58 protein-coding genes and 3 pseudogenes (2 of these 61 cut by a window edge) are annotated in these 57,671 nt (G+C 34.2%); 18 read left to right on the forward strand and 43 right to left on the reverse strand.

Going from position 1 to position 57,671, the window contains the following annotated elements:
- A protein-coding gene (locus tag BM211_RS10260) for a sulfite exporter TauE/SafE family protein (RefSeq protein WP_090996831.1) crosses the window boundary here: on the forward strand, positions 1 to 349 show its 3' end. It extends 422 nt beyond the left edge of the window; the window shows 349 of its 771 coding nt (coding positions 423-771); its start codon lies beyond the left edge, outside the window; its stop codon occupies positions 347 to 349.
- A gap of 66 nt (positions 350 to 415) precedes the next feature.
- Here BM211_RS10260 and BM211_RS10265 read toward each other — a convergent pair whose 3' ends face one another.
- From BM211_RS10265 to BM211_RS10285, 5 genes are all read right to left on the reverse strand, one after another.
- Complete coding sequence (locus tag BM211_RS10265; protein WP_090996833.1) at positions 416 to 601, reverse strand: DUF3970 family protein; 186 nt, start codon at positions 599 to 601, stop codon at positions 416 to 418.
- A 72-nt stretch (positions 602 to 673) separates the two neighbouring features.
- On the reverse strand, positions 674 to 1,459 hold the full coding sequence (locus tag BM211_RS10270) for a class I SAM-dependent methyltransferase (RefSeq protein WP_090996836.1): 786 nt from the start codon (positions 1,457 to 1,459) through the stop codon (positions 674 to 676).
- A 179-nt stretch (positions 1,460 to 1,638) separates the two neighbouring features.
- Positions 1,639 to 2,283 (reverse strand): alpha/beta hydrolase, encoded by a 645-nt coding sequence (locus BM211_RS10275; protein WP_090996839.1) that lies wholly within the window; start codon positions 2,281 to 2,283, stop codon positions 1,639 to 1,641.
- 164 nt (positions 2,284 to 2,447) lie between these two features.
- The gene (locus BM211_RS10280; RefSeq protein WP_035432227.1) at positions 2,448 to 2,816 is read right to left on the reverse strand and encodes a VOC family protein; all 369 of its coding nucleotides are present in this window, start codon (positions 2,814 to 2,816) and stop codon (positions 2,448 to 2,450) included.
- Positions 2,817 to 3,158: 342 nt separating this feature from the next.
- The gene (locus tag BM211_RS10285) at positions 3,159 to 3,695 is read right to left on the reverse strand and encodes a GNAT family N-acetyltransferase (RefSeq protein WP_090996842.1); all 537 of its coding nucleotides are present in this window, start codon (positions 3,693 to 3,695) and stop codon (positions 3,159 to 3,161) included.
- Between the two features lie 231 nt (positions 3,696 to 3,926).
- On the opposite strand from BM211_RS10285, the gene BM211_RS10290 reads away from it, so the two are divergent.
- Entirely contained in the window at positions 3,927 to 5,129 is a 1,203-nt protein-coding gene (locus tag BM211_RS10290; RefSeq protein WP_090996844.1) for an MFS transporter, read from the forward strand.
- A gap of 32 nt (positions 5,130 to 5,161) precedes the next feature.
- On the opposite strand, the gene pduL is transcribed toward BM211_RS10290, so the two are convergent.
- Entirely contained in the window at positions 5,162 to 5,731 is a 570-nt protein-coding gene (pduL, locus tag BM211_RS10295) for a phosphate propanoyltransferase (protein ID WP_035432233.1), read from the reverse strand.
- Between the two features lie 281 nt (positions 5,732 to 6,012).
- Between pduL and BM211_RS10300 the strand changes: the two genes are divergently transcribed.
- The gene (locus tag BM211_RS10300) at positions 6,013 to 7,206 is read left to right on the forward strand and encodes an LL-diaminopimelate aminotransferase (RefSeq protein WP_090996847.1); all 1,194 of its coding nucleotides are present in this window, start codon (positions 6,013 to 6,015) and stop codon (positions 7,204 to 7,206) included.
- A 325-nt stretch (positions 7,207 to 7,531) separates the two neighbouring features.
- On the forward strand, positions 7,532 to 7,942 hold the full coding sequence (locus BM211_RS10305) for a 3-hydroxyacyl-ACP dehydratase FabZ family protein (RefSeq protein WP_090996850.1): 411 nt from the start codon (positions 7,532 to 7,534) through the stop codon (positions 7,940 to 7,942).
- 85 nt (positions 7,943 to 8,027) lie between these two features.
- Here the strand turns inward: BM211_RS10305 and BM211_RS10310 are convergent, their stop codons facing one another.
- From BM211_RS10310 to helD, 5 genes are all read right to left on the reverse strand, one after another.
- Positions 8,028 to 9,233: a Ger(x)C family spore germination protein gene (locus BM211_RS10310; RefSeq protein WP_090996853.1), complete on the reverse strand. Its 1,206-nt coding sequence runs from the start codon at positions 9,231 to 9,233 to the stop codon at positions 8,028 to 8,030.
- The gene (locus BM211_RS10315; RefSeq protein WP_035432240.1) at positions 9,217 to 10,320 is read right to left on the reverse strand and encodes a spore germination protein; all 1,104 of its coding nucleotides are present in this window, start codon (positions 10,318 to 10,320) and stop codon (positions 9,217 to 9,219) included. Before BM211_RS10315 ends, BM211_RS10310 begins: the two co-directional genes overlap by 17 nt.
- A 27-nt stretch (positions 10,321 to 10,347) precedes the next feature.
- Complete coding sequence (locus BM211_RS10320; RefSeq protein ID WP_090996856.1) at positions 10,348 to 11,868, reverse strand: spore germination protein; 1,521 nt, start codon at positions 11,866 to 11,868, stop codon at positions 10,348 to 10,350.
- 182 nt (positions 11,869 to 12,050) lie between these two features.
- Entirely contained in the window at positions 12,051 to 12,176 is a 126-nt protein-coding gene (locus BM211_RS27040) for a hypothetical protein (protein WP_256217064.1), read from the reverse strand.
- A 450-nt stretch (positions 12,177 to 12,626) separates the two neighbouring features.
- Complete coding sequence (helD, locus tag BM211_RS10330; RefSeq protein ID WP_090996862.1) at positions 12,627 to 14,975, reverse strand: RNA polymerase recycling motor HelD; 2,349 nt, start codon at positions 14,973 to 14,975, stop codon at positions 12,627 to 12,629.
- 743 nt (positions 14,976 to 15,718) lie between these two features.
- Between helD and BM211_RS10335 the strand changes: the two genes are divergently transcribed.
- Positions 15,719 to 16,066, forward strand: a complete 348-nt coding sequence (locus BM211_RS10335; protein WP_035432246.1) for a YkgJ family cysteine cluster protein — start codon at positions 15,719 to 15,721, stop codon at positions 16,064 to 16,066.
- A 222-nt stretch (positions 16,067 to 16,288) separates the two neighbouring features.
- Here BM211_RS10335 and BM211_RS10340 read toward each other — a convergent pair whose 3' ends face one another.
- Entirely contained in the window at positions 16,289 to 18,373 is a 2,085-nt protein-coding gene (locus BM211_RS10340) for a hypothetical protein (protein WP_090996865.1), read from the reverse strand.
- A gap of 594 nt (positions 18,374 to 18,967) precedes the next feature.
- On the opposite strand from BM211_RS10340, the gene BM211_RS10345 reads away from it, so the two are divergent.
- From BM211_RS10345 to BM211_RS10360, 4 genes are all read left to right on the forward strand, one after another.
- On the forward strand, positions 18,968 to 19,618 hold the full coding sequence (locus BM211_RS10345) for a bifunctional transcriptional activator/DNA repair enzyme AdaA (protein WP_090996868.1): 651 nt from the start codon (positions 18,968 to 18,970) through the stop codon (positions 19,616 to 19,618).
- Positions 19,608 to 20,156 carry a methylated-DNA--[protein]-cysteine S-methyltransferase gene (locus BM211_RS10350; RefSeq protein WP_090996872.1) on the forward strand — a complete coding sequence of 183 codons (549 nt, stop codon included), beginning with the start codon at positions 19,608 to 19,610 and terminating at the stop codon, positions 20,154 to 20,156. Before BM211_RS10345 ends, BM211_RS10350 begins: the two co-directional genes overlap by 11 nt.
- A gap of 447 nt (positions 20,157 to 20,603) precedes the next feature.
- Positions 20,604 to 21,848 carry an MFS transporter gene (locus BM211_RS10355; RefSeq protein WP_090996875.1) on the forward strand — a complete coding sequence of 415 codons (1,245 nt, stop codon included), beginning with the start codon at positions 20,604 to 20,606 and terminating at the stop codon, positions 21,846 to 21,848.
- A 14-nt stretch (positions 21,849 to 21,862) separates the two neighbouring features.
- The gene (locus BM211_RS10360) at positions 21,863 to 23,122 is read left to right on the forward strand and encodes an ATP-grasp domain-containing protein (protein WP_141771624.1); all 1,260 of its coding nucleotides are present in this window, start codon (positions 21,863 to 21,865) and stop codon (positions 23,120 to 23,122) included.
- Between the two features lie 476 nt (positions 23,123 to 23,598).
- Here the strand turns inward: BM211_RS10360 and BM211_RS10365 are convergent, their stop codons facing one another.
- Together BM211_RS10365 and BM211_RS10370 are read right to left on the reverse strand one after the other, a co-directional pair.
- Positions 23,599 to 25,248, reverse strand: a complete 1,650-nt coding sequence (locus BM211_RS10365; RefSeq protein WP_090996878.1) for a M4 family metallopeptidase — start codon at positions 25,246 to 25,248, stop codon at positions 23,599 to 23,601.
- Positions 25,249 to 25,358: 110 nt separating this feature from the next.
- Complete coding sequence (locus tag BM211_RS10370) at positions 25,359 to 25,610, reverse strand: hypothetical protein (protein ID WP_177206913.1); 252 nt, start codon at positions 25,608 to 25,610, stop codon at positions 25,359 to 25,361.
- Between the two features lie 502 nt (positions 25,611 to 26,112).
- Here BM211_RS10370 and BM211_RS10375 point away from each other — a divergent pair.
- On the forward strand, positions 26,113 to 26,253 hold the full coding sequence (locus BM211_RS10375; protein WP_035432261.1) for a YrzI family small protein: 141 nt from the start codon (positions 26,113 to 26,115) through the stop codon (positions 26,251 to 26,253).
- A gap of 618 nt (positions 26,254 to 26,871) precedes the next feature.
- Here the strand turns inward: BM211_RS10375 and BM211_RS10380 are convergent.
- From BM211_RS10380 to BM211_RS10395, 4 genes are all read right to left on the reverse strand, one after another.
- Positions 26,872 to 28,635 (reverse strand): SulP family inorganic anion transporter, encoded by a 1,764-nt coding sequence (locus BM211_RS10380; protein ID WP_090996880.1) that lies wholly within the window; start codon positions 28,633 to 28,635, stop codon positions 26,872 to 26,874.
- 118 nt (positions 28,636 to 28,753) lie between these two features.
- On the reverse strand, positions 28,754 to 29,194 hold the full coding sequence (locus tag BM211_RS10385) for a hypothetical protein (protein ID WP_035432264.1): 441 nt from the start codon (positions 29,192 to 29,194) through the stop codon (positions 28,754 to 28,756).
- A complete protein-coding gene (locus BM211_RS10390; protein ID WP_020061802.1) occupies positions 29,178 to 29,534 on the reverse strand; it encodes an ArsR/SmtB family transcription factor in 357 nt (118 codons plus the stop codon). Before BM211_RS10390 ends, BM211_RS10385 begins: the two co-directional genes overlap by 17 nt.
- 233 nt (positions 29,535 to 29,767) lie before the next feature.
- Positions 29,768 to 30,850, reverse strand: a complete 1,083-nt coding sequence (locus BM211_RS10395) for an AI-2E family transporter (RefSeq protein WP_035432266.1) — start codon at positions 30,848 to 30,850, stop codon at positions 29,768 to 29,770.
- A gap of 294 nt (positions 30,851 to 31,144) precedes the next feature.
- On the opposite strand from BM211_RS10395, the gene BM211_RS10400 reads away from it, so the two are divergent.
- Complete coding sequence (locus tag BM211_RS10400) at positions 31,145 to 31,957, forward strand: HNH endonuclease (protein WP_090996883.1); 813 nt, start codon at positions 31,145 to 31,147, stop codon at positions 31,955 to 31,957.
- A 244-nt stretch (positions 31,958 to 32,201) separates the two neighbouring features.
- On the opposite strand, the gene BM211_RS27045 is transcribed toward BM211_RS10400, so the two are convergent.
- Positions 32,202 to 32,294 carry a putative holin-like toxin gene (locus BM211_RS27045; protein ID WP_090996886.1) on the reverse strand — a complete coding sequence of 31 codons (93 nt, stop codon included), beginning with the start codon at positions 32,292 to 32,294 and terminating at the stop codon, positions 32,202 to 32,204.
- A gap of 184 nt (positions 32,295 to 32,478) precedes the next feature.
- Here BM211_RS27045 and BM211_RS10410 point away from each other — a divergent pair, with 184 nt between their 5' ends.
- Positions 32,479 to 33,462, forward strand: a complete 984-nt coding sequence (locus BM211_RS10410; RefSeq protein ID WP_090996888.1) for a phosphodiester glycosidase family protein — start codon at positions 32,479 to 32,481, stop codon at positions 33,460 to 33,462.
- Positions 33,463 to 33,535: 73 nt separating this feature from the next.
- Here BM211_RS10410 and BM211_RS10415 read toward each other — a convergent pair whose 3' ends face one another.
- The 14 genes and pseudogenes from BM211_RS10415 to BM211_RS10480 form a co-directional block, all read right to left on the reverse strand.
- Positions 33,536 to 34,606 (reverse strand): hypothetical protein, encoded by a 1,071-nt coding sequence (locus BM211_RS10415; RefSeq protein ID WP_090996891.1) that lies wholly within the window; start codon positions 34,604 to 34,606, stop codon positions 33,536 to 33,538.
- 14 nt (positions 34,607 to 34,620) lie between these two features.
- Positions 34,621 to 35,094, reverse strand: coding sequence for a tetratricopeptide repeat protein (locus tag BM211_RS10420; RefSeq protein ID WP_090996893.1), 474 nt, complete (start codon positions 35,092 to 35,094; stop codon positions 34,621 to 34,623).
- Between the two features lie 34 nt (positions 35,095 to 35,128).
- Positions 35,129 to 35,827 (reverse strand): phosphopantothenoylcysteine decarboxylase domain-containing protein, encoded by a 699-nt coding sequence (locus tag BM211_RS10425; RefSeq protein WP_090996896.1) that lies wholly within the window; start codon positions 35,825 to 35,827, stop codon positions 35,129 to 35,131.
- 12 nt (positions 35,828 to 35,839) lie between these two features.
- Complete coding sequence (locus tag BM211_RS10430; RefSeq protein WP_090996899.1) at positions 35,840 to 36,664, reverse strand: AAC(3) family N-acetyltransferase; 825 nt, start codon at positions 36,662 to 36,664, stop codon at positions 35,840 to 35,842.
- Between the two features lie 137 nt (positions 36,665 to 36,801).
- Positions 36,802 to 37,008 (reverse strand): annotated as a pseudogene (locus BM211_RS10435) (multidrug resistance efflux transporter family protein); the annotation flags it as partial.
- 248 nt (positions 37,009 to 37,256) lie between these two features.
- Entirely contained in the window at positions 37,257 to 37,757 is a 501-nt protein-coding gene (locus BM211_RS10440) for a GNAT family N-acetyltransferase (protein WP_090996902.1), read from the reverse strand.
- A gap of 78 nt (positions 37,758 to 37,835) precedes the next feature.
- Positions 37,836 to 38,804 (reverse strand): NAD-dependent epimerase/dehydratase family protein, encoded by a 969-nt coding sequence (locus BM211_RS10445; protein ID WP_090996905.1) that lies wholly within the window; start codon positions 38,802 to 38,804, stop codon positions 37,836 to 37,838.
- Positions 38,805 to 38,848: 44 nt separating this feature from the next.
- Entirely contained in the window at positions 38,849 to 39,331 is a 483-nt protein-coding gene (locus tag BM211_RS10450; RefSeq protein ID WP_090996907.1) for a GNAT family N-acetyltransferase, read from the reverse strand.
- Positions 39,332 to 39,349: 18 nt separating this feature from the next.
- Positions 39,350 to 40,114: a VOC family protein gene (locus tag BM211_RS10455; protein WP_090996910.1), complete on the reverse strand. Its 765-nt coding sequence runs from the start codon at positions 40,112 to 40,114 to the stop codon at positions 39,350 to 39,352.
- 126 nt (positions 40,115 to 40,240) lie between these two features.
- The gene (locus BM211_RS10460) at positions 40,241 to 40,696 is read right to left on the reverse strand and encodes a hypothetical protein (protein ID WP_090996913.1); all 456 of its coding nucleotides are present in this window, start codon (positions 40,694 to 40,696) and stop codon (positions 40,241 to 40,243) included.
- Positions 40,669 to 41,238: a GNAT family N-acetyltransferase gene (locus tag BM211_RS10465; RefSeq protein WP_090997018.1), complete on the reverse strand. Its 570-nt coding sequence runs from the start codon at positions 41,236 to 41,238 to the stop codon at positions 40,669 to 40,671. The genes BM211_RS10460 and BM211_RS10465 overlap by 28 nt, the downstream gene beginning before the upstream one ends.
- A gap of 4 nt (positions 41,239 to 41,242) precedes the next feature.
- Entirely contained in the window at positions 41,243 to 41,908 is a 666-nt protein-coding gene (locus BM211_RS10470) for a serine hydrolase (protein ID WP_090996916.1), read from the reverse strand.
- Positions 41,908 to 42,618: a nucleotidyltransferase domain-containing protein gene (locus BM211_RS10475; RefSeq protein WP_090996919.1), complete on the reverse strand. Its 711-nt coding sequence runs from the start codon at positions 42,616 to 42,618 to the stop codon at positions 41,908 to 41,910. Before BM211_RS10475 ends, BM211_RS10470 begins: the two co-directional genes overlap by 1 nt.
- A 798-nt stretch (positions 42,619 to 43,416) precedes the next feature.
- The gene (locus BM211_RS10480; protein ID WP_035432295.1) at positions 43,417 to 44,952 is read right to left on the reverse strand and encodes a glycosyltransferase family 2 protein; all 1,536 of its coding nucleotides are present in this window, start codon (positions 44,950 to 44,952) and stop codon (positions 43,417 to 43,419) included.
- Between the two features lie 217 nt (positions 44,953 to 45,169).
- Between BM211_RS10480 and BM211_RS10485 the strand changes: the two genes are divergently transcribed.
- The gene (locus BM211_RS10485; RefSeq protein ID WP_035432297.1) at positions 45,170 to 45,412 is read left to right on the forward strand and encodes a hypothetical protein; all 243 of its coding nucleotides are present in this window, start codon (positions 45,170 to 45,172) and stop codon (positions 45,410 to 45,412) included.
- Positions 45,413 to 45,692: 280 nt separating this feature from the next.
- Positions 45,693 to 46,937, forward strand: coding sequence for a nucleotide sugar dehydrogenase (locus BM211_RS10490; protein WP_090996922.1), 1,245 nt, complete (start codon positions 45,693 to 45,695; stop codon positions 46,935 to 46,937).
- A gap of 186 nt (positions 46,938 to 47,123) precedes the next feature.
- Here the strand turns inward: BM211_RS10490 and BM211_RS10495 are convergent.
- Positions 47,124 to 48,480 (reverse strand): annotated as a pseudogene (locus BM211_RS10495) (transposase).
- 295 nt (positions 48,481 to 48,775) lie between these two features.
- Here BM211_RS10495 and BM211_RS10505 point away from each other — a divergent pair.
- Complete coding sequence (locus BM211_RS10505) at positions 48,776 to 49,591, forward strand: hypothetical protein (protein WP_035432303.1); 816 nt, start codon at positions 48,776 to 48,778, stop codon at positions 49,589 to 49,591.
- A 387-nt stretch (positions 49,592 to 49,978) separates the two neighbouring features.
- On the opposite strand, the pseudogene BM211_RS27495 reads toward BM211_RS10505, so the two are convergent.
- Positions 49,979 to 50,278 (reverse strand): annotated as a pseudogene (locus BM211_RS27495) (transposase); the annotation flags it as partial.
- Between the two features lie 187 nt (positions 50,279 to 50,465).
- Between BM211_RS27495 and BM211_RS27055 the strand changes: the two are divergent.
- Entirely contained in the window at positions 50,466 to 50,624 is a 159-nt protein-coding gene (locus BM211_RS27055; protein WP_231559697.1) for a hypothetical protein, read from the forward strand.
- A gap of 83 nt (positions 50,625 to 50,707) precedes the next feature.
- Positions 50,708 to 50,953: a hypothetical protein gene (locus tag BM211_RS27060; RefSeq protein ID WP_231559698.1), complete on the forward strand. Its 246-nt coding sequence runs from the start codon at positions 50,708 to 50,710 to the stop codon at positions 50,951 to 50,953.
- Between the two features lie 221 nt (positions 50,954 to 51,174).
- Here BM211_RS27060 and BM211_RS10520 read toward each other — a convergent pair whose 3' ends face one another.
- The 8 genes from BM211_RS10520 to BM211_RS10555 all read right to left on the reverse strand — a co-directional run bounded on the left by BM211_RS10520 (position 51,175) and on the right by BM211_RS10555 (position 57,213).
- Positions 51,175 to 52,173 (reverse strand): sensor histidine kinase, encoded by a 999-nt coding sequence (locus BM211_RS10520; RefSeq protein ID WP_035432306.1) that lies wholly within the window; start codon positions 52,171 to 52,173, stop codon positions 51,175 to 51,177.
- Positions 52,170 to 52,841, reverse strand: a complete 672-nt coding sequence (locus tag BM211_RS10525) for a response regulator transcription factor (RefSeq protein WP_035432308.1) — start codon at positions 52,839 to 52,841, stop codon at positions 52,170 to 52,172. The genes BM211_RS10520 and BM211_RS10525 overlap by 4 nt, the downstream gene beginning before the upstream one ends.
- Before the next feature lie 13 nt (positions 52,842 to 52,854).
- Positions 52,855 to 53,838 (reverse strand): alpha/beta fold hydrolase domain-containing protein, encoded by a 984-nt coding sequence (locus BM211_RS10530; protein ID WP_090996925.1) that lies wholly within the window; start codon positions 53,836 to 53,838, stop codon positions 52,855 to 52,857.
- Positions 53,839 to 53,953: 115 nt separating this feature from the next.
- Entirely contained in the window at positions 53,954 to 54,235 is a 282-nt protein-coding gene (locus tag BM211_RS10535) for a HesB/IscA family protein (protein WP_035432310.1), read from the reverse strand.
- Between the two features lie 19 nt (positions 54,236 to 54,254).
- Positions 54,255 to 56,021, reverse strand: a complete 1,767-nt coding sequence (gene arsA, locus BM211_RS10540; RefSeq protein WP_090996928.1) for an arsenical pump-driving ATPase — start codon at positions 56,019 to 56,021, stop codon at positions 54,255 to 54,257.
- Between the two features lie 19 nt (positions 56,022 to 56,040).
- Positions 56,041 to 56,400 (reverse strand): arsenite efflux transporter metallochaperone ArsD, encoded by a 360-nt coding sequence (arsD, locus tag BM211_RS10545; RefSeq protein WP_035432312.1) that lies wholly within the window; start codon positions 56,398 to 56,400, stop codon positions 56,041 to 56,043.
- Between the two features lie 56 nt (positions 56,401 to 56,456).
- Complete coding sequence (arsC, locus tag BM211_RS10550; protein ID WP_090996931.1) at positions 56,457 to 56,858, reverse strand: arsenate reductase (thioredoxin); 402 nt, start codon at positions 56,856 to 56,858, stop codon at positions 56,457 to 56,459.
- Positions 56,859 to 56,883: 25 nt separating this feature from the next.
- Positions 56,884 to 57,213: an ArsR/SmtB family transcription factor gene (locus BM211_RS10555; RefSeq protein WP_035432315.1), complete on the reverse strand. Its 330-nt coding sequence runs from the start codon at positions 57,211 to 57,213 to the stop codon at positions 56,884 to 56,886.
- Positions 57,214 to 57,484: 271 nt separating this feature from the next.
- Here BM211_RS10555 and arsB point away from each other — a divergent pair, with 271 nt between their 5' ends.
- A protein-coding gene (gene arsB, locus BM211_RS10560) for an ACR3 family arsenite efflux transporter (RefSeq protein ID WP_256217070.1) crosses the window boundary here: on the forward strand, positions 57,485 to 57,671 show its start. The gene runs 863 nt beyond the window's last position; only the first 187 of its 1,050 coding nucleotides appear in the window; the start codon lies at positions 57,485 to 57,487; the stop codon falls past the right edge of the window.

A 57,671-nucleotide genomic window follows, 5' to 3' on the forward strand; every position in this document is an offset into this window, starting at 1 on the left:
TGCGGTAACAGTATTTATAATTGGATTTTATGATGGTTTCTTTGGAGCTGGAACTGGTTCGTTTTTGCTATTTTCCTTTTTAATAATTGGGTTTGATTTTATTCAGTCAGCCGGCAATGCAAAAGTCCTTAATTTTGGTAGTAACATTGCCGCTCTCATCATGTTTTTATACTTAGATATCGTGAATTTTTCATATGGAATTCCAATGGGGATTGCTATGATTTTAGGAGCTTTTGTAGGATCAAATTTTGCAATTAAAAAAGGGGTCTCGTACGTGAGAATATTGTTTATTGTGGTTACTCTTTTTTTAATTGGAAAAAATATTTTTGATTATGTACATCTCATTTAATTGAATCAAAAAAATCGCTGCCTCTCTCTTATTCAAAATAAAATAACCAAACCTAAATAGGCTTGGTTATTTTATTTCTTCTTTTTGCTTATATGTGAGATATGCTAAAACACTCTTGCTATTTGTATACTTCGGGTTATTGCCCTTTCGCGGTTCACGTGCATATGCTCTTTCATATCCAGGTACCTCAGGCATATCTTTTAAAAATTGCATAACTTCCGTTTCTGTTCCTTCAATACGTACACGAATCATTGTTATTGCTCCCTACTAAATATTCTATACTCTATCAAGTATATCGATTACTATGAAACTCACAAGTATAAATTATCGTTTTAACGTAGATGTTTTTCTTACAACAAACAATGCTACTTCTGTATTAAAAGACTTTACTTCATTGTTTTCGATTGTAATATGAAACCATTCTTGTATATTCTTAGAAGCATTTATCATATATTGAGTTAATTCATCCCTAACATTTTTAGGAACATCCATCATATCACACCACCAGCCAAAATTAAATTCTTTATCAAATGTGATATATGACTGTACCTGTAAACCATTTCGTTCTAATAAAGAGATCCATTCTGTTTTTTTATAAGCACGATAATGACTTGGATCTCGCTTCTTTTCTACGAAATTATAAAAATCATCATATTCTTCAAGTTCTGGAGCAACATTATCAACAAGAAAAAAGAATCCATCTCTCTCTAATGTACGATGCACCTCTGCAACAAACTGCTTAACATTTGTAAAATGATGTGCAGCGATGCGGCACGTAATTGTATCAAATGATTCATTTGGAAATGGTAATCTTTCTGCGTTTCCTTGTACAAACGAAGCATTTGAATGTCCATTTGATCGAATAAATTGCTCAGCTTTCTTTAACATGTTCTCCGTTAAATCAAATGCAACAATATCCTGAAATAAAGGCGCTAATGTATTTGCAACGTGACCTCCGCCCGTTGCTATATCAAGAAGCCGTTCGTTCTTTTTACCTCGAACAAATTCAATAAGACTGCGTAAATCTTTTCCATCTGCATGAATTTTACTCATTACATATTTCGCAGCATTTTGACCAAATTGATTTACAATTAACTCTTCATTATTCACTTCTATCCGCTTCTTTCATTACCATTTTATATTAATCTTATGATCAAGTTTAGGCTGTCTTCTTCATCAACAACCCCGTTGAAGTATAAAACTAGCATCATCTCACAACTATTTACTTCATTTTTAAAAAATAAAACCAGCACCTCAATTGGTGAACTTTTGATACCATCAGCTTATTACTAATTTGTCCTAACAGTTTCTTGAAGCTTTTCCATTACCTTTGATAAAGCTAAAATTGAATTTGTCGTTTCAAATTCTTCAGCATCTAAGGAGTGGTTTGCATTTTGGACAACATCAATCTTTAAATTTGATTTACTTAATTGGTCAATTTGATTTGAATTGTAATGAGGGTCTTTATTCCCGATAACTAAAAGCCCCTGATGATGACTATTCAAGATTGAGTCAAAAATCGAATCAAGCTTTAGCAAAGGGGTGAGTAAAATCATTTTTGAGTTTAAGAATTCCTCTCTCTTCATTAAGTCATTCACAATTGGAATTGTTCCGAGTGATTTTCCTAAAAAAATCGAATTGTTGTATTGCCCATTTTTTAAAACATCAAAAATCACTGGATTAATATCATCCATCATTATTTTCGTTAGTTCTTCAATCGGTTTTTTCATTGTTTGTTCATCATAGGAATAATGGATTTGCACAATATCGATTTTGTTTTGGAGCATTACCATCTTCGAATAATAAAACAAGGGTTTATCGTAATTGTAACCTGAACCTGAAAACATAAAGCAAATCATTTCAGAACCCTTTTCTAAATGTGTATAACGAATTGCTTTGTCGTTTGTTTGTATCTCCTTTATATTCCCTTTCATCATTTTCCCCCCGTTACTTTTATAACACCATAACATAAATCACCAATTTTTTATAAGGCTATGTTTGAAAAGATTGTTTCTATAAGTATTAAAAAAGGGTCTTCACAAGGAAGTCCTTTTTCTTCATTTCGTTATCCTATTCCATTAGTTGAAACGATTCTAACTTATATTTTCAAATTTTGAATCATTTCTACTCTATTGCCAAACGGGTCTCTAAATTCAAAACGTTCGAAGTTGGGAATCGGAACGGCATCTAGTATCTTTATATTTTCTTGCGATAATCTTAGTTTCCAATATGAGATATCTTCTACTTCATAAGCGATATGTGCTTTAGTTTTCATTCTGTCAAAATCATCTTCTGTTCCTATATGAACCTCTTTATCACCAATTTTCATCCAAAAACCTCCACGTCCTTTAAGGGATTCAGGTTTTTCAACTTCTTGTAAACCTAAAACACCACAGTAGAATTTTTTTCCTTCTTCTTCCTTCCCTTTTGGAATAGTTATCTGAACGTGATGTAATCCTTTAATCATATTATCGCCCCTTAAATATAAAATTTTACCAATTCATCTTCTAATCTAAGAATATCACACTTGTTTTATAAGTAAATTTTATATTTTTTATGAATAAAGATAAGCATCACTTATCAATGATTCGTGTTGTTATATCATTCCTTTTTACACTGACTTTGCAATTGGATTCATGTAGTTATCTCTTCACTTTACCCCTCCAAACTACTATCTATTTAAGTTCACTTCCATACCCATTTTAGATTTACTTTTGATTTACTTTCGGTATAAAATTCCATTTTACTTTCAAAAAAATAAGTCCGCTTAATATTTAGCGAACATTTCAATAACCTAATTTTCACAATTTCACTTAACTAATTTATACATAAGAATATCATCAACATATTCATTTTCATTAAATTTAAATTCTTTAATTTTACGACCTTCTTCAATGAACCCCATCTTTTTGTACAATGCTATTGCCTTATGATTGGTTGAAAAAACTCCTAAGCATACCCTTTCGATAAATGGATTGTTCTTTGCCCACTCTAATAAAGTTTTTAGTAGCATTTTTCCAATCCCCAGTTCTCTATAACCTTTTCTAATCAATATTCCAAAGGAACCTGTATGAGACAATCGTTTTCTATTTTTAGTAGTTTCAAATACGATCCAACCAACAACTTCGCCATCTTTTTCAGCTACAAATAATGTTTCATTTTCACTCTCTAATATGCCCTGTACCCATTCTTTTTGTTGAGATGACGTTTTATTAAACTCTTCAGGTACCGAAATTAAGAACTGGCCTTCGGAAACAACTGATTTCTGTATGTCTAAAATCGCTTCAGCATCTTCTATTTTTCCCGTCCGAACATTGTAACAATCATTATTTTTTGAATTTGACATCTATATTCCCTCTAATTAAATAATGTATGTATATTCAATAGCCCATAATAATATCCTTCATGAATTAACTTGCCTTCGTTATGTCAATAATCTCTAAATCAAATAAATTGAAAATCCTCTTTTAAACCTTTAATATAAACTCTGAATTAAAACATGAAGTTTATACTAGAGCATGAAAAGGGAGGTTTCATATACAGCTTTTACTACAATTAGAGACTGAGAGGTTATTGTATGTGGCGTAATAAAAATGTATGGGTTGTTCTCACCGGTGAATTTATTGCTGGGGTCGGATTATGGCTGGGGATTTTAGGGAATTTGGAATTCATGCAAAAGCATGTTCCATCTGATTTTATGAAGTCTGTTATTATGTTTATTGGCCTATTAGCTGGCGTACTTGTAGGGCCCATGGCTGGAAAGTGTATTGATCAATATTCCAAGAAAAAAGTACTTTTGTTTGCAGGATTGGGCCGTGTCGTAAGCGTTATTTTTATGTTTTTTGCTATTCATTACGAAAGCATTTCATTTATGATTTTATTTATGATTGCCATTCAAATTTCTGCGGCTTTTTACTTCCCTGCACTGCAATCTATTATCCCGCTTATCGTTCTGGAACATGAACTTTTACAAATGAACGGAATTCATATGAATATCGCTACCATCGCTCGTATTGTTGGTACATCGCTCGGCGGTGTTCTTCTCGTTATCATGAGTTTACAATATATGTACGCTGTTTCGATGGCTGCATATGCACTATTATTCTCTTCTACTTTTTTCTTGAAATTTGAAGATACAAAAACAAATGTAACAAATGAAAAAAAACGTCAAAACACAAGTTTTATGGAGGTATTTCGCATTTTAAAAGAAGTACCAATTGCGTTTCGCGCTTTAATTTTAAGTATAATTCCACTTATATTTATTGGTGGTTTTAATTTAATGGTAATTAATATTAGTGAAATGCAGCATGATACAACAATTAAAGGGTTTATTTATACAATTGAAGGTTTATCTTTTATGCTTGGAGCATTTGTTATTAAACGTTTATCCGAACGTGTTTCATCATATAAGTTACTGTATATCTTTTCATTTTGTATTGCTTTCTCCCACTTATCTCTCTTTTTCAGCGATATAAAATGGATGACACTTGTCTCTTTTGGAATGTTCGGTTTTAATGTTGGCTGCTTCTTTCCTGTTATGTCAACAATTTTCCAAACGAAAATTGATAAAAGCTACCATGGACGTATATTCTCATTCCGTAATATGTTTGAACGTGTAATGTTCCAAATTGTCTTACTCGGAACTGGATTTTTCTTGGATACAATTGGATTGCAATATATGGTGCTTATCTTTGGTGTTATTTCCTTATTTATTATTTTCATTTCAGTTTTACAGCAAAAACAAGTAAGCAAAAATACTTCTCAAACACCAAATATGTAGGAGCCATCTCATTTTTGAGATGGCTTTCATTATTATAAAATCAATTCACCGAAATCTCCTGTTTTTATATTTCCACTGTTTGCTTCATCAGTATCAATGTGCATGTCTAAAGCGTATGTATCCTTCACTCGGACTAACACTTGATTAAAAGTCAACCCTCTATCACCTTTAACTTTAACACTCACATATTGTCCATCACTCACTTGAAACTGAGCTGCATCTTGTGGTGTCATATGAATGTGCCGCTCAGCGACAATTACCCCTTTATTAATTTGAATTTCACCATTTGGACCAATTAAGGTAATACCAGGTGTTCCATCAATGTTTCCTGATGAGCGAAGCGGGGCATTTATACCAAGATTACGAGCATCTGTTTTCGAAATCTCTACTTGTGTAAATTTGCGAACAGGTCCAAGAATTCGTACTCTCACAATTTCTGCTTTATCTGTTTTGATTGTAAGTGTTTCTTCTGCTGCGAATTCTCCTGGCTGAGAAAGCTCTTTTGCTACCGTTAATTCATGACCATTTCCAAAAAGCTTTTCTAAATCTTCTTTTGTCACATGGATATGACGATTTGATACACCAATAGGAATTTGCTTCATTTTTATTTCTCCTTTTGTCAATATACACTCTCTATTATTTCCTGCTTTTTTTAAATTAGTTATAAAAATAGCAGATAACAAATATGCTTACAGCTTAAGTTTTTTGTATATGTATTGTTTATATTTTTTAAATACGGTAAGGGAAATTTTATAATTATCGCTATTTTTATAACATCACAAAAATGATAAAATGAATTTGTGTGAGTTTTCATAAAAACAAAATAATTCAAACACCAAGACGTGTTTGAATAACAACAATCGTATTTAAGGAGGCGTTATTCATGAATTACATGCTAGCAAATCGCATGGAAGCATTTCAATCATCAATTTTTAGTGAACTAGCAGCATATAAAAAGAAGAAAATGGCGGAAGGTCATGAAATTATTGATTTAAGCATCGGAAATCCAGATATGCCACCAGCTGATGTTGTAATAGAAACACTAGTAAGTGCGGCAAATGAAAAAAATAATTATGGATATACATTAACAGGTACACAAGAATTTCATGAAGCTGTAGCAGAATATTATGAGATGAATCACAATGTTACTTTAAATGCTGATAAAGAAATCTTATTATTAATGGGATCACAAGACGGAATAGTTCATTTACCAATGGTTTTTGCAAATCCAGATGATATTATCCTTGTTCCAGATCCAGGTTACACAGCATATGCAACAGGTCTTGCAATGGCAGGGGCAACGCCGTATTTTATGCCATTAAAAAAAGAAAATCATTTCCTACCTGATTTACATACAATCCCAAAAGAAGTTGCTCAAAAAGCAAAAATGATGATTTTAAACTTTCCTGGTAATCCTGTACCAGCAATGGCAACGGAATCATTTTTTACTGATGTGGTTGCTTTTGCTAAAGAATATAATATTATCGTCGTTCATGACTTTGCTTATTCTGAATTTTATTATGATAATCAAAAACCTATTAGTTTTCTATCAGTTCCTGGAGCAAAAGATGTTGGCGTCGAGATTAACTCTTTATCGAAAAGCTATAGCTTAGCTGGCAGTCGCATTGGCTACATAATTGGAAATGAAGAAATCGTCGGAGCGCTTAACCAATTTAAATCAAATACAGACTATGGCGTCTTTCTTCCAATTCAAAAAGCAGCAACTGTCGCTCTAAAAGAGGGTGCTACATATTGCGCAGCGAATCGGACGATATATCAAAAGCGACGAGACATACTTATTGATGGCTTAGCAGAATTGGGGTGGCATGTTGATAAGCCAGCGGGAAGCATGTTTATATGGGCAGAAATTCCAAATGGCTATACTTCTTTAAAATTTGCATATGCATTAATTGATCGTGCCAACGTCGTTGTTACACCTGGTCATGCATTCGGTCCCCATGGAGAAGGTTTTGTTCGTATTGCTCTTGTTCAAAATGAAGAAAAATTGAAACAAGTAGTTAACAACATTAAAAATAGTGGAGTCTTTTCTAATGAGGGGACTTTAATTGAAAATTAATTACATTCTCTCTGCTAATTTCTATATATACAAGTAAAAAAAGACATAACCCCCCTTTCCTTTTATGGGGGCGAGAGCATCTGGCCGTGCGTAGAAACGGTCAGGACCTATTTTTTCCACATGCGAGGTTTAAAACAAAGGTAGGAAGCGAGTACAGGTCATGATGTATTCAGTATAGCAGTGACTTATATGTTGAAAAATGAAAATGGATATATATAAGCAAGGGGTTTCGTTTTATAATAGGTATACGAGAACGCACTTACTGTTCTTCTCTCTTATCTAGGCCTAGTAACTACATAATAATATGTAATCAAGGAGATAATGCATGAGTAAAATTAATATTCAAGGCATATTGCCGCACCGGTACCCGTTTTTAATGATCGATGGCATCGTTGAAATGGAATCCGGCAAGTGGGTAAAAGGGTATAAAAATATAAGTTACAATGAATGGTTTCTAACAGAATCACAAATGACGATGCCACACATGTTAATTGTTGAAGCAATTGCGCAACTCGGAGCATTTGTCAGCACGGAAAATACTGATGGCTTAGGATTTCTCTCATCACTCGAAGGAGTAGAATTTTTAGGATCCGTTCAGCCTGGTGATCGATTAGACCTATATTATGAAGTGATTCGCAATAGACGGGGGTTCGTTCTCGGAAAGGGTCATGCCTCCGTAAATGAGAAAACCATTGTCAGTGTAGATAAATTATTAGTGTATATGGAGTCTTTGTAACAATGCAGCCAAAGTCAATTTTATAAAAATTAGAACAGTGATACTTGTGCTCACTGTTCTTTTCTCTTTCTAAAACGTCTCACTTTTATGATCCTTTAGCGCCATAACCTTTTATATGTATTTTCACAGTATATTTGATTGGAGCTTTACTAAATGTTTTATCCCAATCTTTTTTGACCTTTTCCCATACTTTTGGATACTTAATTCTTAATATGTTTCCAAAACCAGCAACATCGACTTGATATTCTTCTTGAATTTTTTTTAATGTATGATCCACTAGTCGATTCACTTCTTGTTCAGCTGCTTTTTCTGCTCTTGTTAGAAATTTATTTTTAAGAGACGTTCCTGAAGCAACCCAATTTTCAGATATCTGTCCCTCTGATTTGATATTTACATCAAAAGAAATTTTGTTTCCTTTAACGTGAGGAGTAATCGTGCTTTTCATAGATATAACTTCATACATAATGATTTGTCCTGTCTCTTTATCACGGCCTTTCACTAAACCGCCTTTCCCCTTCCCACTTATCCACGTTAAACCTTCCAATTCCTGTTCATTTAAAAAACCGTGCAGCTTTTTTGTCTTCCCTTTGATTATAGCAGCTCCCGAAAATTTTACTTCTCCATCTGACGAAATCACATTTTGCAAAAGAAAGCTGGATCCTGATTGCATTTTACCTGGTAATTTAGCAAGCGGCACAAAAGGTAGAATCCTTGATGTTCTATATTGATTATCTGCAATTCCATAAAGACGAAGTGCCGGAATTTCTCCTTTTTCCTTCATTTCTAACGTCTTGCTAGCTCGTTCTTTACTAATTAACACTAGACAGCTTGGTCGAATCTCATTATCACGAAGATAAAGATCAAGTAACTTTTTCAAACTATATGTACGTGCGAGATTTGCACTAATAACCATCACTTTCGTGTGGTGAAAGATTACGGGTCGATCCCTTCTTAATGAAACTTCACGAATCATTTGATGAAGAGAATCTCCGGTTTCAGAAACATTCGTATAAGCTTTTTGCCCCGATGTTCCGCCCTTCCCACCTCCACTTGAAGATTGTGGTTTAACGAATTGGTAAGTTGTTGTAATAATGTTCTTTTTCGAATATCCCTCAGCCTTTTCTTCTAGCGCTTTCTCAGCAGCTGATTCCTTCCCTTTATCAAATGCCAAACCTACCTCGAAACCTAGTTCTTCAATTTCATGACTGCTCCAGCAGCCCGTTAGAGAAAAAAGTAAAAGAACTGCCGGTAAAACTAGAAGGAATCGTATATTATTAAGACTTTGTTTCATACTTTCCCTTCCTCCATCTCACAATTATGAGGAGGAGAATTGGCAATATACCGAATAAGAACATAGCCGAATTACCAATCAAATCCCCAAGTTTGAATAAATCGTTAATATTTTTTGGAGTTAAAGCAATGAGGTATACGACTGGCAGTAATCCAAACAAAAATGAATGAATGTTCTTTTTAAAAAGTTGAGCCAATCCAAATGCAGCGGCATAGTAACAAATTGAATACGTTGAAAAGATTTGCATAGTCCATATCACGAGCAATAAAGATTCAAATCGTTCAAATATTAAACCTGGGATTTCAAAACTTCTCATAAGATCAATTGTTGGCCATGTTCTCGTGACTACTCCATCGACAGATAACGCTCCAATAACCATCACAACAGTAATTACATAAAAAACCAAGGGAATAGCAGTTCCAATTAGAACAACTTTTACAGCTTTGTTCGGTTGTTTCATAAACACCAATAGGAGTAACATGATTTCCGCGCCTGAATATGCAAGAGTTGTTGTTTTTAACCCTTTTAGTACAGGCATAAAACCTAATCCTAATACCGGACGGAGATTATCTATCTCAAATATTCCAATACTCATAAAGGCAGTGAGTAAAAAAATAAAGACGGTAATTGGGAATATAATTCCAAACATACGGGCCATTGGATTTATGCCACCCATCATCAAATAGAGACTCACCCACATAAATGTCATAATAATAGCCCAGTTGGGGGTTCCTTCAAGTAAAAAGAAACTTGTTACTTCCTCCAGTATTCTCACTTCATATGAGGCAAGAGTAAAAAAGTGAACGATAATAAATAGACTAAATAACCCGCCTATCCATTTTCCTACAATGTCTTGGCTATATTGATAAAATGTTTTTCCGGGAAATTGTTGGCTTAATTTGACTATGATTATCCCGGTAACCATCGCTATCAACCCGCCTAAAATAACAGTTATCCAAACATCTGGTGTTTTCATTTTCTCTGCAGCTGTTCTAGGCAAGGTGAGAATACCGGCTGCAAGTATATAATTAATGAGAATGACAGCTGCTTGTGAAGTCTCAATTCGATCTTTCGGATTGGTAATCATCACTGGTCACTTCCTTTTCAAAGTAAGCTATCCTTTTCGTATTGGATCTTTCGGATGTAGCATCTCCGGACGACGTTTCATCATCTGAAATGGAGCGCGCACGATAAAGTCTTTCCAATCACTTGCTTTATACGGAACCGCTGGACTAACGTAGGGTACACCAAAACTCTTTAGTTTCACCAAATGACTGCATAAGAAGAGAAAAAACAGAATGAGTCCGTACAATCCAAACAAAGCAGCGCAAAACATGCCTGCAAAACGAAGGATGCGAAGTGGAATTGCTGTACTATAAGGCGTGAGCGCAAATGAAGAAATGGCCGTGGCGGCTACTACGATAACCATAATAGGGCTAACAATCCCAGCTTCTACCGCTGCCTGCCCAATAATTAGTCCGCCCACGATTCCCATTGCTGAGCCAATTGGTTTCGGCAAACGGAGTCCGGCTTCTCGTAAAATTTCAATAGCTACTTCCATAAGCAGTGCTTCAATAATCGCCGGAAAAGGAACACCCATCTTTCCTCCTATGATAGAAATGGCTAACTTAGTTGGAATCAATCCAGGATGAAACGAGATAAAGGAGATATACAAGGCAGGTGTAAAAAGAGAAATGATGGCTGCTCCAAAACGTAATATGCGAAAGAGAGTGCCTGGAATCCAACGTTCATAATAATCTTCAGGCGATTGCATCATCATGCTAAATGTAACTGGAGCGATTAATGCAAACGGTGTTCCATCTAATAAAATGGCAACTCGCCCTTCCATCAATGCAGCAATGACACGATCAGGACGCTCCGTACTCTGTACTTGTGCAAAAAGACTGAAGTAATTATCTTCGATGAGCTGCTCTATATATCCTGATTCCGGTACATTATCAATATCAATTTTCTGAATCCTTCTCTTGACTTCTTCTATTAATTCCGAATCTGCAATTTCTTTCATATAAGCGACGACGAGTTCTTTTTTTGCCCGCTTCCCTACTTGGAATTTTACTAATGACAAGCCTGCATTTTCACCATGACGTCGTAAAAGAGCTGTATTATCACTTAAAACTTCTGTGAATCCTATCCGCGGACCTCTGACTGAAACCTCTGATATAGGTTCTTCAACGTTCCGGGTTCTCCCTTTCGTTGTACTAAGAATCAATACATCTGGTGAGCCATCAACCAAAAGCGCGGTAGAACCTGTCAATACTTTTGACATCAAATCGTTTATATCATGAGCTTCGCTTACTTCACTAATAGAAAGGACTTGCTCTTTAATAAACTCTTTTGAAACCGTCCCTTTCTTGTAAGATGAGTCATTCATGTATTCTTCATAAAAATCAACCATTAATGATTTCATAATATGTGTGTCAATGAGCTCTTTATCTGACAGTCCTTCTACAAAAATAATTGCCGCTTTAATACCTGTACGCCCAATGTTAAACTCCCGAAAGTGTACATCAGAGTTATCATTAATTTCTTTCTTTACAAGTTCCAAATCCAAAATGAAATCGCCTGTAAACTTTTCTTTTGAGTCTTGAATAAAACTAACGTTCTGCTCTCTCATTCTTATCACTCTTTCTTTTAAAAAGCTTCGTGTGCATCTAAATTTAGCGGTATCCTAATACCATAATTACTTCAGGAGCTATCAAAAGATTTTCGTTAGCATTGCAGCAAGTATCTACCAGACTGAGAGGAGTTTTTTTCTAAGGTTGACCCATGAATGAATACAGTTGTTCATTCATCCCTTTACTTTCCCTCTAATTTATGAATCCAACTAAAAATTTTTGCAATCATATACGGAATGAACAGTACAATAAAAGCCTGCCAAAAAACTTTCCACTCTGGAAGGTAGGAAACAATCGTTTTCCACATTTTAATCATCCTATTTCAGCAGTTGACACTGCATTTTTTTACTTTAATCTGAAATTCTTACGCATTATTATGTCTTAAGTACGGAAATTTAATCCAACAAAAAACCCCCTATTCTTCATAGGGGATTAATAATATTCCAACTAAATAATACACATATGTATGTTAATATTTTCTTTATTTGTTGCAATGAAAACTATTCAATTAAATGTAATGAATGGAAGACAATTTAACTGCTCATCTGCCATATCAAAATGTAAGCTAAAGAGGTTTCCCAAAAATTTCTCTTTTTGGTATGAATCAACTCAGCGAATCGATTATTTGTATATCGAATATTGCCGAAGGGTCTTTAAATCATGTCGAATCGCTGATATATTGCAAAGAACGGCCGATAACGGAAGAGAGCACTGACTCCAAAGGCACTTATGTGCATTTGGGGTCAGCTTCTTTCTTCTATTCATCCTGCATATAAGTATTTGCCTCAACTCTTATTAAAAACGGACTTAGTTCGTTTTTATAATAAATGTATAACTCATGCATAGCACGTGTGCAAGCTGTATAGAAAAGCTTACGTTCGCTTTCTTTTCTATATTGTTCGTTTGAAGCATTATAAATAATAACAGCGTCAAACTCTACACCTTTCGCTAAATATGAAGGTACAATAAGTACTCCCGAATCAAACGAAGCTGTTTCTTTTTCGATAAGGTGAATTTGTACATGTTGCTGTAGTATGTCAAATGCCACTTTGCTTTCCTCGGCAGTTTTACAAATAATCGCTATCGTTTTATGATTATTTTTTTTCAAATATTGAATCCGGTTTACAATTCTTTGATGTAATTCCTCATCTGTTTCTACTGCTGTTATAACTGGCTTTCTCCCCTCACGCTCAAATGGTTCAATACAGTTTCCTTCTGAAATAAGTTGCCGTGTGAATTCAATAATTTGTTTCGTTGAACGATAACTGCGTGTAAGTTCAATTCGCTTACTTTTTTCCTCTCCATACAAAGCATATAATTGCGAAAATCCATTTTCAGTCGCATGTACATGTATCGTTTGATTAAAATCACCAAGTACCGTCATTTTACTATGTGGAAATAATCGCTTTAAAAAGGTAAACTGAAAAACAGAATAATCTTGTGCTTCATCAATAAATATATGCCTTGCAGATGTATTTCGTTGTAATTCTTCCAGCTGATCTTTTAAATATAAATAAGGCGTCGTATCTTCATAAGCCATCTGAAAGTGCTGTATGCGTTCTACTGTTTCTTGGCATATTTCTTTCCAATATAGCGGTAATTCATTCTTGCTCGTAAATCTCTCTGCAAACAACGGATTTGCGAACAACTGAACATAAATCGCAGGTACATTAATGAATTGGAGCCCTTTCAATCTTTTACGAAGTGGTTTAAAATACTTTTTCACAATCATTGCAGCTAACATTTGTTGTTCACGTTCAAAATCATCGAATGTATTAGCGTCATATCGTTTCTCTTGTTGCAGTTTTTTATGAATTTTAGCATACGTTTCTTTATCTAATAGCTGTATTTCTTCTTCAACCCATGGTTCTTTTCGTTCTATCCGCTCTCTTTTCTTTATTTCTTTTAGTAACCACTCAGAAATTAACTTTATTCGATTTGGAATCCTCATCGACAAAGGAAAAGAATAAAACCTTTCTTTTATTTCCTCTTTTGAAATTAATACATTTCCGCGAAACTTCACATCTTTAAAAATCATTCCATCTTGTCTCAAATACGTTACATAGTTATCTACAACATTCAAAAAAGAGGCACTTGCCTTATATTGAATGCTTTTCATGCGTACTAAGTATTTTGAATCTTCTTTCCCCGCAAGTACATATTCGATTTGCGTAAACGGATCTTCAACATCAAATGTTTTCTCTATGTGCTCCTCTAAATAGTCTTGAAATGTCGTTTGTTTCATATTCTCTTCTCCTAATTCAGGAAGAACCGTTGATATATAACTATTAAACATTGAATTAGGAGAAAAAAGAATGATTTGATCTGCATGTAATGTATCTCGATATCGATATAGTAAATAGGCAACTCGTTGCAATGCAGCCGATGTTTTTCCGCTTCCTGCTGCTCCTTGCACAATAAGTAAACGACTCGTTTCATCGCGAATAATTAGATTTTGTTCTTTCTGAATCGTAGCAACAATACTTTTCATTTGTGTATTCGCATTTTTCCCTAACACATCTTGTAATAATTCATCACCAATTGTTACTCCGGTGTCAAACATACTTTCCATTTGACCGTTACGAATGATAAATTGTCTTTTTAAAGTTATTTCTCCTGTAATCATTTCATTTTGCGCTTTATAAACGGCAGATCCGAGCGAATAATCATAATACAAACTAGATATAGGTGCTCTCCAATCATAAACAAGAAATTGATCTGTACTCTCGTCAAAAAACGAATGAATGCCAAGATAAATTTGATCAGCACTTCTTTCACTTTCTTCTAAAAAATCAATTCTCCCAAAATACGGAGAATGCTCTAGCCGTTTTAACATGGTGAGCTGCTTATCTGCATGATAATGACTTCGTTCTCTTTCTGCTAATAACTCTGCTTGTTGCTTTATACTTGCTGCTGTTTCAATGGCCTCTTCAGCATTATCGAAGTTAGTTGTTACATCGTTCCAAAAGTTTTTCCGAATATGAACTACCTCTTTTTTTCCGCTGCTTACATATTGTTGAAGGCTATCTACTCGCTCTTTAATTTTCTTAACAACTACTTCTATTCGTTGTTGTTCTCTCTTCCAATCTTGTTCATACTGTTCCATATTGTCACTCCTTATCGAAAAAAATTTTGACCAAAAGTTTGACAAACACAGGTGATTCCTGTTACAATTATATTGGATATTTATCGGATAAAATAAAATTTTCCGACAGATCATTTTTTAATTTTAGCACACTCATATTTCTTAGTTCAACTATAATTCTAGACATTTTGTTTACAACGGATTTTTCACTTCAAAAAAACTCAGTTTTGCTGTACGTTAAGAACGTACCATGAACCGTTTTGGGTAATGAGTTTCATATCATAGATTAATTAATTGTAATCGTGTAATACACGATTTATTTTCTTTTAAATTCAGTTATTCTTGTAATAAATGGATAAATTTGTTATACTAAGAGTAATATTTTTTTCTTTTCAAAAGAGACGCAAGCGTGTGTCTCGTCATCGAGCTTTTATCTGAATAACAGAGATCATGGGTCTTTTGGACCACTTGAAGAACATTTTTCTTCAAGTGTGTCTAAAGACCTTTTTGTGTTGGTCTAAAACGAGAAAAGAAGACCCAAGAAAAGCAACCCCTCTAGAATCAGCAAGAAAGACAGCAAACAAGTGTCCAGAAAAAAATATTAATAAACTCCCTCGATTAGAGGGTAAGTAAAGGAGTTGACAATGGTTGTACCTATAATGCCATTTACTTTTAAATGAGCTCCTCACTTTTGCAATTTTAGAGCTAGAAAACTCGTATCTTTAAATTCATGATAACAATTACCTATTCTAGGAGATGATGGGATGGAAAGTTTGCCTTGTAAAGATTGTAAAGGAATGTGTTGCGGTCCTGTTCCAATTACAGAAAACGAGTTAAAAAAAATAAAAAAGAAGATAAAAGCAATGCCTACTAAAAAACGCCTAAATTTAAAGCAACAACAACGATATTTTGGGACCTGTATTTTTTATGACGAAATTAACGATCGGTGCGGCATTCACTCGGTACGTCCATTCATTTGTCGGGCATTTGGGAATTACAAAAATCTTGTTTGTATTCGCAAACCAGAATTAGCTTCTACAAAAAACTATATAGCCAATGAACAGCCTGTCGGTATTTTGAGTGTTGATTTTACTTGGAAAGACTTTTCTTAATAGAGTAAAAGTTTTTGAAGAATTGTTTATTGAAGTTACATCCAAATTTCAACAAAAATATACGTTAAGTAAATTTCGACATAAAACAAAGGTCATATTTGGAATTACAATCCAAACTATGACCCATTTTTGTTTTATACTAGTATTTCACCTTCGATTTACAATCCTTATTCCTTAATATCCCGTTTAAACCTACCACTTCTTATCCATGCACACCTTATGTCATTGAATTTCGATTACTCTACTATTTCCGTTCTTCGCAATTTGTACTTTTGCATATATCCCTTCCCCTTTTACGAGAGTAACAGGAACTTCACGTGTACTTCCAATCGTAACATATCCATAATTCATATATCCCTTTATCCAGATTCCTTTTTCTTTCGGATAGTCACCAACCTCTATTTGATCTATACGATAATTCTTGTCTTGTTCTTTTTTCAATTTTATAAACACTGGTGTTTTTGTTTCTTTTATTGTTTCGCGTTTCAACATCATCTCATTTGCTTCCACTTCTATTTTGAAAGAAAACCATACTTTTTTCATATCTCTCATTTCATTAACTGGATTTTCCAATTCCAGCAATACAATATTACTGTTATAATAGTTCCATTCTTGCCTTGCAACAGTACCTAGTAACATAAAAGCGGAAAGTACCCCTACTAACCATACGTGTTTTTTCTTGTATATTCCGTTATATTTACTAATTTTCTCTTGTTTTTGATGTTTTTTTGTTTGCAACAATACAATCCCTGCCAGAAACAGCATCAAGCTCAATCCATAGTTTCCAATGTAATTTGTTTCATACATTATAAGATTCGTAAACAAATAAATAACAATGCCAATCCGCTTTATTACGATATCCTTTACAAACAACATGCCCAGTACAAGGAGTAATATATATCCACCATGTGCACTCATAATAAACCAAGGATCTGCACCTTCATATTTCCCTAACAAATAGAAAAATACATATATCATTCCAAATCCAACGCTATTTCGTATTAAAAATTTATTTTTCCGCACAATCGCAAAAATGAAAAATCCGATATGAATGAGCACGAGATACCCCATACTTATTGTATATTCCGTATCTTTCATACACTCACTTACTATGACTCCTTCTAATAACCACCATAAACTATATTGTTCTGCCTTATGATTCGCAAATAGCCAATACAAAAAAATACAACTCGCATACAACACTCCCCATATGTAATGGTGATTTGTTACAATGGTTGTAATTCCTGCTGTGATAGCGAAAACAAATAAAAAAACCCGCAAAAATTTTGCTGTTATTTTTTTATATCCCCAAATTCCAAGCACACTTAGCATAGCGCTTACAATCATGATTACACTGCTTTCTCTTACTGTTTCCCATAATACGAAGTAAAGACTCGCAAGAAAAAGAACACTTCCTATTGAGCTCACTAAAACATATAGCACGTATTCTCCTATTTTCCGGGGATTTGCATTCGTTTGTTTCTTTTTTTCTTGCCAAGTGAAAAATACTTGCGAAATAAGAACAAACAAACCGACAAGCCCCATCAATATATAAGAGAGATTCATAGTTAAATTTACAAATAAATTCGTTATGTCTATTAATGCATACAACGACCAAGCCGTTAAGATTGCACCAGTTGTTATTTTATATAAATGTCCTTCTTGTATTTTTTTGAATATAACCATGTATGTGACTGTCATGATGATTGCACACAACACTTTTAGCCAATAGTTAGGCTCTCCTCCCTCATATAAACATTCAAGATATATCACCCATAACCCTAATAGACTAGCTGTATAAAATAAATAGCGGCCCAGCATTTTTCGTTCCAGGCAGTACCAAATAACTGAGGCCATTGTTATCATAATAGATTGCCATTTGTGCGAAACAACAAACCACGTCGTTTCATCTATATTTGATAAAAAGAAAAGCAATGCTCCGCCGCCAAGCACATACCACTCTGGTTTTCTGTCAGTAAAATAAAGATATAATACTGGAAGTAGCCAACTAATAGAAAGCCAAATTTTCTCATTTTCAATACCGTAAATATTCCGAAGCATCCAACATGACCACGCATAGGCGAGATATAAGGTTATACGCATTCCTCTTATAAACAACACATTTGCAAAAAGTACATTTCTTACCGCAAAATTCCAGTTGATTGCAATAATAGGTACTCCTAATACCACTAAACTTTGATACACCGTTAACCACGAATAACGCATCGACATTGTTAAAACGATATAAGCAGCAAGTAAAGACCATACTCCAAGTATTCTAAAAATATCATCTTTCCAGTACTTCATCCCCGATCCCCCCTTTCTACAAGTGTATTCTTTTTATTCATATTTTTCACTTGTAATTTATATATTTCCCATTTTCATTACGCAATCTATGAAAAACAGAAAGCTCAATGTTTCTACTTTTTTATAGAATCATTGAGCTTCTTAGACAAATAATTTTTAACTAACTAGATCTAAATAACTGCCCTAGCTTTTATAGGATTACCGCCACATGCCCACCAAGCTAACAAGAATACACTACCCCAAAACGATAAAACCAAATTATAAATTTTTCAATCTAATATAAAGTGAAACTTTAATCAGTGGGGGTTTTCTTCATCCCCCACTGATTATTAGTTGAACCAATCGGGCTTTTACGGGCAGTTTATCTCCCGCCTAACTTCTTTGCTTCCGCTGAATTTTGAGGCGGGAGTATTACTGCCCGTTAATGCGGGATAAATTTATTTTAGAATCCAATAGATTGCCTCTCAATTTAAGTGAAATTAAAGTGTTAATATTTACCTGATAATATTATAATTTCGTTATCTTGCTGTTACATTCCAAAATGCATACAATAACTTGTTTTCAGGGTTATACTGAAGCTAGAGGTGATTCAAAGTGACATATGATTGGAAAACAAATCCGAAACGAACTAATCAACACCCAGACTCTGACAAGCCAATTCTATCCGTCCCTGTTTCTGATAAACAATGGCAGGCTATTGTCAATAATGATGCTTCTTATGACGGACAATTTTTTTATGCAGTGAAAACAACGGGGATTTTTTGTCGCCCTTCTTGCAAATCAAGAATACCCAAAAGAGAAAACATTGGCTTTTTTGAAAATGCTGATCAAGCACTAGCTGCACATTTTCGTCCCTGCAAACGGTGCAAGCCAACCAGGAAAAGATTGCCCGATGAGGAGTGGATTGCTTTCATAACCGAATATGTGGATAGCCACTGCGATGAAACGTTGACGCTTGAAGTCCTTGCGCTTCTGAGTCACGGAACCCCTTATCACTTGCATAGAACCTTTAAAAAAATCAAAGGCATGACCCCGGTGGACTACATCCAGCATGTCCGTATAGAAAAGGCGAAAATGTTATTGACTACTTTTGATGACCCAATTGCTGAAGTCGGTGAGTCTGTCGGACTTTCCAATACACCTTATTTTATTACGCTGTTTAAGAGGAAAACCGGCCAAACGCCGGAGGCTTATCGTAGACAGCAAAAACAACACTTGAAGGAGGCATTTTCAAATGGCACCTAAAAAAAGCAGTTCTCTCTATTGGTCGTTGTTTTCTTATGAAAACTGGAAGGTGTACATTGCCGCAACAAAAAAAGGCTTATGTTTTGTCGGATCGCAAAATAAACCATTCGAAGAATTGGTGAAATGGGCAAATCATTACTTGCCTGAAAACGACCTGATTCGAGATGACGAAAAATTGCAACCTTTTGCAGATGAGCTTGTTCGTTATTTTCAAGGCAAGCTCAATCGGTTCACCATTCCAATCTTTTATCACGGCACACCTTTTCAGGAAGCCGTATGGAAGGCACTATGTGATATTCCGTACGGTCAAACTCGATCCTACTCGGATATTGCTCGACAAATTCTAAAACCAACTGCAGTTCGGACAGTTGGGAGGGCCATTGGAACCAATCCGATCCTGATTACTGTTCCATGCCATCGTGTTATCAGCAAAAATGGATCGCTGACGGGCTATCGCGGCGGAATGGAAATGAAAACGCAACTGTTGGAACTTGAACAAGGCTCCACAAACAATGAGAAGGAGCTACAACATGTCTGATCAGCATATAACATCTTTAGCCGAACTCTACTGGGCCAAGCTACATCAAATGCTTGATAAAGTGAAACTTTAATCAGTGGGGGTTTTCTTCATCCCCCACTGATTATTAGTTGAACCAATCGGGCTTTTACGGGCAGTTTATCTCCCACCTAACTTCTTAAGAAAAGCGGAAGCGGCTCGTTCAGAATCGCAGGACGTTGGAGCCCCTGACAGAGAGGCGCTTTTTGCCTCGTCCGGGGGGGCGAAACGGCCGGAGATTCTAGCCGCTAGAGCTGGACAATGCTTTCGCTGAATTTTGAGGTGGGAGTATTACTGCCCGTTAATGCGGGATAAACAGGACAACGCCAAACTGTCGCCTCTTCTAAATGCGGACTCATGTGCGTTCGCCTGATCTTACTTATATCGTAAACTAGGTAATTTATAAATATGAATGAAAGAAGGTGTATTATGAAAAATAAAAAATACTTTAATTTTTACAAGCTTTGGCTAGGACAGTCTATAAGTTTGTTAGGTACCCAGTTTACAGTAGTGGCTTTGCCTCTTTTTGCATTAAAGGTGCTAGAAACAAGTGAGGCGAATGCTGCCTTGCTTCGTGGGATTATATTCATACCCTACCTAATTTTCGGATTAGTAGCCGGTGCTTTGATAGACATCCTTCATAGAAAAAAGGTTTTGCTAATTTGTAGTATATGTCAAGGCGTTTTATTTTTATCAGTATTCATACTGACTGTAACAAATATAATAACATTCCCTTTATTAGTGTTTCTCATGTTTTTAAATGGAATATTTACCACGTTTTACAACATTGCAATTCCTTCTTTCTTACCGGAAATATTAACAGATAAAGACAACTTAAAAAAAGGAAATGCTCAACTAGCCCTTTCGGAGTCTCTTTCTATAGTAATTGGTCCTATGCTAGCAGGAATCGTTATTACTCTAGTTGGATTAACAGGCTCTTTCACTGTTGACGCAGTAACGTATTTTGTTTGTTTTGTGTGTGTATTATTTATTTCAAGGTTTAAACCGCATACAGAGGGCTCTTTTAGAAATGTAAACATAAAATCTATATATATAAACATATATGAAGGTTTAATATATTTTAAAAAACACCCTGTATTGGAACCAATTGTAAGCTGTGGCGCTGTGTATGGTTTTTTTAAATACATACTAAATAGCATTTTAGTAATATTCCTTTATAAGGTAATGGGTCTATCTGAACTTGACATAGGCTTTGTGGTAGGTTCGGCAGCGGTGGGATTTTTAATAGGCAATACGATACTCCTGAAAAAAAGTCAACAAATTAATAATACAAAAATGCTTATTTATAGCGCTACTGTATCAGTTATCGGTCTGTCCTTTATACCGATAATGGGATATTTGGGAACCGTTTACGGTATAGTAGCTGCAAGTATCATACATGGTATGGGAGAAGGGGTATTTGGCCCTTACGCTGCAACCATACGACAACTTGCCTCACCAAGTCACATGCTAGGCAGAGTAAATGCAATGCAGCGTACGCTTAATTGGGGTGCTTGGGCATTGGGAAGTTTTGCTAGTGCATTTTTAGTTTCTATATTTGGGCTTCAAACTACGTTATTTATAGGGGGATTCGGAACAACATTGTGTTTAGTGGTGTTGTTAAGACGAGGCGTATTAACAGGTACCAACATTGAATATACGAGTTCAATTTAGAGGAGATGATTATGATGTATAAAGTATCAAAAGGAACTGACATAGGAAATACACCACACGTTTTATTTATAGGGGGATGGACAAAGCCTATACAAGATGCTTTAGACAGGGGGTATACTGTTTCGTATATAGGGTCTTACACTAAACACATATATTTCGATGGAATTATCTTAGAAAAGTGTTTCTATAGAAAAGAAATAGACACAACAAACATACCCGTGTGTGTATACTATGCTGAAGAATTGTACAAAGAGAAACCGTTTGATGTGGTTGTATCTTTCAACGAAGCAGCTTTAGATACGGCTTGCACAATTGCAAAAATTTTTAATGTTAAAGGATCTTCTTACAACGCTAATATGATAACCCGCAATAAAGACATGATGCGTGAAATTCTAGCAGGCAAAGACTTTTCGATAGATTCGATAGTTTGCAATAACATAAAAGACATTGATGAATTTTTGAACAAAAAAGATAGTATTATAATAAAGCCCCCGAGTGGCGCAGGTGGTAAAGGAGTATCTAAGCTAGACATGGGAGATGACGTAGAGGTATTTATTAAAGATAACGGTATTCAACTACCTATTTTAGTGGAAGAGTACGTTGAAGGTGACGTAGTTTATACGGTCGAAGCCGTTTCTTATAACAAAAAACACTCTATACTAGCTATATCAGCTGAAGTATTTAAAGAAGATACGTTTATAATAAACTATACTATTATGCCGGCACCTATAGATGAATCTCAAAAAAAATTAATCATTGAGAAAGTAATGCTATTTTTGAACGACATGCAACTGGAAGACGGCATTACTCATACAGAAGTAAAGTTAGACAAACAAAATAAGCCAATAATCATAGAGTCTCAAGTCAGGATAGGTGGCGGTAATATTTGGAAAATGGTAGAACTAACAACCGGCATATCTCAATTTGGATACTATTATGATGCGTTAGCTACTGAGACTATAGATGAATTTAGATGTGTATCTTCAAAATGTCAAGCTATGTCTTTAAGCTTGATTCCAAAACCAGGTTGCTTAAAAGAAATCAAGTATAAAGGGTTAGATAACATATCCGAAGTGATATTAATTGATCTATTAGTAAAAGAGGGCGACACCATACCAACTATTGTAGACAGTACTCAGCGCAAAGGATCTATATTATTTACGGCTAATGATATAAAACATATGTACGAAGTTGCAGATAAAATATGTGACAATATAACGTTTGTTTATCAGGATTTGTCAGAATGGAAACCTTCTTTTAAAAAATATATTTAAAAAGGAATGTGTCACATGACTGGTCTATGTTAAGAAAAAGGACAATTTAAACCACGTGTGTCTATTAACCCAAAAATTGGGTTACCAGTACAACATGATCATTATGAGCTAAGGATACCTATAGAGTTAAATCACGATCTAATTTCAGGTACCATGCTAAATACTCTTACACTGTCTTATGAATTTAATGAAAAATATATAAACAAATGGAAGATACTTCAAGTCATTTTTTCTATTTCAGAAAATTGACTCTTTGTTTGTGAGTTTTTTAATTACATTCTTTAAACATTAAAGAGCCGATTTACTCTTAACAGGAAAAAATTCGGCTCTTTACTTATGATAATAATGCCTAGATTTACAATATCGTTTAATAAATACTTTATAAGTTTATAAAGGCGTAGCGAAAATTGCACCGGGCATTCGCGATTGATCAGTAAGAAAAGACCTGACATTATATATCAGGTCTTTTTCATGTCTTATTCTATACCAACTGCATTATAAGCCTTCGTTACAGCTTGTACTTCTTTAGAGTTTTTACCATATAAATCTTCTGCAGCTTGAAGTACAGCTTGGCGCATCATTTTAAAGTTAGAGTTTGCAGTTAAATATTTTGTAAGGGCACGATAGTAAATTTTTTCCGTAGCTTCGCGACCAACACCGTTTACTTCCACACCATAATGTCCGCCACCTTCAGACACTAAATATGCTGCTTTATTATTGATACTACTGTTAATATGAACACCGCCATTATCATATGGACCAGTGTAAAATTTTCTGTAATGATCTGGATAACCTTCAGTTGGTTCTAATGGGTTTGGAATAGAAGCAGGATTACTTAAGGAACGCATTGCATCTCCTGATATATCCGGTGTATAAATATCTTCTCCCGCCTCCCAATCGTCACGGTCCACCATCGCACCGAAAATATCCGAAAACGATTCGTTTAATGCACCAGACTCATCTTGATACTCTAAATTTGCTGTATGCTCTGTTACAGCATGTGTTAACTCATGGGCAACAACATCTAAGCTTGCAGAAAATGGAATAAATTCTTTTCCATCTCCATCACCATAACTCATATACACACCGTTCCACCCAGCATTATTCCAGTTTTCCCCTACGTGAACAACAGAACGTAACTTTGCTCCTTTGTTATCATAGGAATTACGATTAAATGTTTTCTTATAATAGTCGTATACTTTTTCTGCATTTACATGTGCATCAACACCTGCTTTATCTGCAAAGAACTTGAACTTACTTTCAATTTCATAACCTGTATATCCCAGTCCTTGTAATGGTGAATCATAAAAGTATTTATTCAAATTTCTCCAATCAAACGTATAAACACCGTTTCCACGTTTGCCATCAAATAAATGAAATGCACCTGTTTTTTCATTTTGAACAATTTCAAATGATTGTCTGTTTCCTAAAACACCATATCCAAAACCAGTAATATGATCGACCGCATTATATTTATTGATCACATTTCCATTTATTGCATCAATAAAATAATGCCAGTAGCCTGGTGCTGGTTTTGAAACAGATGCTTTTACAAGATAGGAAAGATAATATTGTCCATCTTTTTCATATACGTATAAATCCTTCTTAATACCATCATAGTTATCTACTTTTCCAATCTCTTTCTCAATACTAGCTTTCGCAATATTTACAGCCTCATCTTCTGAAATACTTGCAGTTGATGGGATATTTTTATTTTCTAAATTCGGGATAACTTGTCCAAAAAATGCTTTCACATTATTATTTTTATCAAGTGCTACTGTTTGATCAGAGCCATATACAGGAACACCATTATATTTTTCAATAAGCCTCACATGCGTTGTTTCTGCTTCTGCGTCTTTTTCTTCTCTAACGATTTCAAAATGTTTCTCCATATTTCCTGTTAATTGAAACATGTCTTTCTTACTCTTTAAATACTCGAACACAGTTTCTTTTTTATCTAGTCCTTCTGGTGCTTTCCACTCTTCCCCAATATAAGATGGTGTCTGAAATCCTTGGTTGTATTGAATTTTTTGCTCTGCTGCATATGTACGTGACGTGCCTAATGTCGCAAATGTCGCTAAAGCCATAGATAAAGCTAATGTTGAAGATAAAACCTTCTTTTTCAAAAATACCACTCCCCATCCCTATTTTTTTGACACATCTCTATGTTTTTTAACACTTTTATATAATTCTAGTGATAATAGTATACAACCTACTATCTGAAATTATAGAAAATTTAGACAGAAAATTCAGGCTGGATTAGACACCAAGCTAAACAATTACCACTCAATCCTGCATCTAAAATAACAGTAGGATTTCCATTCTCTTCACCAGAAATAATCGTATGAATGCTGCGACCATCCACATTCACAATACTTCCTGGTTCCTTCGTTTCATTCTTTTTTCTAATATACAGATTTGCCGCCGTAAATGGAAATAACACTGTACTTATTGCTGTTTTTAAAAAATAATCCGTTTGAAAACTCATGACAATGACTCTACCTCCGTCAAACTTTTTTAATTTTTTTGTACCTGCTATTAAATAAAGTTCACCCCTCAAGAATAAGAGAATTTCAGTTTATCCCTCCACACACTAAATATTCGCCGTTCATTAAGAAATCTATCTTAAAAATTGTACACTTTCATCAAAATTCAAAATTTTTGTCCTATTTTTAAATTTCAGGGTTTACAAATGTTACCTAATTGTATATACTTACTTACGTAAGAAAAAAATTCCAAAGGAGGTCGAATAATATGATGAAATTAACTGTATATGTAGCACTTGTTTCACAATTAAATAGATGTTCGACCACCCATATGGAGAATTGAAAATCGTATTTACTATGATTTGAATTATTCTGCCACAGGAGGTCGAATGCCTTCCTGTGGCTTTTTCATGCCATGCCGCAGGAACACTCTATCTTCCTGTGGCTTTTTTGTGCGATTTTCACATTCTCACAATTTTTTATATTTGAAAGGAGTAAAAACATATGACATTTCATGTATTCTTTTTAACGATTACGATTCAAAAAGCTCGTTTATCTGAAGTAGAACTTGAACAGAAACAACGTGTTCAACAAATCGTGGACGAAGTAAAAGATCGCCAAATATCGTTTTATAACCATCTGTAATTATGAATATCAAATAGCGATGAAAGGAGATATTTAAAATGATTTTATCTAAGTGGAAAATTATGATTTGGATTGTAGAGGTAGACTCCGCATAACAGAACTATATGAATACAAAGTAAAAAATCGACATAAAAACCCTCTTTCTTTTTAAGCAGGCGAGAGCATCTGGCCATGCATAGAAGCGGTCAGAGCCTCTTTCTGCCACAGGCAAAGTTTCAAACAAAAGGAGAAAGCAAGGAGCGGTCATGTTATATTCTGCATTGCACCGACTTAGATGTTGAAGAATGAAAATGGATTTATATATTATAAAAGTACTAAAAAGATAGTATAAAATCAGTGAAGACACTTCATTCTCCACTGATGAAAAACTCTTACAAAACGGACTTTTCTTGGATAAAGTGAAACTTTAATCAGTGGGGTTTTCTTCATCCCTCACTGATTATCAGCTCCCACCTAACTTCTGAACGAGCCGCTAGAGCTGGACAATGCTTTCGCTGAATTTTGAGGCGGAAGTATTACTGCCCACGAATAGCGGGATAAAATTTGACGGGCAAACAAAAACAAGGTTGTTATATAAAAATATAGGCAACCTTGTTCACTATTTTTATTTATTCCTTTTTAAAAATCTAGTGCATTTGCTTTATCTTTTACTGTATTCACTTTCTGAGGTTGATGAGAAAGGTGCTTGCATTCACGAAATGCAAAATGTTTACAGCCCATACATTTGTTCACATTCAAATGTTCTAAAGCGTAGTTAATTGCATCCCCTGTATGCTCAAAGAAGTTCTGCTTCTCAATTTCAGCATACAGTCCATTTCTAACTAAAGTCGTTTTTAGTTCAGGTTGAATTCCTGCAACTAGAAGTATTCCACCTTGTTGTTTAAACGAATGAACAATACTTCTAAAATAAGACTCTCCTGTCGTATCAATAAAAGGAACTTTTCCCATTCGTAAAATTAAAACTTTAGGTTTATAGTGAATAGTTGCTAAAATGCTTTGTTCAAATGTTTGAGCAGCACCAAAGAATAACGGACCTTCTATTGTATAAATACTAATTTGCGGACAATCATGAGTTTTATTCACCACATGTGGTAACAATTTTTCATTTTTTCTTGAATGATCTGGAAGCACTTTAGATATGACTAGCATGTTGCTCATACGTTTTGTAAATAAAATAATAGCTAAAATAAGACCAATTTCTACTGCTGTTGTTAAACTCGTAAATACAGTAAACAAAAATGTTACAACTAATACAAGAGAATCTCCACTCTTCATTTTAACGATGTGCGCAAAATGTTTTTGCTCACTCATGTTCCAAGCTACTACCATTAAAATAGGAGCCATACTTGCAAGTGGGATATGTGAAGCATATGGAGCTAGTAATAAAAGTGTTAATAAAACAAGAATCCCATGAATAATACCTGATATAGGTGAAGCAGCCCCGCTTTTAATATTAGTCGCTGTTCGAGCGATCGCTCCTGTTGCTGGAATACCTCCAAATAATGGCGTGACAATATTAGCAATTCCTTGACCAATCAGTTCTTTGTTGCTGTTATGTTTACTATTTGTCATTCCATCTGCCACGACAGCAGATAAAAGAGATTCAATACCACCGAGCATCGCAATTACAAATGCCGGACCTATCAGCAATTTGATACGTTCTAATGTGATTTCTGGTACATGAAACTGCGGAAGTGTATTGGGTATCGTACCGTACGCTGTACCAATAGTTGGTACATGACCCGAGAAAAATACCGTTGCAATTAAAGTTGAAATGATTATACCTACTAATGAACCAGGTACTTTTGGAAAAAGCTTTGGCGTTGCGAGTATAACAACAAAGCAGATAAAAGCTGTTATAATGCTGTAAAAATTGACGGTATCAATATGAATAAAGATTTCATTCAGATTTGCTATAAATGCCTCATGCTTTTTTATACCTGTTAAACCTAAAAAGCTAGCAATTTGTCCCGTAAAAATAGTAACAGCAATACCTGATGTAAAACCAACTGTTACAGGACGCGGGATAAACTTAATTAAAGATCCTAATTTAAAGATACCCATTAGACATAAAAGAATTCCGGCTAATAAACCTGCCAGTAACAAATTTTCATATCCATAGGCAATTACAATACTTAAAAGAATTGGAACAAAGGCACCTGTTGGTCCTCCAATTTGATACCTTGAACCACCAAATAGCGCAGTAAGAATTCCAGCAATACATGTTGTATAAATCCCATACTCTGGTTTAACTCCAGAAGCTATAGCAAAAGACATAGCAAGTGGAATCGCAACAACTCCGACAATCGTTCCTGAAAGAAGATCCTTTTGAAAGTGCCTCAATGAGTATCCTTCAAATCTTCCTGTAAATAACCCTTTCATTATAAACCCTTCTTTTCTATTATTAATAAATCTTGCTGTTTCTGAAAGATTAACTACCTCTTAATAAATTTAGATTGTAAATACATTTTTCATGCTCTTATTTAAGGAAAGCATAAGCTTAATATTGACTATACGTTTTGCTCAAATGACACTCTAATTCACCTATATCTCCGCTCTCTTGCACATAGATTTTCAACCTTTCTGCTAGAAGTTCCCCCTCTCGGCCATCTAACTTCTCTGTATCTATAAAGGATTTAATCCATACCTTATCTGGCGTACTATCTCTACGAAACTTTTGACCTGGAACCTCACTCCAAAAGCTCTTCCATCCATCCAATAATCCAATTTGATCAAATAAAAAACTTTGAATCCCACATAACCAAGCTGTACAAGCCGTATTTCTCTTTTGACACCCAACTTCATCTTGTAAATGCTGGCATGAAAAACAACAAGAATTCCCACTTTTAATACAAACATCACATACATGATGAGCTCCTACTGATCGAAATACTTCAATTCCATGTTGAATAATAACTTCTTTCTTAACTTCGATACTCAACCCCCTCCTTTACAATGGTTTTATCATCTTCTTCTAACATCGAAATCGTATCAATTAAATGGTTGTTAAAAATCGCTCGTGCAACTTCCAGTAAGTTCATAATCATTGGATCTCGTAGCGAATATAAAACTCGTTTCCCATCTTTTGTACCGACAACAATATTTTTTGCACGTAATACACTTAGTTGTTGTGAAACGGCAGAACCTTCCTTATTCAAAATGCTTTGAAGTTCATTTACACTTTTTTCACCCTCTGACAATAATTCAAGAATACGGATCCGTAAAGGATGTGATAAAGCTTTGAAAAAGTCAGCCTTAAACTGTTGCATTTCATTTCCCATTCAAACACCTCCATTACTTACTTATCATTTTAAATAATTTAGCAGTATTCTATACATCTTCAAATATTTGAATATGTATAGAATACTGCTATCGTGAATAATTTTCAATACAAATTTTTGACGACATGTAACGGCTAAAAGTCAAATCAGTCATACATATATTTTAATTATTTGTATTACATTTATACTGAGAACGAAAAAAAGCCAGTTACACTCTGTAACCAGCCTTCTTTCTATTTCTTATTTTTTTTCGATTCAAAAAGCCTTACTAAGTTTGAAATAATTGTTTTCAATACAGCATAGGTTGGTACAGCTAAAATCATTCCAATAATTCCAGCAAAATTTCCAACACCAAGAATTAAGATGATAATGGTTAAAGGGTGAATATTTAGTTTCTCACTCATAATTCGCGGTGATAAAATATTACTTTCAAATTGCTGAACAATCGTTACCACAACAATAACCCATACCGCCTGCATTGGCGATACAAATAGTCCAACAATAACCGCCGGCGCTGCTCCAATAAACGGACCTAAATTTGGAATGATATTCGTAAATGCTGCCACAATCCCTAAAATAAATGCATAAGGCAATCCAATAATTAAATAACCAACAAACGTGAAAGCTCCTACAAATAAACAAACAAGTGCTTGTCCTTGAATGTACGCCGCAAGTGTTTCATTCGTTTCTTTAAATAGACGAAGTCCATTTTCACGGTATGATTCTGGAAAAAAACGAACTGCTGCTCCAGGGAATTTATGACCATCTTTAAACATATAAAACAAAATAAATGGAACTGTGAAAACAACTAATGCAACATTTGTTATAATTCCAAATAAGGCAGTTGCACTCGCTGTAATTGTATTTGGTATTTCTTTCAAATACGAAAGAGCATTCTTTTCTAATGTCGCTAACGAAACATAATCTTGTGTTGTAAGCCATTGAAATAGCTTATGATTCGATAAATCTGCTATGTATTCTTTCCCTACTTTAATATACGTTGGCATGTTCGTTACTAAATCCATCAGCTGATGAGATACAACTGGAACTACAACGCCAACTGCAACAGCTATTAATGTAATAATAAAGACATACAATAACAAAATGGATAAACTTCGCGGCACCTTTTTGTTTTCTAAAAAAAGTAGGACAGGATTAAACATAAAATACAAAAATGCAGCAATTAAAATGGGAAAAAATAAAGTGGATATAAAAATACCAATTGGTTGAAATAAAAACGAAATTTTTGTACAGATAAAAATAATCGCTACAACCATCAATACTTCTAATGTCCAAAATTGAACTTTTGATTTCAAAAAAAGAGCCTCCTTTTAAATTTCTTTTATCATTGTAACAAATCGAAGCAAAAATTTATATGTTATTTCCTCTTTCTTTATTCCAAAACATTAATAAATAAACTACAATAAAAACATATAAGGTGAAACTTTTGTCAGTTGTGTTTTTATTTTCTACTGATGATAAATTGAACTAATCGGACTTTACGGGCAGTTATCCCCTACTTATCTCCTTTGTATTTCTCAAAGCCGTAAAATGGGAGATTATTGCCCGCAAATAACAAGATAAAAATTTGTAACTAAAAGGTGATAACTATGCCAATATGCAGTATATGTAGAGATGAAAAACAATGTACAGAACAATATGTAATTCCAGAAGTGTTATGTGGATATTACTATATCAACACAGTGTGTGAAACCTGCTATGAAAACGTAATAGCAAGTATAGATCGTATATTAATTAGCCATAAATTAATACAGTATAAAATAGATCAACTCAAACATCAAGTTGACTCTCCTCTTCTTCTAGACATATATGATGAAGAAAAATATACAAATGGAGAAACGGATATTGATGAGTTCCAATTCTCAAATTCTCTCATAATGAAACTATGTAAAAGAAACGATATATCACTTCATAATGAAATATGGAAAGAAGAACGAGTAACGAAAGTTGCGGGTTCTATTCAACGTGAATTACTTCTGGATAATCGCAAATATAAGATGAGCTTATTGAAAATGGCTTATTTATTCGCTATACATAATATAGATGGTTATATTAGTGATCCCGACGCAGTTGTAATTTCTAATATTTTATCAAACATCGATTTCATTGAATTAAAAGATAGAAATATTGTACGAGATTTAAGCAAAAGTTCATTGTGGAACACATTAAGTACCGACTGTGAAAACCATTATTTCATTTTGTTAAGTGACAAAGATGGATTATTTTGCTTTATTCGTTTCTTTGATGTGTTTGATGTCGTTGTTCATCTGTCTAAAAAAAGATACGACCTTCCGTCACCAATTGTCGGTGTAAATGATGCAAACAACCAAGTATTTTATAAAAAAAGTTTAAAAGAATATATGAATGGATTGTTTAAGCCAACAAACAGAATTAAATCTTAAAACTAATTGATTTGCTTTCAAAAAGAAGAACGTACGCTCTCCTTTTTTACATAAACAAGATTGTGCTATAATAATGAAAAGAACGATACAATCACATTAATAAACTAAATTAGCATATAAATAAAAAAAGACTAGCGTGCGGCAACACACTAGTCCCATATAACTCAGCAGAGTGGATTATTCATTATCCTATTTGTTTCTCATGAATTAAACAACCCACCTTCTATTGGCGTAGAGTGGGTTGTTATTTTTTGAGCTTGTCGATTAATAACACAACAAACGTTAGCAATGCAACGAGAAAAAGACCGCCTTGCAAAAGCAACGAAAGTTCGCTCAATTTATCACCTCCCAACATTAGAGAAGTGATAATAAAACAACCACTCTGACCATGAGTTACTCTTTCATTTTATCATAATTTTCATTTATTTACGATGAAAACCGGCAAGCTTTATATTTGCCGGTTATTTTGTTGTGTTGAGAAATAACAAATGTGACATACTAAGAAAAAAGAGGGTAGCCATATGCGTAAAGGGATAAGAAAAGGTATAAAACATATTAGTATTATCACTTTCATTGTTTTTGCTGGAGGAATAATTTGGTTATATGGTACAAATTCCGGCCATAAACTGCGTGAAATGATAGGAGGGTCTATTCTGTCATCACAGCATCCACAATTTGCAAGATTACTCCTGTCGAAAGAAGAAATTCATCAACTTCAAACTGCTATTTATGCACCGCCAACAAAAAAATCAAAGCTTCCTAATGGTTTATTTCCTCATAAAAAACAACCATTATCTGTAACTGTAGAGACCATTGAAGATCCGCATTTCACAGCAAAAGTAATGAAAGTAAATGACCCCACTACCATTCATTTAGTAAGTACGAAATATCATGATCAAGGACAACCGTTATCTGATCTCATTGAACAAAATGGAGCTATTGCAGGTATCAATGCAGGAGGCTTTATAGATCCCGGAGGTGTTGGGCGAGGTGGACAAATTATCGGAATCGCACTTTCTGATGGTATGATTCGTTCAGAGCCTGGTTTTAGTGAAGATACACGCAATCTTATTTGTGGATTCACCAAAAAAGGACAATTCATTACAGGTATGTATTCTATAAATGAGTTAAAGCGTATGAACGTAACGCAAGCCGTAGCGTTCGAACCGCAGTTGATTGTAGATGAAAAAAATATGGTGACAGATCAAATTGAAGAAGCGTTTGGCTGGGCACCACGAACAGGCATTGGTCAAGATGCCGAAGGGAATGTCTTCATGATTGTAACAGACGGAAGGTTTTATTGGAACAAAAACCATCGCGGTGCTTCCATGAGAGATATGGTTTCCCTTTTCAAAAAATACAAATGTATAGATGCGTTTGCCTTAGACGGTGGAGGTTCCGCAACGATGATTTATAAAGGAAAGCTACAATTAAAACCAGCAACCGAAACGTCTGTAGGGATGCGCTATCTTCCAAATGCATTTGTTATTATCCCAAAAGAATAGGCAATACGAAAGAATCCTTACAAACCGAGTATTTACGCTTTCGGCTAGTAAGGATTCATGTATAGACAGTATGTTATGAATGATGACTGTTTCTCTCTTGAACCTTATTCATAACGGTATCATAAAACGCTCCCTCATCATCGACATTGATGTGAACTTTTGTTACTGTTTTTTGAAACCCATAAAACATAGTTGCCCGCATTGGCTTTACTAATACGATTTCGAGTTTTGCTGGTTCTTTCATAAACTCGTTTACCGAGGCATCAAAAATTTGTTTTTGTTCAAATTTAGAAGGTAATGCTCCTTTATTATGATGGATGCTTTCGATATCACAAAATGGGACAACAAGCTGTTTCGTCAATCCAACTTGTAAAATAAGCTCTTTATCAGTTACAACATATGGACATAAACGAATTGCTTGTATTTCTGCTAAGAAAAATATTACAGCGTAAATATTTAAGATTAGCAGAATCCATGCTACAACCGGATTCCATTGATGAAGAAAATAATGAAAACCGATTGATTCAATTAAAGTTGCATGTATGAGCATAATATAAAATGCAATAGCACCTGTTTTTTTATGATACGTGAACACTTCTGAACCTGTACGTACTTTTTTACGCCAAGAAAATAACGCGTAGTAAAACAACTTACACTCAGATAAGAATACATTCACACCAACACTTTTGGAAACGGAATGATACACTGCCTTTTCGATTGCATATGAAAAAGATGGATATACGTTCCTATATTTTTTATATGAGCAAAAAATTGCAGGTAGTTTCCTTGCTATTTTGTAAAAAAGATAAAGCTCTAAGCAAAGAAATGCAATCTCCCCAGCCACTAATAAGTATGTGATAAACGGATAAGATTCAAAATACGGATCTGGAATAATAAATTTTGCAGCCACGTAACCTGCTAATATGACAGGAAAGATGTATTTTAGTGAATATCGTTTTCTAATAATAATAATGTAAGTGACGATTGGAATAGTAAGTATAAAATCAAACATAGAACCGAGTGCTACTCTGCTAGGTAAAGGTGACATTATTGGTAATGTATAAACTAGAATATTCGAAAGGACAATCAAACTCGTAATAGCAAGCCAGATTAACCATCGTTTCTGAGTTATAGCTTGATTCATGTAATCATTCCTTTTCAACTGAAAATTTCATTTAAATGTTCTTTATAAAATGTAATAGCTTTTTCAAATTCCTTTACACCTTCTGTCTTTACTACCACATCTAGCAGCAGTTTCATCGCATCTTCATGAGATTGTACATTGTATTTTGCTAATGATAAAAATACTTTCATGGCGTCATCATCTGGATAACGTTTCATTCCTGCTTCCAATGTAGCTATAGCCCTATCATAATCTCCAATACACCGATATGTACTTCCTAAACCGATATAAGCACCTCGCAAACTCTCCCCTTCTAATCCTAATTCAATCGCTTTCTCGTAATATGGCACAGCTTCCGTTTCCATTCCCATAGCGTCGTGTGTCCAGGCACATTGAAAGTAGATTTCTGGACTTTGCGAATAATTTGTTAAACGTAACAATATCTCTCTTGATTCAGTAAATTTTTTCTCATTACGCAATTGAATTGCCTTTTTTAATAGATTCTCCATCTTTTCACCCTATATTTGTATTCTTTCTTCATTCTCATGAATAAATAACAACTTGTTCTTTTTCAGAATGTATCGTTGCAAATTTATTGATAAGAGATCTTGCTGTATTTGTTTTACCCGGACATACTTGAACTTCACCATCTTTAGAAATAATATAGTGATTCGTTTCAGAGGTATAAAGCGCATTAGAAGTATTTGCAACCATAAAATCTGCTTGTGCACCTTCCATTCGGATTTGTGCTCTCGTTATTAACTCTTGTTGACTTATACCGCTCTCTAACTTAAATCCAACTAACAAAACACCTGGATCCCATTGTTTAATTTGTGCGAGTACTTTTGGAGCTTTCTTAAAATGAATAACAGGCGGCATATCGCTTGATAACTTTCCTGATTTATCTATTATATTTCCTTCTCGATCGACAATTTTATCAACAACCCAATCCGATCCAGCTGCCGCCATAATTACAATATCTATTTTTTCACTAGTAATAATTTGTTTCATTTTATCTTGTAAATCGATAATTCCTTCAAAAGAATGAGAGGAAAGATTATGAGCCGCGTCAGGTTTTTCTGCAAAGTAACCATGTATATATATAACAGAGGCACCAGTCTTCAGTGCTTCTTCTGCAAGAAGTTTCCCCATTCTTCCAGTCGATAAATTCGTATGCCCACGTACTTCATCCCATTTTTCTAAACAGCCGCCACTTGTTATCAGTACCTTTTTCCCCTTCATGTTCTCCATCCTTTAGTTACATATTTGCTTCGTGTGCTTTTGTGTTAAAAACCATTCCGTTCCAAAATCAACGGCTTCTCGCTGCTTCATTAATTTACATGATGCATTCCCTATATTTCCATATATAACCGATCCAGTTTCATCAAAGGCTTTTCCTAATGGTTCAAAATCATCAGAATCATAGTCAAATTCCTCATACTCTTTCCATGCGCGAACTCCATTTTCGATAATTGGTGCTCCAATTTGGACTTTTTCTCGATATTGCGAACGAACTTCAGATAAATGAAGTGATGTATTCGAATCATGATCCACTCCGATCAATAATATATATCCATCTAAATCATATATTTCCCCTAAAGGTGACTGTTCTCCAAAACTAGGAGCAAGGATATGTCCGTCAATAATTTGCTTTGCGTGTTTCCCCCACGCTGCAAAGCTATGTAACGGATGATTACTTCTTTTTGTATTCGGATATGTTCGAAAACATTCCACTACTTCCCCCATACTTCGCGTTGGCGTTGTTTCCGGATGAAACGGTGGTACATTGTCACGAATAATTTCCCACCAACTTTCTGGGACAGGTGGCATTTGCCAATTTTTTGGATCAGATAGATCACTCGTCTGAGTTGGCATAATAATTGTTCCTTCTTCTGTAACTATTTCCATTAAAGCCTCTACTACCGCCAAAGCCCCTCCACTTACCCAACCAATCGAACTAAGTGATGAATGTACAATAACGTTCATTCCTTCTGTAATACCTAGTTTTCGTAAATCGCTTACAATTGTATGAATTGTATTTGGCATTTTTGTTTTAGCAATTATATCGTTTATATTCATAACAAATCCCCTATAACCTTTAATAGATTTTCTTTTATCTTCCATTTATATATTATCATATTTTTCTTAATTTTTAATTTAAAAAGGACTACCTTCTATTATAAACAGAAAAAAGATGACCTTATAAGATCATCTTCTCATGCTGTTATTTTCTCCCCTTTTTTCTCCATAACGGCCGCAAAACTATGTAAAATCATCCCTACGACAACAAGACTCATTCCAATCCAAGATAAATTTGATGGAAATGGTACTGACAATAACATTAATTCACCAAATAGTGCGAATAATACTTCACCAAATTGCGTTGCTTCAACTGTTGCTAATTTTTGCGGATCATCTTTTACATGAATAGACTCATTAAGCAAACTTGAAAGAACCCGCTATATACAAGTTAAAAAACGACATAAAACCTCCTTTCTTTTCAGGGAGACGATGGCATTTGACCATGTATAGAAATAGTTAGGGCCTGTTTCCGCTAAAACAAAAGGAGAAAGTGGGTGTAGGTCATGTTACATTTTGCATTGCTGCGGCTTATATGTCGGAAAATTAAAATGGATATATACTTAAGTCAACGAAACGTATTTTTTAGTTCTTATAAAAATAAAACCATAAATTCTTCATCTCGATACATTTCATCAATTTTCAATGCCCTTTTTTCTACTCCATATGATTCAAACCCAATTGATTGATATAATTTTTTTGCTGCAATATTATCTGAAACAACTGATAAGCCAATTTGTTCTACATTTAACTTCTTTGCTTCTTTTACACTTTCATGTATTAGATTACGTGCATACCCTTTCCCTCTACTTTGAGAACTTACATACATTCCAACAATATGCCCTTTATGACGTAGTGCTGCTCGTAATTCTGTTAATAGTGTTACAATCCCTACTAACTTATTATTCTCATCAAAAGCACCAAATGTATAGCTATGTTCCCCTTGTAAATTTTTTATTACTTCCTGAATGGGTTCTTCCTTTTTGATTGCTTCTTCATATGTAGTAACATAAGCTTCTGGATTTTTTTGCAATGCTTCTAAGCGTAAATCCCAATAATTTTCTGCATCCACTCCAGTTAATTTTCTAATCATGAGGCCACATCCTTTCTTACATATATGTTTGTATGATAAACAAACATATAGTTTACATAACTATATTATATATAACTTTTAACTCTGTAATGAAAAAATACGAATTACCTCATCAATTTTATTCATAGTAGCATCATTTAATTGAACATTTTCAGTTCGATATAAGCAATATGCCTTCTGTAGACCAGTATGCAAATTTATTTGTGGCACGTATAAATGATATGCATTTAATTTTTCTATATTCATTGTGTAAGGAACATTACGAAACGGAAAATAGTTTCGTGTTGAAATGCCAGGATTTAATACGGTTTCATCTACTTCTACCGTATGCGCTTCTATTCCTACTATTTGGCTTGCTATATCGATAAGTGTCTTCCATTTTATATCTTCTGGATACGACAAATTATAAGCTTGTCCGTTAGATTGTTCTGAACCTATTACACTTTCCATAACCAAAGCGACATCATCTATGTGCACAAATTGCACTGGCCCCACATGTTTTGGAATAGGAATAGGAAGTTTTTTGGTTAAGCGATCGAATATATATGCTTCTCTATATAAATTATTGCCTTCACCATAAATATATGAAGGTCTAAAAATCGTAATTGGAAAACCTTCCTGTTTATATAAGGCGAATAAATAATCCTCTGCTCCCTTTTTATCGAGCCCATATTGTCCCCAATTATAATTTTCTGCTCGCTCAAATTCTTCAAATAGAGTTTGATTAGTAGGAGCATAAACTGCTCCTGAACTACACAATACATATCGCTTTAAATTACTTCTATCTACATAATCAAGCAATGTTTTTACATGATTCTTATGATAAGCTGTAATATCAAAAATATAGTCATACTGTTTATCTGAAATGTTTTTCTTTATGTCTAAAGGAACATTTCGATCTCCTATAAAATGTGTACGTACTCCTTGATATGTGACTTCCCGTGTTCCTCTCGTGAAAATATCTACTTCATATCCTTTAGAAATAAAAAACTTTGCTAACGCTTCACTAACAAACTGCGTACCACCCATTACTAATATTTGAACCATCTATGTATCCCCCATTTTCTAAAGAATCTATTTACACTATAAGTTTAAAACTCTAACCCATAGTTCTCCATAATAACCTCTAAGTTTAACTTTCTCATCATGAACTTCTCTGGCTCTGTAATTTTTTCAAATCCATATTGCTCATATAACGCATGTGCATCTTTCGTAACCAACATAAATCGTGTGCCATGAATCTTTGGATGCTTTACAATCGTCTCTATTAATCTCTTACTTACTCCCCTTCCTCTATAAGCTGGTAAAATAAAGACATCTGCTAACCAAGAGAAGCGAACAAAATCGGTAACAACTCTTGCAAACCCTATTTGTTGATCCGTTTCACTTTCATATACACCATAACAAAGCGATGAATTCTTAATTGCTTCGACAACTAATTCTTTAGGCATCCCTTTCGCCCAATAGGAGTCATTACAAAGAAACTCATGAATCGTATCGATTTGTAACAAATCTTTATTTGTTGAAATATAATAATTGTTATTTTCCTCTACGTATAAGGCAGCTTCCTTCATTTCAAGTTCCTCCTTATTTCACAAAGATAAAGGTAAATGTAATTGCTTCGGGATATTGTTTAGAAATCCCGGTGTATATTTCAACGTAATAGAATAAGAGTGCTGCTTAAAATGTAATGTATTTTCTTTTTTGTTTACGTTTTGAATAAACTCAAGATCTGGAGTTCCAAAGGTAACATTCATTTTGGGCATTAACGCCTTCATATCAATTGGAATCCACGGCCTTCCTTCTTTCACAACAACCGCATGTACAGTTCCTCCAATTACAAAATTAAATGTATCTTGGTCATGTATCGTCCTCATTTGCAATGTATTTTTTAGCCATTCTCGAAACAGAGGAACAGATGGAACTGGAAATCCAACTTCTCTTACATATATAACTTGCAAAGGACCACTTCTTTGTAAAACCTCTTCTTTTACATACTCATGTGAAATAATCTCAAGAATATTTCCATCACCGTCTTTGAAATATACAGCTTTACTTACATTAGAATGATGAGTAACCTTTTCTCCTTCTCTATCCTTTAAAATATGGACACCAGATTGTGTGAGCCACAATGCAATTTCATCAAACAGAGAGTACGGTACTTGAAATGCAAAATGAGTTGGCACAATTGGTTCTAATATTTCTTTGAAGCTAATGGTTGTAAAAGGAGTAATTTGAAATTGAATGTATGTTTCCGTTTGTTTTGCAATAGGAAATTGTAGTGTATCGGCATATACTTGTTTTGTACCCTCAATGGATAATGTTTGTAATTCTATATCTGAAAAATGTGTAATCATATAGCATCCCTCACAATATTTATTTACTACTAGTGTATAAGATATACATATTAAAAGAATCCACTTAAAGAGGGATAATCTACGTGCTACTTTTGTAGTATTTGCTTTCCAACTTCTTTATCAAATCTATATATTTTCAATAGGCTGCTCTCCTTTTCTATGTAAAATAAAACGACCACCTCGCTCTATAATATGCTCCCAATTACGCATAACTTGCTCTACCGTTATACATTGGTATGGATTAAACATCGTTTGGCCATCTTTATTAAATACGAGATTATCCGTTAATGAATAGCAAGCATGAACAATTAATCCAGCTTGCTCCCAAACGAGCACATCACCTTCCTGAATGATCTTTGTATCTATTTCTTCAAATTTTTTACTACGTAAAATTTGAAGGAATGTGTTTGGCTGCATCCATTCGTTTATGTATTCTGTAGCCTTCTTTTTATCTGTTTCAATCGCAGCCAAAGTAGCAACTAAGCAATTAGGTCCATTTTTATCAATTAATTGATTTATATAAGGCGAAATATTATTCTTCATGAAATCATCAATTAATACAGACTGTTCCTGCACAAACATTTCTGCAACATTTCAAAAAACTCTTCTCTTAACATGCTAAAACGATAACGATCAATAAATTCCCCGTGTCTCAGTCGATCTTTTCTCATTAATCCTTCACATACAAATCCAGCCCGTTCATAACTCTTCATCGCTTTCGTATTATCTGCATCTACTCGTAGCCAAATTTTTTCTAAATTGAACTGTTCAAAGCCAATTTGTAGCATTTCATATAAAGCAGCCATCCCGTAACCTTTTCCCCAGTATCGTTTATCTCCAATCGCAATTCCGAGCTCTGCATTTTTATTTGTTCTATCAAAATTTTTCAAATCTACCCAGCCAATATGCACACCATCTTCAGAACAAATCGCTCTTTGTTCATAACCATTTGTACGATTAACACACATTTCAATCCATTTTCTTGTCTCTTCACGTGTGAAAGGTGGATATTGATCTGGAACAACCAAATGCTTCGTTACTTCTTTATCTAAAGACCATTGATAGCGTTCTTCTATATCATTTAGTGATAATTCTCTTAATTGAACATTCGGTAAATTAAACATGTAATCATTCCTCATTTTTATATGTTTGTACAATTAGTTCTCCTATATTTTGCAGCACTTGTTCTAGTTGATACCACTCTGTATTTTCATCGCTTGCTTGAACAAATCCAATACAAAATAACACTCGATCTTCTAAATATAAATAACCAGCATCATTACAAACTGTTTCAAGCCCACCAGTCATATGTAACCATTCATGTTGATTTGAGAATCGGAAACCGTCTGGGTCTTCTAGTTCTTTTAAAGATTCGAAGATAAACATATTCTCTGTTTCATGCTTATATAAGAATTTCATGAATTGAAAAACACTAGCTGGTGTACCGTAATTTTTAGTTATACTCGTATTATCCTTATTAACGAGTATATCGAGTTTCATATGCTGTAATTCAATATTCATCTCTCTTATATTAATTTTTTCTAAAATAGAATCATATGCTTCTCTCGAATGTTTACGAATAGCCTCTTTAATTGTTATTGGTGCTATATGCTCGTTTTTCTGAAAAGCAATACTACCTACAATCCATTTTGCCAAACTTGCTAAAGGGAACTTTTTATTTTCATTTATACATAGCGTTTCCCTTGTTTTTGTGTCATACAAATACAGACCTATTTCAACAGAAGAAGGAATGAGTTGTTGGATATCCTTTATCAAAAGTTTATTAAGTCCCATTACTTTTCCACCTTCCCAATACAAAACCCCTCAAAAAGTCGACCTCCGTACTTATCTAAAATACCATTCACAAATACAATAACCTTCTCCTTCTCTCCTGTTTTATAAAACTGTTCAAATACAGATACAAACTCTGCAGCAAATCGTTCATCATATCTCTTTAACGTTTTCATGAACCACTTTGAATGTCCTGTCCAACAATTATTCATGCGCAATATAAATTCATGAACAAGATCCGCAAGATGATTTGCGATAAACAATTCATCTTCTCGTTTTGTTGCACCAATATAGTCATCTAATACATCCGTAATAAAATAAAGTTTCTGTTGTATCATTTCTTTTGTCCACGGTTCTGGTCCTTTTTCCAATAGTTGCTGCGCTTCTTTCTTAATAGCTGGTATGATGCCTTTTATATCTTTTAGCACAATTCCTTCTGTAACGAGCTGCGGTAAAGAAGGACGGCCACGTTTGCAATCACTCGCAAAAAAGTCTTTATAAGATGTAAAATTATGTACAAACACTTCAACAGGCCATCCATTTGCTATGAATGATTCACGGTACGCTGAAGAAAGCGTACTATCAAAAATGATAATGTCTAGATCAGAAGTTTTTGTTCCCTCTCCTCTTGCAATACTTCCACCTAAAAGGGCCGCGTCACAATTTGGAAATTGAGATGCAAGAACTTTTTTAGCTGCCACAACTGGTTCCATATGTATCTCCCCTATTAGTTTATTATTTATATATTCTTTACTATCTATTATTACTTATGATATATTCGACATTACTTTTGGATTTTCCTATTTTTAAATAAAAATACGGTATGTGAAATTTTAAAACTAATCCTTATTTATTCTTATATAACATTTTAATTTTTCACTATATAAATGTGAGCGTAAACAAGCAGAAAGTACACCAGATACGCAGGAAATTTGTGAACAGCTACAATTAGTGTAGATTCAAAAAGGAAAAATGAAGAAATTAGTTTTGATTAATAGGAAGGCTATCATCATTTCATGTGATGATAGCTTTTTGCATTTAGTAATGAGCTTCTCTATTTTTTTTGAAAGACTACACTACGCCCTCCACTTCGTATCGGCTGTGGCATAATAAATAAAGTGAAACTTTAATCAGTGGGGGATTTCTTCATCCCCCACTGATTATCAGCCCTCACCAATCGGGCTTTTACGGGCAGTTTATCTCCCGCCTAACTTCTTAAGAAAAGCGGAAGCGGCTCGTTCAGAATCGTAGAACGTTGGAGCACAGAGCAGAGAGGCGCTTTTGGCCTCGTCCGAGGGGGCCGAAACGACCGGAGATTCTAGCCGCTAGAGCTGGACTATGCTCTCGCCGAATTTTGAGGTGGAAGTATTACTGCCCGTTAATGCGGGATAAATCACAGCATTAGCTAATAAAATTCCTAATAAACTAAAGCTTCTTAAAGAGTCTATTATTTTAATTCTTTCTTTTTCCACATGAATGAACATACATAGACCAATTTAAATTGTTGTTAACTAAAATAATCCTCTTTTTCCTTTCTGTTTGATTAGGTAAGAGATACCTTCTATATGGTCGCCGATAATTTGTTTTGTTGCTGAAGAAAGTTCTCCTTTTTTAGCGAAATGTTTTTCTGGTCGTATACGATTCATTTTATCTACCTCAACAGAATGGACATTTTGAATGTTTAAACCCGATAGAATTGTTTTTACTTGCGCAATGACGGGGGAAACAAGTACATCAAATCCAATTTCATCAATACATTTTCGGCTAAAAGCATGAGGGATTGCAACTGATGAACCAACCCCTAAATCTTTTCGGTCACATGCCAGGTTAACAGCATATTTACAGGCTGTCACAATATAGACTGGAGCACGTTTCATAAGATATTCTAAATTATTTAATGCTAGGTCTGTACCATTTTGAATCGCGTGGACAAATGGTAGTAGATCTTGCGAAGGAATAATAATATCACCATCAATAAAAAGTAAAATATCACCTTTTGCGAAATATGCCCCTATAGCCCGTCCTGTATCATTTCCAAGTTTTTCATCATAAACAATGACAGTTGCTCCGCTCTTTTTTACAATTTCTTCTGTATGATCCGTCGTTCCATTAACTACTACGATGATTTCTAAGGGTTCTAGTTTTCGTACCTCCTGAATTACGGCTTCAATTGTTCTATCTTCATTATGGGCAGGAATGATAACTGATAATTGTTTTCCTGCATAAATATTAGAGTGCTTTCCCCAACCAGTAATGATTTTCGGCATAGGTTCTAGTTTGTTTGATTTTAAATTCTCAATAATATTTCTTCTTCTATTTTCATCAGAATAATTTAGCCTTGAGGCGTTAGTCTCATGTATCCAATCTGCAATTGTTTCAATATGATTCCCGATAATTCTTTTTTCACTAATGGAAAGAGTTGTAGGGGTATTTTTATGTTGTTTGGGGTGAACTCGATTAATAGTTACTACATCAATTGACATATGACGAGAGATGCGGAATTGATGTTGAATAATCTTTAATTGTGCATAAATCGGATTTTTTAAACTATCAGAATGAATTTTTTTGATGACTTCCTTTGTCATAGCATGAGGCACAGCAACAAGTGAATCTGAATTTAAATTCGGACAATGTAAGAAGTGATTCATAACTTGTTTCCAAATTGTGATTGAGTGAGGAGGGTACACTTTTTTAAAAATATAATCTAAGTTATTTAATACAACATCCGCAGTTCCTTCTACTAAAGGTTCAAGAAATTGATTTAATGTGGAAGAAGAAATAGTAAAATCGGCATCGATGAATAGTAAGATGTCGCCTTTTGCTTCTTTCGCTCCTATAGCTCGGCCAACATTGTGCCCTAATCGTTCTTTATATATAAGGACTTTACAATTATGATTTTTAGCAATCTCTATAGAACGATCTGTACATCCGTTAGCAACAGCAATAATTTCCATAGGATTCAATTGTTGACATGATTCTAAAACACTAGATAATGTTTTTTCCTCATTGTAAACAGGAATAATAATCGAAACAGTTTTTTTGTTCATATTCATGCTCCTTATTAAATTTTAATATTATCCTTCGATATACACAGTTTATGTAATATCAAGATAGATGGTTAGGATTATTTAAATAGGAATAGATATTTAGGCTAAATAATAGTTTTTGAATGAATTAAAGAATCTTTTTAATTTAATATCCGCATATACCGTTCCCCTCTTTTAGCTAATGCATATTGTATTAATTAGAAAGGGGGGAATAGATATGGCGTGTACTACTAACAATCTTTGTTTTGATATATGTCTTAAGATTGTAATTACTCCAGAAAATGGTGTAGTAACAAATGTGAATTGTGGTAATGTATGTGGGACAAGCCCTACCATTGAAATAACGCCTAATGGAGCAATTGTAATTACGTTACCATTAGTCGCATGTTTCTCTATCACATTGAATGATGATCTAAGTGTTTCTACCCTATTAACAAGCCTTTCTTTTCATACTTCTTAAATAGGGCATCTTTATTGAACATGAATTAGATGTATATGTAAGGAAATCAGAGGCTGATTCAAAAGACTAATACAAACAATAAATTCATATCTATGTAAGCGAATTTCACAAATAGTTGCAGCGAATAGACAAAGGTTTGTATAGGGAGAGATTCGGATAAAATCAAAGTATATTCCCAGTTTATTATTTTTGAACAGCCTCTATTAATTTGACACTTGTATAATCTATGAAGAATACAAAAAAATAAAATATTATTTGAGAAAGGAAGACGGGAATAAAAATGAATGATCGAAATATCATCACAATTATTGGGTTAGGTTATGTAGGGCTTCCTTTAGCAATCCATTTTGCAAAACGAGGATATATGATAACCGGACTTGATAAAGATAAAAAAAAAATTGAAATGCTCAAAAAAGGGGAGAGTTATATTTCAGATGTTTCTTCAATAGAATTGCAACAATTATTAGAAAATAAAAAACTAATTGTACGTACTCCTAGTGAAGGGATAAAAAATTTTCAAAATAGTAATTATGTGATTGTAACCGTTCCAACTCCTCTTGATTCAAAAAATGAACCTGATTTAAGTGCGCTTTTATCTGTATCACACTATATTAAGCAAAATCTTCAAAAAGGACAAACCTTCATTTTTGAAAGTTCCACCTATCCAGGTACATTAGAAGAAGCGATAATTCCAATCATTGCTGAAACAGGTAATAAGGTTGGAAAAGACTTCTACATTGGATACTCTCCTGAACGAATTGATCCATCCAATCAACAATACACAATACAATCTATTCCAAAAGTCATTAGTGGTCAAACGGAGATGTGTAAGCAAAAAGTACAACAATTATATAGCTCCGTCTTTAATACAATTGTCCCTGTTAGTTCACCAAAGGTTGCTGAGATGTGTAAGCTTTTTGAAAATATTCAGCGTTTAGTTAATATTTCTTTAGTAAATGAATTAAATATATTATGCAAAAAAACAAACATTGATTTTCATGAAGTGTTAGAAGCAGCAGCAACGAAACCATTTGGGTATACCCCATATTGGCCGGGGCCAGGAATCGGTGGACATTGTATCCCTGTCGATCCAATTTATTTTCAATGGAAAATGAAACAATATGGTTTAAAAAGTCAATTAATTGAAGCAGCTCATTTAATTAATGAAGAGATGCCAATAGAAGTTGTAAAGCAAGTAAAAGGAGCAACCAAACCTTCAGGAAATATTTTAGTTGTTGGAATTGCTTATAAGAAGGATGTAAATGATTCGAGGGAATCTCCTGCTCTTAAAATTATGCAGCTTTTAGTGGAAGAAGGGTTTAGCATCCAATATCACGACCCGTATATTTCTAATGTGAAAATCGGGAACAGAATTTATCATTCGATTCCTTTGGAAGAGATAACAGTAAAACAAGCGGATTCTGTATTAATTTTAACCGATCATTCCACTATTGATTGGGAAATTCTAAAATCAACAAATCATATTATAGATACACGTGGAATTATGAAGAAAGCAAGTGTATAAGCAAATACTGTTTGAGAGGATTGAATCTACGAAACTACGTAGCATATGAACAAAATGATGGTAATGTCATTAGAGGAAAATATGTGGAAAAACCCGGGGAATATTATTTATATGAATCAATTTCATAATTCATTCTTTTTTCTGGTTAGAGTGGCAGGATTTTAGAAGTATATTTTTTTGAAAATGCTAAGCGACTTGCTTCATTTCTTTCATTTTCTGATTGATGCGATCTACCGCTAACTTCGAGGTATTATAAACAAGCGTCACAGGGTCGAAATGTACTTTTGCTCGTTTTCCAGATCGATATCGGACATTTTTTAACTGAAAGAATTCTTTTAAGTATGCGTTCACTCGTTCGACAGCACTTCTTTGATTGTAAAGCTTTTTCCATGCTTCTGATCCACGACCTGGAGCGCTATATTTCCGAATATCTGTCTCCATTTTGATTTTAAAGAATTTTTGGCAAAGAGAATCTGTCGCTAATGAGCAAGTTTTACACTCATCTGGTTGTGTATATTTCAAGTTTTGATATTTCTCATCAAAACTGTCATAGTGATACGAATGTTTACGTACACAAGTAGGAGCGAAATATTCATCAAAACCAAGAAACTCTTCTTCATTGCGCTTATTATAGGCAATGATCATTTTCGCTTTCATACGATGAAGTTGTGTATAAATCGCTTTGTAATCATAACCCGCATCTAACACGCCATACCGAATTGTCAACGAAGAAAGCCGTTCTTGTATACCTTTTAGTAAAGGAATCGCGACTTTTCCTCATGTAAACTTGCGGAAGACATGAGAGATTGCAGAATATATTGGCTCTTAGAACCAACCGCCAAGTGGGCTTTGAAGCCAAACCAAAGGTGCTTTTCCTTTCACTCTTTTTCTTGATGCCCCAATTTGGATGCATAGGAATTTCTGTTCGTAAGGCTTCTAGACAGATATCTAGTTGATCTTCTATTGTTTTTTCGTAGATGTTTTTTTAATTTTTTCGTTCTTGTTTTTCTTGTTGAACGGCTTCTTGTTCAGCCTTCCGTTTACGACCACGTTTTTTTGGTTCTGGTTTTGGTTTCTTTTCTTGTGAAGTCGCCTGATCTCGAGATTCAAAATGTGTCGCATCAATAGAAACAACATCATCTGTAATAAACTCTTCTTGAATCGCTTGAAGAAGTATAGTTTCTTGAACGATTTCTAGTACATTGGATTCACTTAATTTCTGAGTGAACCGTGAAAAAGAAGCTTCGGAAGGGATGCGATCAGAAAATAAAAAACCGCACTCCAGATGAAACATAAAATCATGGCGTAACCGTTTCACAAGATCTTTAATTGTTGGAATTCGTTCCACAATACGAGCAACGAGGGCATAGATCATCGCTGTGTAATTTAATTCTGTTGGCGCACCATAGATTGATCGTTTCGAAACAGCGGCTAGGACAGGTTCAATTGTCAATGTCGAAAAAATTGCTTCGAATCGTCTCGTTGGTTCTAAATCATATAAATCTTTGATGTCAAATAGGCTTTCTTGTCGTATAATAGGCACAGGGAGTCAACCTCTTTTCTTGTTTTGGTTTGTGTCGTAACTACCATTATACAAGAATTTGGGGAGGTACTCCTTTTTTATGTTCTCAAAACCCTTGGTACATCAGGACCGAGAATTATGAAATTGATTCATTTATTAAACTTAAACTTCTTAATAATGTTGGTTGGGAAACATTATTGTGTCCCAGTGTTACACCAACCACTTCACTTATTTTTGGTGACCATCTTGAGGGATTTTCGCATTTATTTCAAGTTCAAAAAGAATAAATCAGACAAATTTGGAAAGGTGGATATTGTTGCTAAGTCAATATAAAAAAATAAAAATTTCATATGATGAATTAGATAAAATCTCACTGAATAGAATAGAGCCCTTTATATTGCATATCGAATGGAATAATGTGTGTTATGAATTTTTAATTCGTATTAAACAAAAGTCACCAAATGTCATTATATTAGGATCGGGGGCAAGTGAAAATCAGCATCCACCTATCTTTCAGAGGTACACATGGATGGAAGAATTCGATGATTCTTTAATTTTTTATAATGATCCTACTCTTTATTTAGGTAATATTAATTTAGGCTGGGGACAAGGAACTATTGAGCGATTCTACTTGAAAGAAATAGCCATCATTTTAGAGAAATTAATACAAAAGCTGAATGTAGCAAATGAAAATATACTGTTTTACGGAAGCTCCGGAGGGGGCTTCATGTCTTTAATATTAGCAGGGTATATAAGAGAGTCCTGTGCATTAGTAAATAATCCTCAAACCATCTTAACAAACTGGTATATAGATCCCCTCAAACAGGTATTTAATATTTCTTATCCCAATCTGTCTTTGGAGGAGATTAACCACTTATTTGCCGAAAGAATAAATGTTATAGCATTTTATAACCAAATAAAATATGTACCACGCATTTATTATTTACAAAATATAGCCGCAGAATTTGATATGAAGAATCATCTAGAGCCCTTTGTTGAGGGGTTACAACAAATAGATAAAAATTGCCATGTAAACCCAGTAAAGATAGATTTGTATTTTGATAAACATTCGGGTCATATTCCATTAGAGAAAAATAAAATTCTCCGTTATATAAATTTAATAAAACAATAATAGTAACTACAATTTGTATAATATTTTATTTGTTATTTTGAAAAGAAGTATAATCTAAACTCATTTAAAGAAGGAAATTTAGACAAGCAGGAGAATGAAAACCTCTCTTTCTTTTTCAAGAATAATAAAAAATACTATCTCCAAATTGGGAAGGTACTGAAAAAGTGATTGCTTTGAAAAAATAACACGCATTTTATCAATATGCTGAAAATAGAAAGGGATCCATCACCTGTATATGGTAGGTGATGGATCCCTTTTTCTTATGAAGTGGACTTTTTCAGTGGTCTCCAAATTGGAGGTAGTATTTTTTAAAACATTTTTATAGAAGTGTGGAATTACGTAATTTTTTATATCAACTTTGTTTCTTATTTGTTTACTTCCCTTCTCTCCCTTCCGTGAATCAGGTAAAGCTTTTAAGGCTTCATCAAACTTCCGTCTGGCATGCCCCACATCCCACAAGAGTGACATCCGGTACTTGATGATAACCACTTATATCCATCTACTTGTAAATACCCTTGAAAACCAGTTAAAAAACGCTTCGGATGTTCCCCTGCTCTTGCGGGCTGATAGTCATAGAGAACAGTAGGGATATCCTCTCATCCCGTACGGTATAACCACAGATAAGACTTGGAAGGTTGTTTCATCCGCATGAAGGATGGTTCGAGTAAGTAGATATTCATGCATCCTTTCATTACATTGTACATAGACCATAAACCGAACATGAATATAATTACATGTATCTCGATCAAATCCCTTGTTGAGAAATAAATTAATCCCTTACCAATAAAAGGGAAATAATTATACAATGAACTTGTACGTATTCTATTATAGGAGTGATAAATTCGAAACGTGTTATGGGTGATTAACTGGCACAATGTTGTTTGGTGTATCAAATACGGCGGCTTATGCAGATTCTTCTTCACAGCCATATAAAGTTGTAACACCGGGTGAATTGAATGAAAATCCTACAACAATTGGATTTGATAACAAAGCCGAATTTGAAACATACTTAAAGACACATCCAATTTTCTGAATGTTACAAAATCCCTACAATCTTCATCACAGATTTATTCTACTTTTTATTATGACATAGATTTAAAGGGAGCGCATCTTACTGTGAACTCAAGTAGAAACCCTGTTATTTTAGCTAACTTTGGTGGTTCAAATAACGATGCAGTTTCATCTATCCTTACACATCCATTTGGAGACTATACAACAATTTATGAACATAGTAATGCAAAAGGACGTGCGCTTGCTATTGTAAACAATGGGAAATATATTAATTTAACAACAGTTAGTATGGGAGATGGCGCAAAAACATGGAATGATCAAGCTTCCTCTGCTATTGTGAAGGCAAATTAATACTAAGCTAATAGAAACAACGAAGAGCCGACTCTTAAGAGTTGGCTCTTATTACTGCCGTAGCTTTGAAACAAAGTCGTAACGTTTTATCTCATTGACCAATACATTCATACAGGTTTACTTTTGATAAAACCTAAACTTAAATCTGCTGAAAAAGAATCCATTTTAATTGGAAGATATTCAAACTATAGTGCTTCGTAAAAAATAATAAAAAGTACGCTTTATATTTTTTTCATTGTGGTAAAACAAAATATAGTCCCATCTTTATCTGACTGTAAAGTATATTTGATATTGAGCAGTCTAGATATATCCTCAATTATTTTTAATCCAAGTCCCGTACTTTGACCATTCATATCAAAACCAATTCCATTATCCCTAATAGAAACAACACTATTTTCAATCGTTACCACAAGTTTTTTAGCTTTTGAGTGTTGTAATGTATTCTGAAAAATGTTATCAAATAATCTTTGAAGCCACAAATCGTTGCTAGTCCATATCAAATCTTTCTGTATTGGATTATATACTAATTCGATATCATGCATACTATACAGATAACTCCATTTTTTAACCATCGTTTCTAATATATTATGTATATTCACATCATCATTTACAATATAAGAATTCTCTAATGCATCTGTAGATTGTAATTTCAATTCATTTGTTAATTCAGCTATATACTGTATTTGTTGATATAATGATTCTAGTACTTGTTTTTGGCCATTATATTGATCTTCTAAATAAAACAATTGTAATCTCATAGCTGTTAAAGGTGTATTAATATCATGCCTTAATTTATTTAAAAGTTCCTTTTTCATTTCCTCTTGCTGTTTCAGTTCTAATTCCCGATATGTAGTTCTTTCAATTAATAAATTTACTGATTTAATTAATTCTCCTATTTCATCTTCACTTTCCACATCTAATGTATTTGGAACCTTTTTATCGCTAGCTAAATGTCGAATTGTCTTATTTAATATATTTATTTTATTTAATAGCGAGTTAATTGTTTTCGAAAATAAAAAGGCTAACAATAATAGTGATACAAAAAAGATAACTAGCATTGTAGGATATGCAAATGATTCATGGAAAGGAATGTACTTATTCTTCGCCTTAAAGACACTATCATAAATTACTGACATAAGCACACTAATCAGTAGCAATAACATTGGCACGCTAATTATAGCGGAAAATAATAATAACTGGTATTTCTTCTTTAATTTCATTTTTTCATATAGGTATTTAGTCGATACCCTTCTCCATATATATTTTGAATAATTTCACCGGTTTGATCATGAATCTTCGTTCTAATTTTTTTAATGTGTACATTCACAATATTGGGATTTCTGTCTTCCAGTTGCCATAAATAATCAAAGAAATGTTCTTTCGTTAAAATTCTATCCCTATTTTCATATAAATAGAAAAATATTTTACGCTCAATCATAGTAAAAGCGATTTCATTATGTAAGTTAGTATTAAAAACCTTTTTATGTTCTGTATCTATAAATAAATGTTTAATTTGCGTAAACGTACCATATTGATTATCTAGCATTTTCTGCATTCTTAGTAACAGCTCTCTAGGATCAAAAGGCTTTACCATATAATCCTCCCCAATTGTCAAACCTTGGAGTTTGCTATCCATATCACTTCGAGCAGATAGAAAGATAACTGGAATATTTAACCCGAGACTTTTTATTTTCTTTGTAATTTGATAGCCATCTTCACCTGGCAACATAATATCCATTATGACTAAATCTATCTCATGGATGATTTCAGTAATATCTTTTCCTTCTTTCTTCCAACATACATTGTACCCTTCGCGTTGCAAAATTTTTTGCAATAAATCACCAATCACCAAGTCATCTTCAACAATTAAAATGTTATATCCTTTCATCACGTAAAACCCTTCATTTTTTATCTTTCTTATTCATAAACTCCATTGTAAGATTGTAGATTTCATCTGGTTCGTATAAATAAATACTATGTGTACCATTAATTGTTATAACTTCTGAATTTGAGAGTTGTTTAGCAAAATGCTTATAATCTTTATTCTTCTGTTTTGTGATTTTCGAGTTTTTATATTGCTCAGCAACCGCATCTATAAACAAGATCGGTGTTTCTTTTGGGAACGGTAGATGAATTGATTTCTTTCCATTTTCATATACCTGTAAAAGCTCTTGCTCCATATCATCATTAAAGAATTGTTTAAATGCTAGTGCTTTATATACCTCTTTTTCCTGTTCAGTTAAAAAAGACTGTCGAATGACTTCAGGATTATAAGCTAAAGATGGTACCAATCTATGCAATCCGATTTTTGCAAAAATATTTATTCCTTTTACTTTTAGTGTATCAACTAGACTTCGTTTATATGTTGCATACTGCTGCGGCAGGCCAATATCTAAAGCTATGATTCCCTTTATCTCATTCGGATATTTTTGTGCCCAGTAGATAGCCTCTAGGCCTGATAAAGAGTGTGGCATTAATATATATGGTGGCTTATTTCCACTTTGAATAAGTGCTTTCCTAGTCTGTTCTAATATTACATCAATATCTCTGTTATCTTCAAAAGCATCGCTGTAACCATAACCCGCTCTTTCTACGACAGCTATTTTGTTCTCTTTTGAAAATTTGCTATACAAACTTTTCAATTCATAAACCGGAGCAGCTATCCCAGCACCAGACATAAATACATATGTATCCTCACCGCTTCCCTCATTATATACGTTCATTTTTTTGTTATTAAAATGAACTAACGTTCCCTTACTTTTAATTAACGCTGCTTCCTTGCTTAATTGGTAGTTATGGTATATACATACTGATACTGAAACAAGTAAAACAACCGCAATGAACGCAACAAATATATTTTTTAATACTTTAAACAATTTTCTCATAGAATTCTCCTTTCAAGCTATATTGAAAGGATACGAGATAAAAATAAATTTCTAATAAATTTTTATACCATTACTACTCCTTCACCGAGACAAAAAGGAGACCTTTTTTCTATCTTTAACAGCAGCTTTCTCCTCCATGGAAGACTAATCCCACTTCTTCGCCTTCCCCTTCAAAATCAAGAGTAAGCTTATCTACTACATCTAAAACCTTTTTATCTATTGCAACCTCTAGTCCATTAACTGTTTGTACAATGTCGTCTTCTTCTACCATAGCTAATGACATTCCCCAACTTGGTCCACAACATCCAGCACCTTCAAATGAAAAACGTAATGTAGACACACCATGTGCTTTCATAACCTCTTCAATATATGCTTTTGCTCCATCTGTAATAATCATGATATTATCTCCTCTACTTTTAAACGGTTAAATGTTTTAATTTGTTATATCCAACAAGATCTTGTGCTTTCCAAGGAATCACTACATATTGTCCATTCGATCTTTTTTCTACTTCACGCATCCATTCTATTTCTGACATCGCTCTGCCATATAAAATAGGGTCTTTCGTATGCGTTGCATATAAACTTTGATTAACGACCCACCAGGTTGGTGTGATATTTGCTCGTTTTAAATCCTCTTGCAAACGACTTGCTTCAAACACTGGTGTAGCTTCTGCTAATGTTACAATCACAACACCTGTTTCTTTTGGATTGCGAAGACGTGGTAATAATTGTTTTACGGAAACTGGAACTTCGCCAGCTGAACGCTCAATTTCTTTATGATACGAATGTGCTGCATCAAGCAATAATAATGTATGTCCCGTTGGTGCTGTATCAATGACTACAATTTCATTACTTGCCTTTTCTACAATATCGGCAAACGCACGAAAGATCGCAATTTCTTCTGTACAAGGAGACCGTAAATCCTCTTCCAAATATGCTAATCCTTCCTCATCTAACAACTCACTTGATTGATTTAGAATTTCTTCTCGGTAATTTTCCACTTCAATTTTTGGATCAATACGGCTTACCGATAGGTTTCCATGTAAAGATTCATGGTGCATGACATAATTCAAGTGTGCTGCTGGATCAGTAGTAGTTAAATGTACCTTGTGTCCTTTTTCAACTAGACCAACCGCAATAGCAGATGCGACAGTCGTTTTTCCCACGCCACCTTTCCCCATCGTGAAAATAACACGTTGACCAGTTTTGTGTATATCCTCAATCAACTCTTTTAAAGGCGCTGTTTTCATATCTTCGGATTCTAATAACACTATATCGGTTATAGCATTATTCATAAATAGCTTGCGAAGATTTTCAATACCAGTAAGATTAAACGAAGCTAAAGGAACATCATAAGTTGGAACCCGCTTTAACTCATTTGGCATTTGTTCTAATGCCTTCGTTTGTCTCTCATAAAAAGCTTGAGATACTTCATCCCCTTTCACATGATTTTGCATCATCCCATTGATAAGTAGTACTTGATTCTGTACCCCAATTTCCCCAAGTTCTTTTGAAGCCCTTGCAGCTTCTTGTAATGGAGATATGTCCGGACGTGTTACTAACACTAATGTTGTTTGTTCTCCACTAGACAGTTTGGCAACTGTTTCTTCATACAGTTTTTTCTTCTCACTTAATCCAGCAAGTGGCCCAAGACAAGAAGCACCATGTGTACTTTCTTCTAAGAATCCACTCCATGCTGTTGGAAGTTGAAGAAGGCGCAACGTATGTCCTGTTGGTGCTGTATCAAAAATAATATGATCGTACTGTTTTGTTAGTTCTTTATTTGTTAATAAAGATGAAAACTCATCGAATGCTGCAATTTCAACCGTACATGCCCCTGAAAGCTGTTCTTCCATTTGATTAATAACCGCTTCTGGAAGTTTTTCACGATAAGGTCCTACAACCCGTTCTTTATACTGGATTGCTGCTGTTTCAGGGTCTAAATTAGCTACGAATAAATTATTTACACTTTGACTTTCTACTGGTTGATTCGTTAGTTCCATACCAAACACATCTTGTAAATTCGATGCTGGGTCTGTACTTACAAGCAATACACGCTTTCCTTTATCAGCTAATGTGATTGCGGTTGCACATGCAGTTGATGTTTTTCCCACACCACCTTTTCCCGTAAAGAATAGAAATGGTGTAAATTCCATTGTCTGTGGATTATATAAACGAGTCATGTCTATTCCTTCTTTCTCTTTACTTTTTCACGTTTAATCCTAAACGTACACGAGGCTTTTGACTTAACTCTTCTTCTGTTAATCCTGTTAATGCAACAAATTCATCATTTGATAAGTATTCTTTTTCTTTTACCACTTCACCATCAACAAGAGTAACAGGAAGCACTTCAGGACCTTTTTCCATTAACAATTTACTAATGATTTCATTTGATGCAAACGCATCTGGTTCACTTGCTAAATTATAGCGTGTGATATCAAATCCTTTATTTTTTAAATTGTTAACAGCCACAGAAACTCGAATTAATTCTGGGTCTACACTTGGTCCACAAACACCTGTTGAACAACACATTGCCGGATCATAAATTTCAATTTTTTTCATTTTCTTTTCCCCCTATATACAAGAAGCCGAGAACTTCTTCTCGGCTATGTTTTTGATTACTCACCTGTTTCCGCAAATTTCTTAATGTGTGCACCAATCTCATCACGCACACGTTGAAACACTGACCAATCTTGCCCTGCTGGATCATCAAATCCCCAATGTTCATGTTTCACATGTGGAGGAATTGTCGGGCATATGTCTCTCGCATGTCCACATAATGTCACAACAAAGTCTGCTTTATTTAAAATGTCAAGGTCGATGATATCTGATGTTTGACCTATAATATCAATATTTACTTCATTCATTGCTTTAATTGCATTTGGATTCACGCCATGTGCTTCAATCCCTGCAGAGTAAACATTCCATGTATCACCCAAATACTTTTCCCCAAACCCTTCAGCTATCTGGCTACGACAAGAGTTACCTGTACACAAGAAATAGATTGTTTTCTTTGTCATGTCTGTTCATCTCCTATTATATCTTTTAGTTACAGCAGTTATCATCACAAGTAATTGCACCTTCAGGTAGGTCTACATGACGAATCACATCTTGAACCAATTCATAGTATTCACTTTCTGTATTCATGGAGTAATAAATCCATTGTCCACGTCTTTCTTCTGTTACAAGCCCTGCATCCTTTAGCTTGCGTACATGCTGACTAATAGAAGGTTGACTCATTTTAAATATATCTACAAAGTTACAAACACAATATTCTTGTTCATATACCATTCGCATCATCGCTAATCGCGTTTTATCTCCTAGCAATTTCAGGATACTTGATACCTTTTCCATTTCTAATATTGTTTTTTGCATATCTCAACCTCCTATTCTTAATAATAAGTATATAAGCATTCACTTATATGTTCAACTAAAAAATACTCATAAAACAAAAAAATATAAACAGAATCCTCTTTTCTCCTGCAGATTGTACATCCGTTTTCCAATAAGAAATTACACTTATTTTTTTCAAAAAATCCTCTTTCATTCAAAACACTTGAAAAATATATAACCAAACGCTAATATAAGTGTATACTTATATAAATGAACGATAATATATATCAAGGAGGAGAAGAAAGTGGAGAAAATCAGTAAAAACTTATCTTTTCTAGACCGCTATTTAACGTTGTGGATATTCCTAGCTATGGCATTAGGTGTATTCATTGGCTATGTATCACCTAATTTTGTTGATCATCTAAACTCTTTACAAGTAGGAACAACGTCTATTCCCATTGCCATAGGACTCATTATTATGATGTATCCACCACTAGCAA

The sequence above is a fragment of the Bacillus sp. 491mf genome (assembly GCF_900112415.1).
GTDB lineage: Bacteria > Bacillota > Bacilli > Bacillales > Bacillaceae_G > Bacillus_A.

Excerpts from the sequence above, each read along its gene's own strand:
- BM211_RS10265 (WP_090996833.1), bottom strand. The coding sequence starts at position 601 with ATGATTCGTGTACGTATTGAAGGAACAGAAACGGAAGTTATGCAATTT.
- BM211_RS10275 (WP_090996839.1), bottom strand. The coding sequence starts at position 2,283 with ATGAAAGGGAATATAAAGGAGATACAAACAAACGACAAAGCAATTCGT.
- BM211_RS10280 (WP_035432227.1), bottom strand. The coding sequence starts at position 2,816 with ATGATTAAAGGATTACATCACGTTCAGATAACTATTCCAAAAGGGAAG.
- BM211_RS10285 (WP_090996842.1), bottom strand. The coding sequence starts at position 3,695 with ATGTCAAATTCAAAAAATAATGATTGTTACAATGTTCGGACGGGAAAA.
- BM211_RS10290 (WP_090996844.1), top strand. The coding sequence starts at position 3,927 with ATGTGGCGTAATAAAAATGTATGGGTTGTTCTCACCGGTGAATTTATT.
- pduL (WP_035432233.1), bottom strand. The coding sequence starts at position 5,731 with ATGAAGCAAATTCCTATTGGTGTATCAAATCGTCATATCCATGTGACA.
- BM211_RS10300 (WP_090996847.1), top strand. The coding sequence starts at position 6,013 with ATGAATTACATGCTAGCAAATCGCATGGAAGCATTTCAATCATCAATT.
- BM211_RS10305 (WP_090996850.1), top strand. The coding sequence starts at position 7,532 with ATGAGTAAAATTAATATTCAAGGCATATTGCCGCACCGGTACCCGTTT.
- BM211_RS10310 (WP_090996853.1), bottom strand. The coding sequence starts at position 9,233 with ATGAAACAAAGTCTTAATAATATACGATTCCTTCTAGTTTTACCGGCA.
- BM211_RS10315 (WP_035432240.1), bottom strand. The coding sequence starts at position 10,320 with ATGATTACCAATCCGAAAGATCGAATTGAGACTTCACAAGCAGCTGTC.
- BM211_RS10320 (WP_090996856.1), bottom strand. The coding sequence starts at position 11,868 with ATGAGAGAGCAGAACGTTAGTTTTATTCAAGACTCAAAAGAAAAGTTT.
- BM211_RS27040 (WP_256217064.1), bottom strand. The coding sequence starts at position 12,176 with ATGTGGAAAACGATTGTTTCCTACCTTCCAGAGTGGAAAGTTTTTTGG.
- helD (WP_090996862.1), bottom strand. The coding sequence starts at position 14,975 with ATGGAACAGTATGAACAAGATTGGAAGAGAGAACAACAACGAATAGAA.
- BM211_RS10335 (WP_035432246.1), top strand. The coding sequence starts at position 15,719 with ATGGAAAGTTTGCCTTGTAAAGATTGTAAAGGAATGTGTTGCGGTCCT.
- BM211_RS10340 (WP_090996865.1), bottom strand. The coding sequence starts at position 18,373 with ATGAAGTACTGGAAAGATGATATTTTTAGAATACTTGGAGTATGGTCT.
- BM211_RS10350 (WP_090996872.1), top strand. The coding sequence starts at position 19,608 with ATGGCACCTAAAAAAAGCAGTTCTCTCTATTGGTCGTTGTTTTCTTAT.
- BM211_RS10355 (WP_090996875.1), top strand. The coding sequence starts at position 20,604 with ATGAAAAATAAAAAATACTTTAATTTTTACAAGCTTTGGCTAGGACAG.
- BM211_RS10360 (WP_141771624.1), top strand. The coding sequence starts at position 21,863 with ATGTATAAAGTATCAAAAGGAACTGACATAGGAAATACACCACACGTT.
- BM211_RS10370 (WP_177206913.1), bottom strand. The coding sequence starts at position 25,610 with ATGAGTTTTCAAACGGATTATTTTTTAAAAACAGCAATAAGTACAGTG.
- BM211_RS10375 (WP_035432261.1), top strand. The coding sequence starts at position 26,113 with ATGACATTTCATGTATTCTTTTTAACGATTACGATTCAAAAAGCTCGT.
- BM211_RS10380 (WP_090996880.1), bottom strand. The coding sequence starts at position 28,635 with ATGAAAGGGTTATTTACAGGAAGATTTGAAGGATACTCATTGAGGCAC.
- BM211_RS10390 (WP_020061802.1), bottom strand. The coding sequence starts at position 29,534 with ATGGGAAATGAAATGCAACAGTTTAAGGCTGACTTTTTCAAAGCTTTA.
- BM211_RS10400 (WP_090996883.1), top strand. The coding sequence starts at position 31,145 with ATGCCAATATGCAGTATATGTAGAGATGAAAAACAATGTACAGAACAA.
- BM211_RS10410 (WP_090996888.1), top strand. The coding sequence starts at position 32,479 with ATGCGTAAAGGGATAAGAAAAGGTATAAAACATATTAGTATTATCACT.
- BM211_RS10415 (WP_090996891.1), bottom strand. The coding sequence starts at position 34,606 with ATGAATCAAGCTATAACTCAGAAACGATGGTTAATCTGGCTTGCTATT.
- BM211_RS10420 (WP_090996893.1), bottom strand. The coding sequence starts at position 35,094 with ATGGAGAATCTATTAAAAAAGGCAATTCAATTGCGTAATGAGAAAAAA.
- BM211_RS10425 (WP_090996896.1), bottom strand. The coding sequence starts at position 35,827 with ATGAAGGGGAAAAAGGTACTGATAACAAGTGGCGGCTGTTTAGAAAAA.
- BM211_RS10430 (WP_090996899.1), bottom strand. The coding sequence starts at position 36,664 with ATGAATATAAACGATATAATTGCTAAAACAAAAATGCCAAATACAATT.
- BM211_RS10440 (WP_090996902.1), bottom strand. The coding sequence starts at position 37,757 with ATGATTAGAAAATTAACTGGAGTGGATGCAGAAAATTATTGGGATTTA.
- BM211_RS10445 (WP_090996905.1), bottom strand. The coding sequence starts at position 38,804 with ATGGTTCAAATATTAGTAATGGGTGGTACGCAGTTTGTTAGTGAAGCG.
- BM211_RS10450 (WP_090996907.1), bottom strand. The coding sequence starts at position 39,331 with ATGAAGGAAGCTGCCTTATACGTAGAGGAAAATAACAATTATTATATT.
- BM211_RS10455 (WP_090996910.1), bottom strand. The coding sequence starts at position 40,114 with ATGATTACACATTTTTCAGATATAGAATTACAAACATTATCCATTGAG.
- BM211_RS10460 (WP_090996913.1), bottom strand. The coding sequence starts at position 40,696 with ATGTTTGTGCAGGAACAGTCTGTATTAATTGATGATTTCATGAAGAAT.
- BM211_RS10465 (WP_090997018.1), bottom strand. The coding sequence starts at position 41,238 with ATGTTTAATTTACCGAATGTTCAATTAAGAGAATTATCACTAAATGAT.
- BM211_RS10470 (WP_090996916.1), bottom strand. The coding sequence starts at position 41,908 with ATGGGACTTAATAAACTTTTGATAAAGGATATCCAACAACTCATTCCT.
- BM211_RS10475 (WP_090996919.1), bottom strand. The coding sequence starts at position 42,618 with ATGGAACCAGTTGTGGCAGCTAAAAAAGTTCTTGCATCTCAATTTCCA.
- BM211_RS10480 (WP_035432295.1), bottom strand. The coding sequence starts at position 44,952 with ATGAACAAAAAAACTGTTTCGATTATTATTCCTGTTTACAATGAGGAA.
- BM211_RS10485 (WP_035432297.1), top strand. The coding sequence starts at position 45,170 with ATGGCGTGTACTACTAACAATCTTTGTTTTGATATATGTCTTAAGATT.
- BM211_RS10490 (WP_090996922.1), top strand. The coding sequence starts at position 45,693 with ATGAATGATCGAAATATCATCACAATTATTGGGTTAGGTTATGTAGGG.
- BM211_RS27055 (WP_231559697.1), top strand. The coding sequence starts at position 50,466 with ATGTTGTTTGGTGTATCAAATACGGCGGCTTATGCAGATTCTTCTTCA.
- BM211_RS10520 (WP_035432306.1), bottom strand. The coding sequence starts at position 52,173 with ATGAAATTAAAGAAGAAATACCAGTTATTATTATTTTCCGCTATAATT.
- BM211_RS10525 (WP_035432308.1), bottom strand. The coding sequence starts at position 52,841 with ATGAAAGGATATAACATTTTAATTGTTGAAGATGACTTGGTGATTGGT.
- BM211_RS10530 (WP_090996925.1), bottom strand. The coding sequence starts at position 53,838 with ATGAGAAAATTGTTTAAAGTATTAAAAAATATATTTGTTGCGTTCATT.
- BM211_RS10535 (WP_035432310.1), bottom strand. The coding sequence starts at position 54,235 with ATGATTATTACAGATGGAGCAAAAGCATATATTGAAGAGGTTATGAAA.
- arsA (WP_090996928.1), bottom strand. The coding sequence starts at position 56,021 with ATGACTCGTTTATATAATCCACAGACAATGGAATTTACACCATTTCTA.
- arsD (WP_035432312.1), bottom strand. The coding sequence starts at position 56,400 with ATGAAAAAAATTGAAATTTATGATCCGGCAATGTGTTGTTCAACAGGT.
- arsC (WP_090996931.1), bottom strand. The coding sequence starts at position 56,858 with ATGACAAAGAAAACAATCTATTTCTTGTGTACAGGTAACTCTTGTCGT.
- BM211_RS10555 (WP_035432315.1), bottom strand. The coding sequence starts at position 57,213 with ATGCAAAAAACAATATTAGAAATGGAAAAGGTATCAAGTATCCTGAAA.